This is a genomic window from Streptomyces sp. NPDC059169 (assembly GCF_042755225.1).
Lineage (GTDB): Bacteria > Actinomycetota > Actinomycetes > Streptomycetales > Streptomycetaceae > Streptomyces.
Genome location: NZ_JBHZCF010000012.1, coordinates 1 through 57,671 on the forward strand (window position 1 = coordinate 1; position 57,671 = coordinate 57,671).

Annotated in this window: 44 protein-coding genes and 3 pseudogenes; 17 read left to right on the forward strand and 30 right to left on the reverse strand. The window is 70.2% G+C overall.

Translation table 11 applies throughout. From position 1 onward, the window contains the following. Positions 1-84: 84 nt before the first annotated feature. The 8 genes from ACFXOM_RS22065 to ACFXOM_RS22100 form a co-directional block, all read right to left on the reverse strand. On the reverse strand, positions 85-1,680 hold the full coding sequence (locus ACFXOM_RS22065; protein ID WP_385038913.1) for a 3' terminal RNA ribose 2'-O-methyltransferase Hen1: 1,596 nt from the start codon (positions 1,678-1,680) through the stop codon (positions 85-87). Positions 1,681-1,812: 132 nt separating this feature from the next. Continuing rightward, positions 1,813-2,718 carry a homocysteine S-methyltransferase gene (gene mmuM, locus ACFXOM_RS22070; RefSeq protein WP_385038916.1) on the reverse strand — a complete coding sequence of 302 codons (906 nt, stop codon included), beginning with the start codon at positions 2,716-2,718 and terminating at the stop codon, positions 1,813-1,815. Positions 2,719-2,764: 46 nt separating this feature from the next. Next, positions 2,765-3,688: an LLM class F420-dependent oxidoreductase gene (locus tag ACFXOM_RS22075; RefSeq protein ID WP_384939851.1), complete on the reverse strand. Its 924-nt coding sequence runs from the start codon at positions 3,686-3,688 to the stop codon at positions 2,765-2,767. 163 nt (positions 3,689-3,851) lie between these two features. Further along, on the reverse strand, positions 3,852-4,334 hold the full coding sequence (locus ACFXOM_RS22080; RefSeq protein WP_384939854.1) for a DUF6099 family protein: 483 nt from the start codon (positions 4,332-4,334) through the stop codon (positions 3,852-3,854). A 125-nt stretch (positions 4,335-4,459) separates the two neighbouring features. Beyond that, the gene (locus ACFXOM_RS22085; RefSeq protein ID WP_384939856.1) at positions 4,460-4,831 is read right to left on the reverse strand and encodes a nucleotide pyrophosphohydrolase; all 372 of its coding nucleotides are present in this window, start codon (positions 4,829-4,831) and stop codon (positions 4,460-4,462) included. Next, positions 4,828-5,955: an AAA family ATPase gene (locus tag ACFXOM_RS22090; protein ID WP_384939857.1), complete on the reverse strand. Its 1,128-nt coding sequence runs from the start codon at positions 5,953-5,955 to the stop codon at positions 4,828-4,830. Before ACFXOM_RS22090 ends, ACFXOM_RS22085 begins: the two co-directional genes overlap by 4 nt. Positions 5,956-6,011: 56 nt before the next feature. Further along, positions 6,012-6,431, reverse strand: coding sequence for a cell division protein SepF (locus ACFXOM_RS22095; protein ID WP_384939858.1), 420 nt, complete (start codon positions 6,429-6,431; stop codon positions 6,012-6,014). 131 nt (positions 6,432-6,562) lie between these two features. Beyond that, a complete protein-coding gene (locus ACFXOM_RS22100) occupies positions 6,563-7,534 on the reverse strand; it encodes an alpha/beta hydrolase (protein ID WP_385038919.1) in 972 nt (323 codons plus the stop codon). Between the two features lie 475 nt (positions 7,535-8,009). Here ACFXOM_RS22100 and ACFXOM_RS22105 point away from each other — a divergent pair, with 475 nt between their 5' ends. The 6 genes from ACFXOM_RS22105 (at position 8,010) to ACFXOM_RS22130 (ending at position 17,409) form a co-directional block, all read left to right on the forward strand. After that, complete coding sequence (locus tag ACFXOM_RS22105; protein ID WP_385038922.1) at positions 8,010-10,460, forward strand: SpoIIE family protein phosphatase; 2,451 nt, start codon at positions 8,010-8,012, stop codon at positions 10,458-10,460. A gap of 151 nt (positions 10,461-10,611) precedes the next feature. Continuing rightward, positions 10,612-12,687 carry a SpoIIE family protein phosphatase gene (locus ACFXOM_RS22110; RefSeq protein WP_385038924.1) on the forward strand — a complete coding sequence of 692 codons (2,076 nt, stop codon included), beginning with the start codon at positions 10,612-10,614 and terminating at the stop codon, positions 12,685-12,687. 413 nt (positions 12,688-13,100) lie between these two features. Beyond that, positions 13,101-14,414, forward strand: a complete 1,314-nt coding sequence (locus ACFXOM_RS22115; protein ID WP_385038927.1) for an ABC transporter substrate-binding protein — start codon at positions 13,101-13,103, stop codon at positions 14,412-14,414. Then, positions 14,411-15,355 carry a carbohydrate ABC transporter permease gene (locus ACFXOM_RS22120; protein WP_384939867.1) on the forward strand — a complete coding sequence of 315 codons (945 nt, stop codon included), beginning with the start codon at positions 14,411-14,413 and terminating at the stop codon, positions 15,353-15,355. Before ACFXOM_RS22115 ends, ACFXOM_RS22120 begins: the two co-directional genes overlap by 4 nt. Next, positions 15,355-16,188 (forward strand): carbohydrate ABC transporter permease, encoded by an 834-nt coding sequence (locus ACFXOM_RS22125; RefSeq protein WP_384939869.1) that lies wholly within the window; start codon positions 15,355-15,357, stop codon positions 16,186-16,188. Before ACFXOM_RS22120 ends, ACFXOM_RS22125 begins: the two co-directional genes overlap by 1 nt. 36 nt (positions 16,189-16,224) lie before the next feature. Then, positions 16,225-17,409, forward strand: a complete 1,185-nt coding sequence (locus ACFXOM_RS22130; RefSeq protein WP_385038929.1) for an ABC transporter ATP-binding protein — start codon at positions 16,225-16,227, stop codon at positions 17,407-17,409. 375 nt (positions 17,410-17,784) lie between these two features. Here ACFXOM_RS22130 and ACFXOM_RS22135 read toward each other — a convergent pair whose 3' ends face one another. Then, positions 17,785-18,534 (reverse strand): anti-sigma factor domain-containing protein, encoded by a 750-nt coding sequence (locus tag ACFXOM_RS22135; protein WP_385038931.1) that lies wholly within the window; start codon positions 18,532-18,534, stop codon positions 17,785-17,787. Next, positions 18,531-19,115 (reverse strand): ECF RNA polymerase sigma factor SigK, encoded by a 585-nt coding sequence (gene sigK / locus ACFXOM_RS22140; RefSeq protein WP_385038934.1) that lies wholly within the window; start codon positions 19,113-19,115, stop codon positions 18,531-18,533. The genes ACFXOM_RS22135 and sigK overlap by 4 nt, the downstream gene beginning before the upstream one ends. Before the next feature lie 336 nt (positions 19,116-19,451). Between sigK and ACFXOM_RS22145 the strand changes: the two genes are divergently transcribed. From ACFXOM_RS22145 to ACFXOM_RS22155, 3 genes are all read left to right on the forward strand, one after another. Further along, the gene (locus ACFXOM_RS22145; protein WP_385038937.1) at positions 19,452-21,065 is read left to right on the forward strand and encodes a molybdopterin-dependent oxidoreductase; all 1,614 of its coding nucleotides are present in this window, start codon (positions 19,452-19,454) and stop codon (positions 21,063-21,065) included. A 346-nt stretch (positions 21,066-21,411) separates the two neighbouring features. Then, a complete protein-coding gene (locus tag ACFXOM_RS22150; protein ID WP_384939879.1) occupies positions 21,412-22,062 on the forward strand; it encodes a fasciclin domain-containing protein in 651 nt (216 codons plus the stop codon). A gap of 421 nt (positions 22,063-22,483) precedes the next feature. Continuing rightward, the gene (locus tag ACFXOM_RS22155) at positions 22,484-23,296 is read left to right on the forward strand and encodes a restriction endonuclease (RefSeq protein ID WP_385038940.1); all 813 of its coding nucleotides are present in this window, start codon (positions 22,484-22,486) and stop codon (positions 23,294-23,296) included. A gap of 401 nt (positions 23,297-23,697) precedes the next feature. Here the strand turns inward: ACFXOM_RS22155 and ACFXOM_RS22160 are convergent, their stop codons facing one another. After that, positions 23,698-24,009 (reverse strand): DUF397 domain-containing protein, encoded by a 312-nt coding sequence (locus ACFXOM_RS22160; protein ID WP_384939883.1) that lies wholly within the window; start codon positions 24,007-24,009, stop codon positions 23,698-23,700. Next, a complete protein-coding gene (locus tag ACFXOM_RS22165) occupies positions 23,897-24,775 on the reverse strand; it encodes a helix-turn-helix domain-containing protein (RefSeq protein ID WP_384939885.1) in 879 nt (292 codons plus the stop codon). Before ACFXOM_RS22165 ends, ACFXOM_RS22160 begins: the two co-directional genes overlap by 113 nt. A 148-nt stretch (positions 24,776-24,923) precedes the next feature. On the opposite strand from ACFXOM_RS22165, the gene ACFXOM_RS22170 reads away from it, so the two are divergent. The 3 genes from ACFXOM_RS22170 (at position 24,924) to ACFXOM_RS22180 (ending at position 29,862) form a co-directional block, all read left to right on the forward strand. Then, the gene (locus ACFXOM_RS22170; RefSeq protein WP_384939887.1) at positions 24,924-25,427 is read left to right on the forward strand and encodes an ATP-binding protein; all 504 of its coding nucleotides are present in this window, start codon (positions 24,924-24,926) and stop codon (positions 25,425-25,427) included. Between the two features lie 145 nt (positions 25,428-25,572). Continuing rightward, positions 25,573-25,956 carry a hypothetical protein gene (locus ACFXOM_RS22175; protein ID WP_385038943.1) on the forward strand — a complete coding sequence of 128 codons (384 nt, stop codon included), beginning with the start codon at positions 25,573-25,575 and terminating at the stop codon, positions 25,954-25,956. A 6-nt stretch (positions 25,957-25,962) separates the two neighbouring features. Beyond that, a complete protein-coding gene (locus ACFXOM_RS22180) occupies positions 25,963-29,862 on the forward strand; it encodes an AAA domain-containing protein (protein ID WP_385038946.1) in 3,900 nt (1,299 codons plus the stop codon). A 21-nt stretch (positions 29,863-29,883) separates the two neighbouring features. Here ACFXOM_RS22180 and ACFXOM_RS22185 read toward each other — a convergent pair. The 3 genes and pseudogenes from ACFXOM_RS22185 to ACFXOM_RS22195 form a co-directional block, all read right to left on the reverse strand. Next, positions 29,884-30,281, reverse strand: a pseudogene (locus ACFXOM_RS22185) (IS5/IS1182 family transposase); the annotation flags it as partial. Positions 30,282-30,374: 93 nt separating this feature from the next. Next, entirely contained in the window at positions 30,375-30,872 is a 498-nt protein-coding gene (locus tag ACFXOM_RS22190; protein WP_385038949.1) for a hypothetical protein, read from the reverse strand. A gap of 560 nt (positions 30,873-31,432) precedes the next feature. Then, positions 31,433-31,753, reverse strand: a pseudogene (locus ACFXOM_RS22195) (hypothetical protein); the annotation flags it as partial. 542 nt (positions 31,754-32,295) lie between these two features. Here ACFXOM_RS22195 and ACFXOM_RS22200 point away from each other — a divergent pair. Then, on the forward strand, positions 32,296-33,210 hold the full coding sequence (locus ACFXOM_RS22200) for an endo-beta-N-acetylglucosaminidase H (RefSeq protein WP_384939891.1): 915 nt from the start codon (positions 32,296-32,298) through the stop codon (positions 33,208-33,210). A 344-nt stretch (positions 33,211-33,554) separates the two neighbouring features. Here the strand turns inward: ACFXOM_RS22200 and ACFXOM_RS22205 are convergent, their stop codons facing one another. The 14 genes from ACFXOM_RS22205 to argC form a co-directional block, all read right to left on the reverse strand. Continuing rightward, positions 33,555-36,047: an amino acid adenylation domain-containing protein gene (locus tag ACFXOM_RS22205; RefSeq protein WP_385038952.1), complete on the reverse strand. Its 2,493-nt coding sequence runs from the start codon at positions 36,045-36,047 to the stop codon at positions 33,555-33,557. Next, positions 36,044-36,784, reverse strand: coding sequence for a hypothetical protein (locus ACFXOM_RS22210; RefSeq protein WP_385038955.1), 741 nt, complete (start codon positions 36,782-36,784; stop codon positions 36,044-36,046). The genes ACFXOM_RS22205 and ACFXOM_RS22210 overlap by 4 nt, the downstream gene beginning before the upstream one ends. Beyond that, positions 36,777-37,514 (reverse strand): thioesterase II family protein, encoded by a 738-nt coding sequence (locus tag ACFXOM_RS22215; RefSeq protein ID WP_384939897.1) that lies wholly within the window; start codon positions 37,512-37,514, stop codon positions 36,777-36,779. The genes ACFXOM_RS22210 and ACFXOM_RS22215 overlap by 8 nt, the downstream gene beginning before the upstream one ends. After that, positions 37,511-38,767 (reverse strand): cytochrome P450, encoded by a 1,257-nt coding sequence (locus ACFXOM_RS22220; protein WP_384939899.1) that lies wholly within the window; start codon positions 38,765-38,767, stop codon positions 37,511-37,513. The genes ACFXOM_RS22215 and ACFXOM_RS22220 overlap by 4 nt, the downstream gene beginning before the upstream one ends. Next, the gene (locus ACFXOM_RS22225; RefSeq protein WP_385038957.1) at positions 38,764-40,521 is read right to left on the reverse strand and encodes an amino acid adenylation domain-containing protein; all 1,758 of its coding nucleotides are present in this window, start codon (positions 40,519-40,521) and stop codon (positions 38,764-38,766) included. Before ACFXOM_RS22225 ends, ACFXOM_RS22220 begins: the two co-directional genes overlap by 4 nt. Before the next feature lies 1 nt (position 40,522). Next, the gene (locus tag ACFXOM_RS22230; protein WP_384939903.1) at positions 40,523-40,729 is read right to left on the reverse strand and encodes an MbtH family protein; all 207 of its coding nucleotides are present in this window, start codon (positions 40,727-40,729) and stop codon (positions 40,523-40,525) included. An 82-nt stretch (positions 40,730-40,811) separates the two neighbouring features. Continuing rightward, the gene (locus ACFXOM_RS22235; protein ID WP_384939905.1) at positions 40,812-42,023 is read right to left on the reverse strand and encodes an MFS transporter; all 1,212 of its coding nucleotides are present in this window, start codon (positions 42,021-42,023) and stop codon (positions 40,812-40,814) included. Between the two features lie 16 nt (positions 42,024-42,039). Next, complete coding sequence (locus ACFXOM_RS22240) at positions 42,040-46,902, reverse strand: amino acid adenylation domain-containing protein (RefSeq protein WP_384939907.1); 4,863 nt, start codon at positions 46,900-46,902, stop codon at positions 42,040-42,042. A 105-nt stretch (positions 46,903-47,007) separates the two neighbouring features. Further along, on the reverse strand, positions 47,008-48,204 hold the full coding sequence (locus ACFXOM_RS22245) for a cytochrome P450 (protein ID WP_385038960.1): 1,197 nt from the start codon (positions 48,202-48,204) through the stop codon (positions 47,008-47,010). A gap of 147 nt (positions 48,205-48,351) precedes the next feature. Next, complete coding sequence (locus ACFXOM_RS22250) at positions 48,352-49,047, reverse strand: iron-containing redox enzyme family protein (protein WP_384939911.1); 696 nt, start codon at positions 49,045-49,047, stop codon at positions 48,352-48,354. Between the two features lie 175 nt (positions 49,048-49,222). Next, complete coding sequence (locus tag ACFXOM_RS22255) at positions 49,223-50,539, reverse strand: sulfate adenylyltransferase subunit 1 (protein WP_384939913.1); 1,317 nt, start codon at positions 50,537-50,539, stop codon at positions 49,223-49,225. 2 nt (positions 50,540-50,541) lie between these two features. Continuing rightward, the gene (cysD, locus tag ACFXOM_RS22260; RefSeq protein ID WP_384940019.1) at positions 50,542-51,414 is read right to left on the reverse strand and encodes a sulfate adenylyltransferase subunit CysD; all 873 of its coding nucleotides are present in this window, start codon (positions 51,412-51,414) and stop codon (positions 50,542-50,544) included. A gap of 86 nt (positions 51,415-51,500) precedes the next feature. Next, positions 51,501-52,064, reverse strand: a complete 564-nt coding sequence (cysC, locus tag ACFXOM_RS22265) for an adenylyl-sulfate kinase (protein WP_384944150.1) — start codon at positions 52,062-52,064, stop codon at positions 51,501-51,503. Between the two features lie 140 nt (positions 52,065-52,204). After that, positions 52,205-53,233 (reverse strand): N-acetyl-gamma-glutamyl-phosphate reductase, encoded by a 1,029-nt coding sequence (gene argC, locus ACFXOM_RS22270; RefSeq protein ID WP_384940021.1) that lies wholly within the window; start codon positions 53,231-53,233, stop codon positions 52,205-52,207. Positions 53,234-53,528: 295 nt separating this feature from the next. On the opposite strand from argC, the gene ACFXOM_RS22275 reads away from it, so the two are divergent. The 4 genes and pseudogenes from ACFXOM_RS22275 to ACFXOM_RS22290 form a co-directional block, all read left to right on the forward strand. Next, a complete protein-coding gene (locus tag ACFXOM_RS22275; protein WP_384939917.1) occupies positions 53,529-54,827 on the forward strand; it encodes an MFS transporter in 1,299 nt (432 codons plus the stop codon). Between the two features lie 149 nt (positions 54,828-54,976). Further along, positions 54,977-56,167 carry an acetyl-CoA carboxylase biotin carboxylase subunit family protein gene (locus tag ACFXOM_RS22280; protein ID WP_384939919.1) on the forward strand — a complete coding sequence of 397 codons (1,191 nt, stop codon included), beginning with the start codon at positions 54,977-54,979 and terminating at the stop codon, positions 56,165-56,167. A 132-nt stretch (positions 56,168-56,299) separates the two neighbouring features. After that, entirely contained in the window at positions 56,300-56,980 is a 681-nt protein-coding gene (locus ACFXOM_RS22285) for a 2OG-Fe dioxygenase family protein (protein WP_384939921.1), read from the forward strand. Between the two features lie 13 nt (positions 56,981-56,993). Further along, positions 56,994-57,141, forward strand: a pseudogene (locus tag ACFXOM_RS22290) (IS110 family transposase); the annotation flags it as partial. A gap of 192 nt (positions 57,142-57,333) precedes the next feature. Here ACFXOM_RS22290 and ACFXOM_RS22295 read toward each other — a convergent pair. After that, the gene (locus ACFXOM_RS22295; protein ID WP_384939923.1) at positions 57,334-57,534 is read right to left on the reverse strand and encodes a hypothetical protein; all 201 of its coding nucleotides are present in this window, start codon (positions 57,532-57,534) and stop codon (positions 57,334-57,336) included. Between the last annotated feature and the right edge of the window lie 137 nt (positions 57,535-57,671).

Sequence of the window (57,671 nt, forward strand, 5' to 3'; positions counted from 1 at the left end):
GATCAACGTTCTCTACGCCATCCTGCGCGACCAACGCCCCTACGAGGCCCGGCCACCTCTTCGTCTCGTAGCTTGACAACAGCATTAGGCAGCGTTCGCTCCGCTCTCGTGCTCGGTCGTGTCGTGCGGATCGGGTCCGCGCCGTTCGGTTTCGCGCCGTTCGGCACCGTCATGGGCGGTGTCGCGCGCGACGGGCGCTGCCTGGCGCTCGTGGGTGCCGGTGGTCTCGTTGGTCCGGGTGAAGACCGCCATCTGTGTCGGAGGGCCCACGTCGGGGTCGTCGTCGCCGACGGGCAGGTACGCCACCCGGTAGCCGTGCCGCTGGGCGACGCTGTCGGCCCACGCTCGAAACTCCTCCCGGGTCCACTCGAAGCGGTGGTCACCGTGGCGCACGTGCCCGGCGGGCAAGGACTCCCAGCGCACGTTGTACTCGACGTTCGGCGTGGTGACGATGACCGTGCGCGGACGTGCCGAGCCGAACACCGCGTACTCCAGGGCGGGCAGGCGCGGCAGGTCGAGGTGTTCGATCACCTCGCTGAGCACGGCGGCATCGCGGCCGACGAGCCGCTTGTCGGTGTAGGTCAGGGACCCCTGGAGCAGGGTGACTCGTCCTGCCTGCCGCTCGCCCAGGCGGTCCAGCCGCAGCCGTCGGGCGGCGATGGCGAGAGCCCGCACCGACACATCGACACCGGTGACCGCAGTGAACCGCGCGTCCTTGAGGAGTGCCTGCAGCAACTGGCCCTGTCCGCAGCCGAGATCGAGCACCGTGGCAGCACCCGCCCCGCGCAGCGCGGCGACGATGGCCTCGCGTCGCAGCTCGGCGAGCGGTGCCGGTGCGGCCCCCGCGTCGCCGGCCTCGTCCGGCGCGTCGTCCACGGCGTTGTCCACGTCCTCGACGTCGAGGTCGTCGGCCTCCGCCAGCCGCACGAGCTCCAACCGCTCCATGGCCTGCCGGGTCAGGCCCCAGCGGCGCGACAGGTAGCGGCTGGTGATCAGCTTGTGCTCAGGGTGTTCGGCCAGCCAGCCCTCGCCCGCCCGCAGCAGCTTGTCGACCTCGTCGGGTGCGACCCAGTAGTGCTTGGCGTCGTCGAGCACGGGGAGCAGGACGTACAACTGGCGCAGGGCGTCGGCGAGCCTCAGCTCGCCTTCCAGGGCCAGCCGTACGTAGCGCGAGTCGCCCCACTCGGGGAACTGCTCGTCCAGGACGATCGGCTCTGCGTCGACCGTTTCCCAGCCGAGCGGCCCGAACAGCTTGCGGACGAGCTCGCTGCCGCCCCGCGCGGGCAGCGCGGGCACCTCGATCCGCAGCGGCATGGGGTTCGCGGCCCGCTCGGGCCTGGCCAGGCAGACACCACGGAGTGCGCTCTTGAAGACGGTGGCCATGGCGACGGAGAGCAGCGAGGACGCCGCGTAGGGCCGGTCGTTGACGTACTGTGCGAGCGCGGTGTCGGGGGCTCCACCGCGGGCCTTGCCCTTTCCGCGCCGCACCAGCGCCACCGGATCCACCTCCAGCAGCAGCGCTGCCGTGCACCGCTCGGCCGTGGCCTCGGGGTAGAGGACGTGTGCCGTGCCGTGGGATGTCGAGAACGCCTGTGCCTTGTCGGGATGCTTGTGGAGCAGGAAGCCCAGGTCGGTGGCAGGACGCTCGGGGGTGCCGGTGGTACTGATCGTCAGGAACACACGTACGAGTATGGCGTGCCCGCCGCGGCGACCGACACGCGTTTTCTCTCCTTCGGGGGCCCTGCCCGAGCGCGCTCCGCCGTCGCTGACGCGATCGTGACGCCCCTGACGGGGGCGGCGAGCGGCGGCTCGTCACCGCGGACCGGCGAGCTCGGACAGGCGGGAGATGAGGTCGGGTCCGACCCGGCAGCAGCCGCCCACGAGCCGTGCTCCCGCAGCACACCAGGCGGCGGCTCGTGCCGGGTCGAAGGTGACCTCGCCGCGCCAGTCCCGTGCGCCGGAGTCCCAGTGCTCGCCGCTGTTCGGGTAGACGACGACGGGTTTCCCGGTCTCGCCGGCCGCGAGTTCCACCGCCCGGTCAGCGTCGACGGGCTCGCAGCAGTTGACCCCCACGGCGATCACCTGGTCGTTGTCCGCAGCCAGCGCGAAGGCCGCCGCGAGGTCCTGCCCGGCGCGGGTGCGCTCTCCCGCCACGGTGTACGAGAGCCACACGGGCACCCCGCAGTCGTCGGCCGCGCGCAGCAGTGCACGCGCCTCGTCGACATCGGGCACGGTCTCCAGGGCGAGGACATCGGGACCGGCCGCAGCGAGCGCTCGGATACGCGGCCGGTGGAAATCCACGAGCTCCCGCACGGTGAGCCCGTAGCGCCCACGGTATTCGCTGCCGTCGGCGAGCATGGCCCCGTACGGGCCCACGGAGGCGGCGACCCACACGTACCGGTCCGTGTCCTCCGCGGCCTCCCTGGCGAGTTCCACGCTGCGGGCGAGGTACCCGGCGGCACGGACCGGTCCCACGCCGCGGCGGGCGAACCCCTCGAAGGTCGCCTGGTAGCTGGAGGTGGTGAGCACCTGCGCCCCCACTCGCACGTACGCCTCGTGGGCCGCTCGGATCTGCTCGGGGCCGTCGGTGAGCAGCGTCGCCGTCCAGAGCTCGTCGGACAGGTCACAGCCCTGGGCCGCCAGTTGGTTGGAGAGTCCGCCGTCGAGGACCAGGGGCCCTCGGGCGAGGGCGGCGGCGATGTTTCCGGAGGGCTTCACGGGTGGCTCCGGGCCGGGAACGGCATGTCGGCGGGGGATGGGGCGGTCAGCCCAGCTGGGACTGGACCTGGGAGGAGATGAGCTCCAGGTGGTCCAGGTCCTCGAGGTCGAGGACCTGGAGGTAGATACGGGAGGACCCGATCGCACCGTAGCGGCCGATCTTGTCGACGACCTCGGAGGGGGAGCCCGCCAGACCGTTCGCCTTCAATTCGTCCACGTCCCGGCCGATGGCGGCGGCACGGCGGGACACCTCGGCGTCGTCCCGGCCGACGCACACGACGAGGGCGTTGGAGTAGACGAGGTCGTCCGCTTTTCGTCCGGTCTGCTCAGCGGCGGCCCGTACTCGGCCGAACTGGCGCTCGCTGTCCTCGATCGAGGCGAACGGGATGTTGAACTCGTCGGCGTACCGAGCGGCCAGCCTGGGGGTGCGGGTCGCGCCGTGGCCGCCGATGAGCACCGGGACCTTCTGCTGCGCGGGCTTGGGCAGGGCGGGCGAGTCCTGTAGCCGGTAGTACGTGCCGTCGTAGGAGAAGGTCCGGCCGCTCTCGGTGCCCCACAGGCCGGTCACGATCGCCAGTTGCTCTTCGAGCCGGGCGAACTTCTCCTTCGGGAACGGAATGCCGTAGGCCTTGTGCTCCTCCTCGAACCAGCCCGCGCCGAGGCCGAGCTCGACGCGGCCACCGGACATCTGGTCCACCTGGGCGACCTGGATGGCCAGCACTCCGGGGAGCCTGAACGTGCCGGCGGTCATGAGCGTGCCGAGGCGGATCCGCCGGGTCTCCCGGGCCAATCCGGCGAGGGTGATCCATGCGTCGGTGGGGCCGGGAAGCCCGTCGGCCGAGCCCATCCGCAGGTAGTGGTCCGACCGGAAGAAGGCGTCGAATCCGAGGTCCTCGGTGGCCTTGGCCACGGTCAGCAGGGTGTCGTAGGCGGCCCCTTGCTGGGGCTCGGTGAAGATGCGAAGGTCCATAGATCCATCTTGCCCCGTCGTACGGCTCCCGGCCCCGCGATGCCGCCTCGACGCCTGGTCACCGCACGGGTGAACGTGCGTCATCCGTCACGCGCGCGGATCGCCGTGACGGCGCTGGTCCGGGTCGACCGGCGGCCGACCGGCATCCGGTGTCCTTCCCGTATCAGGGCGGGCTCGTCGCCGGATCGGGGCTTTCCTGGCTGTGGTCGCGCAGCGAAAGGCGGCGCAGCATCGCGCGCGCACGGTCGCTCGACTCGTCGACCGCGTCGATCGCCTCGATGCACTGCCAGTACAGTCCCTCCTCGTCCGTGGCGCAGGCGACCCCGACGAGGGCCATGCCTGCCTCCCCGAGGAGCGCCACGAGGGCCGTCAACGCCTTGCGCGGGTCGGCAACTCCGGTGAGTTGCGCGGCTCTCAGCGTCCCGCTGTGCAGCGACCGGGAGTCGACGGGCCCGCCGACCCGACCGCCCGTCTCGCTCAGGCCACGCGCCTCGCTCCTCAGCTCTTGTGGCCCGCAAACGGCCAGTTGCCCGCCGACCGCCTGGGCGAGGACCTGGACCTGCCAGGCTTCCGCCACCACGTCCAGCGCGGCCCCGCACTCCGCAAGTGCGCGTCGAGCAACCGCGATCAGTCGTTCCGCATCCATACACGCCGCCCCCGTTCGTACGACTTTCTGCTCAACCTTTCACTACCCAGAGTGAGGGTCATCCAGACGAAAAGCCAGGGGAATTCGGAAATCTGTGGACAGGTAGTCGATGGACGCAAGATCCATCACTCCGTAGAGTGACGATCCGTGCGTGCGGACCCGTCCGAGTGCCGCTCCGCCCGAGGGAAGCGCAGCTCGTTCCGGTCGATCTTCTCGGAGAGCGCGCGGAGCGCATCGACCCCGAGCACCTCGCAGAACTGCAACAGATAAGCCAGCACGTCCGCGACCTCGTCCGCGACGCGGTGCGCCTTCTCCGGGTCGTCCATCACGCGGGCGGACTCCTCCGGTGTCAACCACTGGAAGATCTCCACCAGTTCCGCAGCCTCGACGGTCAACGCCACCGCCAGGTTCTTCGGTGTGTGATAAGGCTCCCAGCCTCGGGCCGCCGCGAACTCGGCCAGCCGGCGCTGCAGTGATTGCACATCCCGTTCCGTCACGGCACCAGGTCTACCACCGTCACTCCCTCGATGCTCCGCGCGGCCGCCCCGTCGCCCACCGCACCCACCAGCCTGAGGTGCCCACCGGCGCACACCGACCCGGCGAGCGCGGCGAGTTCGCGGAGTTGGCCGCCGTCCAGGCACCGGTCGAATCCGTCGGCGAGCACGGTGAGGGACTGCAGTGCCCCCGGCACCTCCGCCGCCGGGTCGACCGCCAACACGCCCGGCCCGGTGAGCAGCACCAGTGCCAGGGCCAGGAAGCGGAGTTCACCGTCGCCGAGCCTCTCCAACGGAGTGGCGCGCCGCCCGGCCGCCCGACCGAGGACCGCGCGCAGCCGACCGTCGGCGAGTTCTTCGACTCCGACGCCGGCCACCGCGCCCGCGCAGCCCTCCCGTGCGACCGCCGCCAACCGCGCGTGGCGTCGGGCGCACTCGCTGCGCGTACGGTGCAGTACGGCCGCCAGATTGTCACAGCCGCGCCGCAGTCGCCCCTCCCCCGGCAGCACCGGTGCGCGCATCCGATGGGGCTGCGGGTCGCACGGGAACACCGACCGCAGGGCCACCACCACCTGCTCGGCGGCGGCCAGCACTCGCCGTTGCCCGTCCGTGCTCCCGGCGACCCGCAGGGGCAACAGTGCCGTGCCCAGACGGTCGTCGGGCAGCGGGGCGCGGGTCACGGCGGCGTCCCCCGCCGTGTGCCAGGCCGCCTGGACGCGGGAACGCCCGGGATCGCGCAGTGCCGTGCTCAACAGGACGTGTCCGTCGCTCGTCAACCGCTCTCCGACGATGCGGAGTTCCGGCTCGGCCTGGACGGCCAGGTCGAGCCGCACGGTGCCCACCGGACCGTTCACCGTGCAGCCGACCCTGAAGCCCCGCCGGCCTTCGGCGTCCTCCCCTGCGCCTTCGGGCACGCAGCCGCCCGGATCCGGGAACGCCTCGGCCAGTTCGGCGCCGCCCCCGAGCCTCGCCAACGCCTCGTACACCTGCAACACGGTCGACTTCCCACTCCCGCTCGGCCCGGCGAACAGTGTCACCGGTCCCAGGCCGAAGGCACCTCCACGATGCGACGCGAAGGAGGAGAGGCGGAGTTCGGTGACCGTGGGGCGCGTGCCGGGCGAGTCCATGCGGATGACGCTACGCAGCGTGCCGGCCGCCGAACCGTTACACCAATAAGGGCTTCCTACGAATGGGGGACAGCCGCCGCGGCGGTGCCCTCGACCTCCGTACCGGCCGGGGCGAGCAGGAAGACGTTCCGGTCGACACGGTGCATGCCACAGCCGAGGCCGAAGACGACACCGCTGCTGAAGTCCAGGATGCGCTTGGCGACTTCGGAGTCCGCGCTGGTGAGGTCCAGCAGCACCGGGACGCGTGCGACGAGGTACTCGGCCACCTCGCGCGCGTCGGCGAACACCTGCACCCGCAGCACGACCATGCGGCGCTGCTCGGCGGCGGCTTCGGCGACCTGCTCGGCTACGCGGTCCCGGGAGATCGTGCGGTGGTCGACCCTCGACGGCCATTCGTTGCGGCCGCGCAGCGGGACGACCTGCGCCAGGCCCTCCCACTGCTCGTCGGTGACGTCGTACCTCTCATACCTGCTCATGGGACCATCTTCGCCCCCCTCACCCGTTCGGCCCATCACCGACACGAGCGCCGTGCACGTCACTTGCGGGCGGCCTGTCGGCAGCACGCCGTCCCGGCCCCGGCCGTCGGTCGGTGCGCCGCCTGCACCCGTCAGCCTGCCGGGTGCAGCGCGCGGCGCAGGGTGGTGACGGCCTGGGTGATGGCGGCCTCCGCCGCGTTCGTGCCGCGCAGGGCGTTGAGCATCACGAAGTCGTGGATGACGCCCTGGTAGCGGACCGCGGTGACGGGCACACCGGCGGCGCGCAGCTTGTCGGCGTAGGCCTCGCCCTCGTCGCGCAGGACGTCGGCCTCCGCCGTGATGACGAGGGCGGGGGGCAGCCCCGTGAGTTGTGCCGTGGTCGCGCGCAGCGGTGACGCGGTCGTCTCGGCACGCTGGACCTCGTCGGTCGTGTACTGGTCCCAGAACCACTGCATGCCGTCACGGCGCAGGTAGTAGCCGGAGGCGAACTGGTGGTAGGAGCCGGTGTCGAAGGCCGCGTCGGTGACCGGGTAGAACAGGACCTGCGCCACGAGGGGCACGTCGCCGCGCTCCTTGGCCATCAGGGTGAGCGCCGCGGCCATGTTGCCCCCGACCGAGTCGCCCGCGACCGCCAGCCGTGCGGCGTCCAGCCCCGTGCCGCCGCCCTCGGTGCCGATCCACCGCGCGACGGCGTAGTTCTGCTCGATGGCGACGGGGTAGCGGGCCTCGGGCGACAGGTCGTACTCGGGGAACACCACGGCCGCCCCCGCCCCGGCCGCCAGCTCCCGCACCAACCGGTCATGGGTGTGGGCGTTGCCGAACACCCAGCCGGCACCGTGGATGTAGAGGATCACCGGAAGGACGTCGCCGGCACCGACGGGCTTCACGACCCGGGCCCGGACCGTGCCGGTGGGTCCGCCCCGCACGGTCACCCACTCCTCGTTCACGTCGGGCATGGGGATCTCACCGGACTGCACCTCGTCCACGACCTTGCGGCCTTCGGCGGGCGGCAGTTCGAACAGGAACGGGTGGTCGGCCGTCGCCGCGGCGAAGTCCGCGGCGGCCTGCTCCAGTACCGGCTGGGGTGCGTCGCGGTTCGACATCGGTGTGACTCCCTCGTGAGCGACTCGACCAAGGTTCTACGACCCTACGGTCGGATCCAGCGCCTCGCGCGAGGTCCGACCGGTTGTACGGCGCCGGAGGCGTGCGGGAGGCGCTTGCGGGGCGAACGGGTCCGTTTCCGGGCGGGACGGTCGCCCGACGGCCTCCCGCGGCCCTCGTGCGCGCCCCGCGGACGTCCCCGGGCTGCACGGGCGCACGCCCGTGCGTCGGGCGCACGCCCGTGCGTTCCGTCCCATCGCCCCGTGCCGGCCCCCGCATCCCGTGCGGACGAGGGCGTACACGACCGCGCCCTGGCACCAGCCTCCGTCGAGACCGGCAAGATCGCACTCCGGGGACCCATGGCACGTGCTGCTCAGGGTCCGGCCCACGGTGACCGCCGTCTCCGCCAACGGGCTTTTGCGGCACGGCCCGGAGCAGCACGTGCAGATCGCCCGCGGCCGATGGAGCATGAGAGGGATGACCGGATCCGTGCCCCTGATAAGTGAGAGCCCGGAGGACCCGTTCTCCCTGGGTCGCGCCGCCTCTGCGGTGTTGGACAGCCGGGGCTCGGTGGCTGCCTGGAGTGTGCGGGCCGAGTCCCTGCTCGGATACACCACGCAGGACGTCCTCGGCAGGTCGGCGGTCGAACTGCTGGTCCTCCCGGGCGACGTGGAGGCGGCACGGCAGGCCGCAGCCGTGTGCGTCCGCGACGGAGGCTGGTTCGGCTTCCTACCGCTGCGGGACCGCGCAGGCCGACGGCACGACGTCGGCCTGCGCGTGCGACTGGTCAAGCGGGCCGCGGACGTCGACGAGTGGTTGGTGGTGGGAGCTCCCGCGGAGGAGGTCGCCCAGTGGGAGATCGACCGTACGGTCATGGACGAGCTGTTCCGCACATCGCCGATCGGTCTCTCCATCCACGATCCCTCCCTGAACGTCCTCCGGATCAACCGGGCGATCGCCCACATCGGCGGTATCAGGAGCGAGGACGCGCGGGGGCACCGCATCGGCGACTTCCTGGTGGCCGCCGACGCGGAGACGATCGAAGCCCGGCTGCGGAAGGTTCTGGCCACCGGAAACCCGATGATCTTCACCGAGCAGCCCTGCCGCTTGCAGGGCGATCCACGCGAGCGGTACGTCGCCGTGTCCGCCTTCCGGCTCGACGACGCCACGGGCCGGACGCTCGGCGTGGCGCAGCTCGTCGAGGACGTCACCGACCGGCACCGCGCGCGGCAGCGGCTGGCGATGCTCAACGAGGCGAGCACCCGGATCGGCACCACGCTCGACGTCGAGACGACCGCGGACGAGCTGGTGGACGTCGCCGTCCCGGGCCTAGCCGACTGCGTGACCGTCGACCTCCTCGAAGCGGTCGTCCTGGGCGAGGAGCCCCTGCCGGATGGGGATGGCCGGCTGATCAGGTCGGCCCTCAAGTCCATCGCGCCGAACCCGGAGCTGGTCATGTTCCCGGTGGGCACGACCAGGACTTTCCCACCCGACGCGCCGCAGGCCAGGTGCCTGCTCACCCGGCGCCCCGTTCTGGTCGCCGCCTTCGATCCCGCGGCGGCAGCGTCGGGTCTCGATCGCGACAAGGCGGTCCAGGCCGGTGAACTGGGCGTCCACTCCCTGATGGTGGTCCCGCTGACGGCCAGGGGCCTGGTGCTGGGGCTCGTGTGCCTGTGGCGGTACGCGGTCCCCGAGCCGTTCGAGGAGGACGACCTCACGCTGGCGAGCGAGTTCGCGGCCCGTGCCGCGGTGTCCATCGACAACGCCCGCCAGTACACGCAACAGCGCCGCACCGCGCTGGCCCTGCAACACCGTCTGCTGCCCCGCGACTTCCCGCGGCATCCCGCGGTCGTCGTGTCCCACCGGTACCTTCCGGCCGGCGGTGCCGCCGGTGTCGGCGGGGACTGGTTCGACGTGATACCGCTCTCGGGGGCCCGTGTCGCCCTCGTCGTGGGCGACGTCGTGGGGCACGGCATCAACGCCGCCGCCACCATGGGACGGCTGCGTACGGCCGTACACACCCTGGCGGATCTCGACCTCGAACCCGACGAGGTGCTGTCCCACCTCGACGACCTCGTGACCCGGTTGGCGGGCGAGCAGGAGAGCTCCGGCGAGGACTCCCCCGGGGAGCAGGTGGTGGGCGCCACCTGCCTGTACGCCGTCTACAACCCGGTGTCCCGGCTCTGCTCGGTGGCCCGCGCCGGCCACCCCCCGCCGGTCCTCGTCACCCCCGACGGGGACGTGAGCCTGCCGGACCTGCCCGTCGGGCCGCCGTTGGGGCTGGGCGGCCTGCCGTTCGAGGCCGCGGACCTCCTGCTTCCCGAGAACAGCATGATGGCCCTGTACACCAACGGGCTGATCGAGGGCGAGGAACACGACGTCGACACGGGGCTCAGCCGCCTCTGCACCGCACTCGGCGGTCCCCCACGACCGCTCGAGGAGACGTCCCAGGAGGTGGTCGACGTGCTGCTGCCCGTGCGGCCCTCCGACGACGTCGCCCTGCTGTTGGCCAGGACCCGGACCCTGTCGCCCGACCGCGTCGCCACCTGGGAGCTGCCGGCGGAACCCACCGCGCCCGCCCGGGCCCGGGGTCTGGCGGCGCGGCAACTCACGGAGTGGGGCCTGGACGAGATGGTCTTCACCACCGAGCTGGTCGTCAGCGAGCTCGTCACCAACGCCTACCGCTACGCCGGCGGCCCGGTGACGCTCCGGTTGATCCACCTGCACCGGCTCATCTGCGAGGTCTCCGACCCGAGCAGCACCTCCCCGCACCTGCGGCGCGCCCGCAGCACGGACGAGGGCGGCCGGGGTCTGCTGCTCGTGGCCCAGCTGACGGCGCGCTGGGGCACCCGGCACGCCCGGGAGGGCAAGACGGTGTGGACCGAGCAGGAGCTGCCGCCCCGCGCCGGGCTGACCGGTGCGCCCTGAACCCCGCGGTCACGGTGCCTGATCTGCGCCGCCGCGGTGCGGAGCTGCGCGGATGCGCGGGCGGAGGCAGGATGGATAGCGCCCGGGATTCCGGCGGGGTGGGCGTGGCCTGCACGCATGCGGCGTAGGGCGGTGGGAGGAGCGGCTGCGGATGGGTGGCACCGAAGCGTTCTCCGGTGACCTGGTCCCGAATGTGGAGCTCGGTCCCGCCCCGCCGGGCGGTCTGCTGGACGTGTTGGGAATGGCCGCGGTCGTTCTCGACGCGGACGGGCGCATCACGCTGTGGAGCCGACAGGCGGAAGCCCTGCTGGGGTACACCGCGGACGAGGCGCTCGGCGAGTTCGCGGCGCCACTGCTCGTCGACGAGGAGCGCTACGGGGTCGTGCTCCAACTGTTCTCTCAGGTGATGGAGAGCGGCGAGAGCTGGGCCGGGGTGTTCCCGGTCCGTCACAAGGACGGCAGCGTGCGTCTGCTGGAGTTCCGCAACATGCGGCTGCAGGACGCGCACGGCCGCTTCTACGCCCTGGGGCTGGCCACCTACCAGGAGACGCTGCGGCAGGTGGAGCGCGATCTGGCGCTGTCGGTTCGCCTCGTGGACCAGTCGCCCATCGGCCTTGCGGTCCTGGACACCGGCCTGCGCATCGTGACCGTCAACCCGGCGCTGGAGCGGGTCAGCGGGATCCCGGCCGCGCAGCACGCCGGGCGGCCCGTGGGCGACACCCTGCCGTTCCTCGACGACGGACGCCTGGAACAGGCGCTACAGAAGGTCCTGGAGACGGGCACCCCGCTGGTGGACCGGCAGGTGATCGGCCGCGTCCCGTCGGACCCCGACACCGAGCTTGCGTGGTCGGTGTCCCTGTACCGACTGGAGGACCCCGGCGGGCGGATCCTGGGGGTGGCCGCCTCCGTGGTGGACGTGACCGACCGGCACCACGCCGCCCAGGAGGCCGAGCGTGCCCGCCGGCGGCTCACCCTGGTCTCCGACGCGACGATACGTATCGGCACCACCTTGGACCTGTGGGAGACCGCCAGGGAACTCGCCGACGTCGCCGTGCCACAGCTCGCCGACGTCGCCGCGGTGGACGTCCTGGACTCCGCCGTCGAGGGCCGCCGCGAGTCGGTGCGGCCCGGCGCCACGGCGGTCTTCCGGGCGCTGGCGGTCGCCGCGGCGTCGCCCACCGCAGCGGTGCACGCCGCCGACCCGCCGGGCGACCTCGCCCGCTACGCGGCGGACCGTCTGGTCACCCGATGCGTACAGACCGGCGAACCGGTGGCGGTGCCGCGCGTCCGCAACGAGGACCTGCCGCGGATCGCCCGTGACGCCCGCGCCGCCATGCTGCTCGCTGCCGCGGGAGTGCATTCGTACCTGGCCGTACCTCTGATCGCCCGCGGTCAGGTGCTCGGCGCCCTGGACCTCAAGCGCTACCGCAACCCGCTCCCGTTCGACGCCGACGACGTGCTGCTCGCCACCGAGCTGGCGGGGCGCGCCGCGGTCTGCATCGACAACGCCCGCTGGTACCAGCAGCAGCGCAACGCGGCCCTCGCCCTCCAGCGCAGCCTGCTGCCACGGCACCCGCGGCACCTCGTCGGCCTGGAGGTCGCCTCCCGCTACCAGCCAGCCGGCGCCGTCAGCGAAGTCGGGGGCGACTGGTTCGACATCATCCCGCTGAGCGGCGACAGGACCGCCCTGGTGGTGGGGGACGTCATGGGCAGCGGCATCAACGCCGCCACGGCGATGGGTCGGCTGCGGACCGCCACGCAGACCCTGGCCACGCTGGGCCTCGATCCCGAGCGGGTGCTGCACCACCTTGACGCGATCACCGGGGAGCTGGAACCCCACATCGCCACGTGCCTCTACGCCCTCTACGACCCTCACCGGGGGCAGTGCTGCGTCTCCACGGCCGGGCATCTGCCCCCGGTGCTGCTCCGGCCCGGTCACGGCCCGCAGCTGCTGGAGCTGCCCACCGGAGCGCCGCTGGGCGTGGGCGGGGTACCGTTCCGCGCCGTCACGGTCGGGCTGGGCCCGGGCGACACGCTCGTGCTCTACACCGACGGACTGGTCGAGACCCGTGATCAGGACATCGACGCCCGGTTGCAGGTGCTTCTCGACCTTCTCGAGGAGCCGCCCGAGGGACTCGAGGAGACGTGCGACCTGCTCCTCGACTCGCTGCGGGGCGAGGTCGGTGAGGACGACGTGGCATTGCTGATCGCACGCGTCCGCGAGTGAGGACGGGGCGCCCGCGCCGGCGCCGGCAGTGCTCGTCGCCGGGGCGGGGCGTCGGCGTCCGGGCGGGACGGCTGCGCCCCCGGAGGGCGGCGGGTGCCGGTTGCGGGCACGCCTCGGCGGTCACGAGTCGTCCCGTCCTCGCGGAACGCGAGGGCACGGGGCGCTGACGGCGGGCACGGCCACGGGTCGCACAGGCCGCCGGGACGTGCCCGGGGACGGGCCCGCCCGGGACGCGGCGCGGCGTTCACGGGTGCGCAGACGTGGGGCGCCGGCGGCCGTTCGGGTGACCCCTCCCCGACACGTGCGTCGCCCGGAGCCGGGCGGCAGCGGTCCCGTTACGGTCGGCGGGACCGGGCCGCCGCCGCGGCGACCGCCCGGGCACCACGGCACTGCGGGACCCGAGGGGGTGGACGGTGGAGCGCGTGCAGCAGGTCGCCGCGCGGCGACAGCGCGTCGACCGTCCGCGTCGTTCCGGCACGCACTCGGCACGGGTCCTTCCGGCTCTCGCACTGCTCGCACTTCTGCTGGGCGCCTGCGGGACCGGCGGATCCGGTCCGCCCACGCTCAACTGGTACAACTTCCCGGACGACTCGGGCGCCCTGGCGGGCGCGGCCACCAACTGCACCCGGGCCTCCGGGGGCCGCTACCGCATCGCCTACCACAAACTCCCGCGCACCGCCGACGGCCAGCGGCAGCAGTTGGTGCGGCGGCTCGCGGCGCAGGACGACACCGTCGACATCATGGGACTCGACGTCACCTGGCCCGCCGAGTTCGCCGAGGCGCAGTGGATCCTCCCCTGGACGGGCGAGATGCGCAGGCGGGCCACCGAGGACACGCTCGAGGTGCCCCTGGAGACGGCGACGTGGAGGGGCCGGCTCTACGCCGTTCCGTACAACACCAACACCCAGTTGCTCTGGTACCGGAGCGACCTGGTGCCCCGGCCGCCCCGGACCTGGGCCGAAATGCTGGATGCGGCACGGGAGCTGGCTCGCCAGGGCAAGCCGCACTACGTCGAGGTCCAAGGCGCCCAGTACGAAGGGCTGACGGTCTGGTTCAACACGCTCGTGGCGAGCGCGGGCGGCTCCGTGCTCAACACCACGGCCACCGCGCCCTCCCTCGGCCCGCCCGCCGTCCGGGCGGCGTCGATCATGCGCGAGTTGGCTGTCTCGCCCGCGGCCGACCCGTCGCTGTCCAACCAGATGGAGGACCAGAACCGGCTGGCCATGGAGTCGGGGAGTGCCGCATTCGAACTCAACTACCCCTTCGTCTACCCGGCGATGAAAGCGGACAACCCGGGGCTGTTCGCGCACTTCCGATGGGCGCCCTACCCGGCGGTGGACCCCGACCGGCCCGCGCGGCCGACCATCGGCGGCATCGACCTGGCCATCGGGGCGTACTCGCGCCACCGCCGTCTCGCTTTCGAAGCCGCCCTGTGCCTGCGCAACCGGCAGAACCAGATGACCGCCGCGCTGCGCGGCGGGCTTCCACCGACCCTGCGGTCGCTGTACGCGGACCCCGCGCTGGTCGAGGACTACCCGTTCGCCTCCGAGGTGCTGGCCTCGCTGGAGCGCGCCAGCATCCGGCCCAAGACCCCCGCCTACCAGAACGTGTCCATCGCGATCTCGCACACGCTTTCACCGCCGTCGGACATCGATCCCCTACCCGATGTGCGGAGCATCAGCCGCCAGATCGAGGACGCCCTCCAGTCCAAGGGGCTGATCCCGTGAACCGACCGGCCGCCGCGACCTCCTCCCGTGCCGAGGCTCCGGGGGGTACGCCCGCGGCACTGTCCGAAGGCGCACGGCAGGAGCGGCGGCTGGGCTGGCTGCTGTGTGCGCCGGCGGTCGTCGTGATGCTCGCCGTCACCGCCTACCCGGTGGTCTACGCGGTCTACCTCTCGCTCCAGCGCTACGACCTGCGCTTCCCCGACCAGGCTCGATTCATCGGGCTGAGCAACTACGGCGCCGTGCTCTCGTCCGGGTTCTGGTGGGAGGCGTTCTGGGTCACGCTCGTCATCACCGTCGTCTCCGTGTCCGTGGAACTCGTCCTCGGTTTCGCCCTGGCCCTGGTCATGCACCGCACGCTCTTCGGTCGCGGCAGCGTCCGCACGGCGGTCCTCGTCCCGTACGGCATCGTCACGGTGGTCGCGGCCTACTCCTGGCAGTACGCCTGGACCCCGGGGACGGGCTACCTCGCGGCGCTGTTGCCAGCGGGCGAGGCCCCGTTGACCGAGAAGTGGCCCGCCATCGGTCTGATCGTCCTCGCGGAGGTGTGGAAGACCACTCCGTTCATGGCGCTGTTGCTGCTCGCCGGGCTGGCCCTGGTGCCCGAGGAGACGCTGCGCGCCGCCCAGGTGGACGGGGCGACCGCGTGGCAGCGCTTCACCCGGGTCACCGTTCCGCTCATGAAGCCCGCCATCCTGGTGGCCCTGCTGTTCCGGACCCTGGACGCCTTCCGGGTCTTCGACAACATCTACGTGCTGACCTCGGGCGCCCACGGCACCGGTTCGGTGTCGATCCTGGGGTACGACAACCTCTTCTCGGCGCTCAACCTCGGCATCGGGTCGGCGATTTCCGTGCTCGTCTTCCTATGCGTCGGACTGATCGCGTTCACGTTCATCAGACTCTTCGGGGCAGCGGCTCCCGGTGCGCAGGAGGTGGAGCGTTGATGGCCGGCTGGGGAGGACGTCGCACGGCGGGTTGGACGGTGGTCAACCTCGTGGTGATCGCCTACGCGTTGTTCCCGGTGTGGTGGATCGCCGCGCTGTCCTTCAAGGATCCCAGCACCCTGACGGACGGCAGCTTCATCCCCACCAAGTGGACCTGGGCGAACTACCGCGGCATCTTCGAGACCTCGGAGTTCACCCGCGCCCTCGTCAACTCCATCGGGATCGCGCTCATCTCGACGGTGATCGCCGTGGCGCTGGGCACCATGGCCGCCTATGCGGTGGCGAGGCTCCGTTTTCCCGGCAAGCGCCTGCTGATCGGGGTGTCGCTGCTGATCGCCATGTTCCCCCCGATCTCGCTGGTCTCCCCACTGTTCAACATCGAACGGGTGCTGGGGATCTTCGATACCTGGCCGGGGCTGATCATCCCGTACATGACGTTCTCCCTCCCTCTTGCGATCTACACCCTGTCGGCGTTCTTCCGTGAGATCCCGTGGGACCTGGAGAAGGCGGCCAAGGTGGACGGTGCCACGCCCGCGCAGGCGTTCCGTCTGGTGATCGCACCGCTGGCCGCCCCGGGCGTCTTCACGACGGCGATCCTCGTCTTCATCTTCTGCTGGAACGACTTCCTCTTCGCCATCTCGCTGACGTCCACCACGGCGGCCCGCACCGTACCGGCGGCGATCGCCTTCTTCACCGGGAGCAGCCAGTTCGCGCAGCCGACCGGATCGATCGCCGCCGCCGCGGTGGTCATCACCGTTCCGATCGTCGTCTTCGTGCTGCTGTTCCAGCGGCGCATCGTCGCCGGGCTCACATCAGGGGCCGTCAAGGGCTGACCGGCAGCAGCCGGCCGTCAGGAAGGAGCACCGGCCGTGGCCGAAATCGTTCTGGAGGGCATCACCAAGCGGTACCCCGACGGCGCGCTGGCCGTGCAGGACGTCGACCTCACCGTCGCCGACGGTGAGTTCGTGATCCTGGTCGGGCCCTCCGGCTGCGGCAAGTCCACCACCCTCAACATGATCGCCGGCCTGGAAGACATCACCGAAGGGACGCTGCGCATCGGCGGCCGGGTCGTCAACGACGAGGCCCCCAAGGACCGGGACATCGCCATGGTCTTCCAGAGCTACGCCCTGTACCCCCACATGAGCGTGCGCGACAACATGGGCTTCGCCCTGCGTCTGGCGAAGGTCGACAAGGCGCTGATCCGGAGCAAGGTGGAGGAGGCTGCAGGCATCCTCGGCCTGACCGAACACCTGGATCGCAAACCGGCGAACCTCTCGGGCGGACAGCGCCAACGCGTCGCGATGGGCCGCGCGATCGTCCGCGATCCGAAGGCGTTCCTGATGGACGAACCGCTGTCCAACCTCGACGCGAAACTCCGGGTGCAGATGCGCACCCAGATCTCCCGTCTCCAGCAGCGGCTCGGTACCACCACCGTGTACGTCACGCACGACCAGACCGAGGCGATGACACTCGGGGACCGTGTGGTCGTGATGCGCGGCGGAGTCGTCCAGCAGGTCGGCACGCCGCAGCACCTCTACGACGAGCCGCTCAACCTGTTCGTCGCCGGCTTCATCGGCTCCCCCGCCATGAACTTCCTGGGCGCCACGCTGGCAGAAGGCGTCCTGCACACCTCGGTCGGCGAACTACCCCTGGACCCGCGGCTCCTCCGTGCCGTCGAGCAGCAAGGGGCTCCTCGCGAGCTCATCGTGGGTCTGCGTCCGGAGGCCTTCGAGGACGCCGCGCTGGTGGACCCTGGCCGGTCGGGGGTCACCTTCACCGCCGCGGTCGACGTCGTGGAGTCGCTCGGATCCGACGTGTACGCGTACTTCACCCAGGAGGGCCGGCGGCCGACCGGCAGCGGTGAACTGGAGGAGCTGGCCGCCGACTCCGGTGCGGCGGAGACGGGGACCAGCGGGAACCAGATCGTCACGCGGCTGAGCACCGCGACCCGCATCCGGCAGGGGGCACCCGCCGAACTGTGGTTGGACACCGCCAAGATGCACCTCTTCGATCCGCGCACCGGCAGGAACCTGACGGCGGCGCCCCCGGGGTGAGTGCTCGGCACGGCCCCTCCTTCGGGCGACGGACGGACCGTCCGGGCCGGCTCCGTGGGGCCCGGGCCCCGTCCGCAGCGCCGGCGGCCCGCCCCGGTCGCCGCGCGGTTCTGCGTCCCCACGAGCCCGCCGGGACGACTCCGCCTGGCCTCACGGGCGCGGTCGGCGCCCGTCTCCTGGAGGGCACCGCCGGCTCGGCGGCGAGCGGGTGGTCGTGCCCGGGGCTTCCGCACGCGCCCGGAGGTCGACTGCCGACCGGGCGGGTCACCGGGCCGGCTGCAGGCGCCGCAGCCGTCACGGCCACCGCACCCGGACGACGCGGTGGGGCGCGACAACCGCGCGATGCCGCGGCGGAGCACGGGAGGGCGGCTCTGCTCAGGCAGGGAGCTTGAGCAGTGTCAGGGGCGTGGTGGTCGGCTGGAGGGAGCCGCCGTCGGGCTCGAGGGTGAGTCCGACGGCGTCGGCGTCGGCGAGATTGCCTCTGATGGCCACGGCCCCGTCGTGCCGGAGCAGTCCGCCCGGGTGCATGGCGCCTCGCTGCGCGTACCAGAGCTGGTAGGTCTTCCCGGACGGCGGCTCGGGAAGGTCCGCGCTGACGAAGACCGCCTTGCCGAGCCGTCTGGACGCGATGACCGAGGTGGTGGCGCCGTTGGTGGTGCGGCCCCGCACGGTGCGGGCGTCGGGGGCGGAGACGACCGACGTCAGGTCTTCGAGTTGCCGGACCGACTGCCGGGCCCGTCGTTGCGAGTCGGTGCTCTGCTGGTGTTGCCAGGCCGCGACCCCGGCCAGGCTGAGGGTGGCGACGACGCTTGCGGCGACGAGGAGCGGGCCGATCCTGCCCGTTCTGGAGAAGACCGACGTGCGGCGTTGGTCGGTCGTGTCGACGCGTGGGGGCAGTTGGCGCACGGAGTCGATGCCGTGCATCACGGACTCCCTCATGGCGCGCGGTGCGGGGGTGCGCACCGCTGCGGCGAGACGGTTCGCGGTGACGGTGAACCCTGCCACCTCTTCCCGGCAGGGGGCGCAGTGCACAAGGTGGGCTTCGACCGCGCCGTGTTCGCCGCGTGGGAGCGCATCGAGGGCGTAGGCGCCCGTGAGGGTGTGGAGCTCTTCGTCGACCTTCATGTGGCCACCCCCATGCAGTCGCGCAGCCGGATGAGCCCGTCGCGCATGCGTGTCTTGATGGTCGGAAGCGGCGTGCGGAGGGATTCCGCGACCTCCCGGTAGGTCAGTCCCTGGTAGTAGGCGAGCGTCACGGCCTGCCGCTGGAGTTCGGTGAGCTGCTTCATGCAGCGGCGTACCTGCTGGCTTTCCAACCGGCTCTCCACCCGCTCGGCGACGTCGTCGTAGGGGCGTTGCTGGTCGCGTACCGCATGGTCGTGGTCGCGGTTGGCGGCGGCTTCGACGGAGCGGACCCGGTCCACGGCGCGGCGGTGGGCGAGCATGGTGACCCAGGCGTGCACGTTGCCCTTGCCCGGGTCGAAGCGGGGTGCCCGCCGCCAGAGGTCGATCATGACCTCCTGGGCGACCTCCTCGGACTGGGCACGATTGCGCACGACCTTGACGACGATCCCGAACACGGTGTCGACGACGGCGTCGTAGAGGACGGTGAAGGCTTCCTTGTCGCCACGAGCCACTCGCTGCATCACCTCGTCCAAACGAAGTTCAGCCGGGTGCGACGAGCCGGAAGACGCGGGTTCGGTCATCGGATTCCCTCCCCTCGCTGGTGCGCGACCTCACGCGGGCAGCGCTGTTGCCCGGCGGGATACTTCCATCGCATGGCGGTCCTTCGATGAGGAATGAAGAGGAACGGGCGGCTTCACGGACGCTGTGCTAGGCGCCCTCTCTCATTGCTTCGCTGTGGTCGGCAGAGCGGATGGGTCGTCTGTTCACGAAGGGGCACCGGTCGCCCGGAGCCGGCGGTGACGGAGCGACCGGTCGGGAGGTCGCGTTCATCCCGCCGGCCGGTGCGATGAACGCGACCTCCCGCACCGGCACCCCGACGGTCTACCGCGCGCACCCCTCGTCGCGAGCCCAAGCCGATGCGCTCGGCGCTGCGAAGGACGGGTGTGACGATCGACCGAGCACATCTCATCCGCGGGGCGTTGGCGGGCACCGGCGGTCTGCTGGCCGCGTTCTCCTCGTTGGCGGTGGCGGAACTCGCAGCGGCGCTGGTGCGGCCCGAGTCCAGTCCTGTGGTCGCGGTCGGGGGCGCGTTGATCGACCTCACGCCGACGCCGGTGAAGGACTGGGCGATCCGCACCTTCGGCACCAACGACAAGGTCGTTCTGCAAGCCGGGATCTTCGCCGTGCTGGGGCTGCTCGCCACGGTTCTCGGACTGCTGGCCGTCCGGCACCGGCGGTCCGGTGCTCTCGGAGTACTGGCATGGGGCGTGATCGGGGCGGCCGTGGCTCTCGGCCGCCCCGACTCCCGTTCCTGGGCCGACGCCCTGCCGTCCCTCGCCGGGGCGTTCGCGGGCGCCGCCGTGCTCCGCGCGCTGGCCGGACGTCTCAACGCCGGCACCAGCGCCCCGGGAGCGCGCGGACCGGACGACCGACCGGACGGCCGGGACCGCCGCGGCTTCCTGCTCACGGCCTCAGCGGCAGCAGCCGCCTCCGTGGGAGCCGGCGCGTTGGGCCGAGGGCTCGTGTCGTCCCGAAGGGGTGGCGCCGCCACCTCGCGTGCGGCCGTCGTCCTTCCGACCCCGGGGTCCCCCGCCCCGGTCATCGACGCGCGTGCCGCGCTGCGCATTCCCGGTGCTTCGCCTTTCACCACGCCGAGCGAGGACTTCTACCGCGTGGACACCGCCCTCGTCGTTCCCAGGATCGATGCCGGGGCCTGGCGCCTCAAGATCCGTGGAAAGGGCGTCACCACCCCGCTGACGCTCACCCTCCAGGACCTGCTGGACGGCGACCTGATCGAGCGTGACATCACCCTGACATGCGTCTCCAACGAGGTCGGCGGCCCCTACGTCGGCACGGCGCGTTGGACCGGCGTACGCCTGTCGGACCTGCTGGGACGCGCGGGCGTCGAACCACCCTCGCTCGGGGGGCCGGCGGACCAGTTGGTGGCGCGGTCCGTCGACGGGATGACCTTCGGTACGCCGGTCGAGGACGTCATGGACGGCCGGGACGCCATGCTCGCCGTCGGGATGAACGGCGAGCCGCTGCCGTTCGAGCACGGCTTCCCCGCCCGGATGGTCGTTCCCGGTCTGTACGGGTACGTCTCGGCCTGCAAGTGGATCGAGGACCTCGAGCTGACCACCTTCGACGCGTACGACCCCTACTGGGTCAAGCGGAATTGGGCGCGCAGGGCCCCGATCAAGACGCAGTCCCGCATCGACACTCCCCGGCCGTTCGCCCGGCCGGCAGCCGGAACCGTCCTGATCGCCGGTGTCGCCTGGGCACAGCAGCGGGGTGTCGACCGGGTCGAGGTGCGTGTCGACGACGGTCCTTGGCGGCTCGCCGACCTGGCGTCCGAGCACACCACCGACACCTGGCGCCAGTGGTCCCTCCCCTGGAAGGCAACGTCAGGCACTCACACCCTGACCGTCCGGGCGACCGACCGCACGGGCGAAACCCAGACGGGCGAGCGGGCCCGCACCGTCCCTGACGGTGCCACCGGCTGGCACAGCGTGGTCGTGATGGTCACCTGACGCTTGAACGGCGCCGTGGACGGCAGGCAGTTCACAGCGACGGGGTCAGTGGTTCGAACTTCCGCTTGGTCGCCCCCACCAACGGGTGGCTTCCGCCATCGTCCACGGGATCCACCAATCCGCTGCGGACCGCACCGCGAAGTCCACGTGTGAGGGTCGAACGGGCCGTCACCGCGTAGCGCCGGCACAGGGGCACCGCTTGCCGCGAACGAGCGCCACGTACTGATCCCCCAGGAGCCCAGACGCGATGAACCCCGTCTGCTGGCCCCGAACTCGCCGTCCCGCGCCAACCCCGACCCTCCACCAACTGCACACCATTACCCTTCGATCACTCAGGAGATGCACGATGAACGCCTTCCTCTTCCGCCGTACCGCCGTCGCCATCGCCGCGGCGGCCGTGCTTCCGCTCGCACTGACCGCGTGCGGGGAGAGCTCTTCCTCGACGTCGGCCGCGGACAAGGGCACGACGGCGCCCGCGGAGGAGAAGTCGACACCGGGCACGGAGGACGCCATCGCGGGCGAGGGGCCGTTCGGGCCTGCCTGCGCATCGGTCCCGGAGGAAGGCGCCGGGTCCTTCGACGGCATGGCCAAGGATCCGGTGGCCACGGCCGCCTCCAACAACCCTGCCCTGTCCACGCTCGTGGCAGCGGTGAAGAAGGCCGGCCTGGTCGACACCCTCAACAACGCTCGGAACATCACCGTGTTCGCGCCCACCGACGACGCCTTCGCCAAGATCCCGAAGGCCGACCTGGACAAGGTCCTGGCGGACAAGGAAATGCTGACCGGCATCCTCACCTACCACGTGGTCGGTCAGAAGCTCGCTCCGCAGCAGCTCGCGGACGGCCGCTACGAGACCCTGCAGAAGTCGACCTTGACGACCCAGGGGTCCGGTGAGGACTACACCGTCAACGGCCATGCGAAGGTGGTCTGCGGCAACGTCCCCACGTCCAACGCCACCGTCTACATCGTCGACACCGTCCTGATGCCCAAGTCCTGAACGCCCGAGGTCCTGACGCCCGTGGCCGACGGGTCGGCAGCTGAGTAACCGGGACACGGCGGGGCACCCATCACGCGGTCGGGCGTCCCGCCCACCGGCACGGCTCCGGGGGCGACCTGGACCCCCGCAGCCGTGAGCGGGCCACGGTCGCCGCCGACAGAATCGGCCGGTCCGCAAGCGGTCGGTCATCCGCGCTCAATGGCCGTACCGCTCCGCAGGGACGGGTGCCGTCCCTGCGGAGCAGGTCGATCAGCTGCTCATCGGCAACGATCTCGGGCATGCGTAGATCATCGATCTAGCTCCAGGAGGAAGCCGGATGGCCATACCCACCCGCCCTGTTCGACCTGCTCGACCTGCTCGACCTGCTCGACCTGCTCGACCTGCGCACGGTGATCGGCGCTTCGATCTGCGCAGGACCGCCGTGTTCTTCACCCTGCTCGCGATCGTCTTCTGCCTCCTGGCGTTCCTGGTGCGCACCGCAGCGGGAACCGTTGAACGTCGCCCCCTGTGGGCCGGTGCACTGGCCATGCTCGGTATGGCAGCTGCCCTGCGGTCCCGGTCCCGGTCTCGCAGGTTCTGCACCGCGAGAGGTGCCCGCCGAGCCGTGCGGGCACTGGAAGAAGCAGCCGACAAGGCGTCCGACGGCCTGCGCGCCACAGCGGTTGGGGGAGCTGCGCCCGCAACCGCACCCGTCGGCACATCAGCTGGGCGGCTCACCGGTTCTGCGTCGACGGCCACGGGCCCCACCGAAGGGTTCCTCGATCCGGAAGCGCCACCGGCCACCTCACTTCCGCTGGGTCCCGGCGATGCCGGCACGGTCTGCCCCGACCCCTGGGCCGACTACGGCGAGCTGGCCCCGGAAGGCTTCGAGCAGGCCGTCGCCGAACTGTGCGCCCGTGACGGCTGTCTTGAGGTGGACGTAGTGGGAGGCGCAGGAGACCTGGGAGCGGACGTCGTCGCCATCACGGCGGACGGACGTCGCTTGGTCATCCAGTGCAAGCAGTACGGTGAGTCCCACAAGGTCGGCTCTCAGGACGTGCAGCGCTTCGGGGGGACCTGTTACGCCATTCACGAGGCGGACATCGCAGCCCTCATCACAACGAGCAAGTTCACAACACCTGCGCTCGACTACGCACAACAGTGCGGAATACTCTGCATGAGCGGCGATGAGCTCGACGCATGGCGCCAGGGCATCGGCCCAAGCCCGTGGGACCGCACGAGGATCGGGCCCTGAGCGACCGACCACGACAACGAGGCCGAGGAGTAGGCCGAGACCGCGACGTGCCGCCGTGCTCGTCCCCGTGCACGACGCTTCGACGAGGGCCCGTCGGACAGGTAGCTGCGGGACGCCTCTCCCGCATCGCGACCCCGCGGAAGACGACGACTGCCCCGCAAGGCAACGCAGGGGCGCACGCGACCGGGGGGCGACTCCTGACTCGTGTCCCCAGCGGGATTCCCCCGGTAGCCGCCCTGGCTCTGCTCACCGACGTGTCGCGCCTGCCACGATGCGGCGGGCACGACACCGGTGCGGAACGAACTTGTTCTTCCGTGACGTGGTCGTACGCATACGTGGTGGTCGCCCGTCCCTGACGCACGTCCGCCTCCGATGCGCTACTGGAGAGGCAGACCTGTCGTCTACTGGGCCACGAAGCCGACGAACGCCACCCAGGCGTCAGCCGCGATCGAGATGTTTGGGCGGCTTGGGTCCTGTGAGTCGCGAACGCGCACAGCATGCGCGCATTCGGCGACCTCGATGCACTCTCCGCCGGCCCCACCGCTATGGCTACTCTTCCGCCAGGACAGTTCGCCCGCCGCTCTCGTGGTCTCGTTCACTTCACACCTCTCCAAGCAGCTTCTCGATGAAGTCCAGCGACTCACGCGGAGTGAGAGCCTGTGCACGGATGATGCCGTACCGCGATGCGATTCCCTGAACTTCCCGCCGGTCACTGACCATTGTGCTGCGTCCCTGAGCTTCCAGGTAAGCCACTTGATCGCCCCCGGCCCGGTAGAGCAGCGTGAACGGACCGTCCACCCCGGCGTTGTCTTCCCGGTCGAGCGGCATGATCTGGATCTCGACGTTCCGGAAGGCACCGACCAACATCAACTGCTCCAGTTGCCCCCGCATGACCGACCAGCCACCCAACGGTCGACGCACAACGGCCTCGTCGATGACAAAGCTCAGCAGAGGAGCAGGCCTGCGTTCGAAGACATGCTGTCGCGCCAGTCGAGCCGCAACGCGCTGTTCCACGGTTTCCTCGTCCAGCAACGGTCGCCACATGCCGAACACCGCCCGCATGTACTCCTCCGTCTGAAGTAGTCCGGGCACTGCCTGAGTCGCGTATACCCACAACTCAACCGCCTCCCCCTCCAACCGCGCCGCATCCCGGAAGAACGCCGGGTACTGGGCCCGAGCCACCTCCTCCTTCATCTCCTGGAGGACCCCGCCCGCGTCCAGCACCTCGTCCGCCTGGTCGATGAACCTCGGTGGCGGAACGCGCCGCCCCTGCTCGTACGCGGCGACGGTGGAGACCGAGTACCCCGTCAGCGAACCGAACTCGGGTCGTTCCAGACCCGCCCGCACCCGGAACCGCTTCAACTGGCGCCCGAAGACCCGCAGGACACCGGTGCCGGCGTCAGGTTCCGCCCGCCGCTCGTCACCGTCACCACCATCGCTCGCGGACGGCTCGTCCAACAGCCCCGTCGGTTCACTCATCCCCGTACCGCCTTCCCCGGCCAACGCGTCCCCGCGCCGGCCGTCACGCTCCGTCCCGCCTACACGCGCGGACCACGACACCTACAGCCACTCTCCGTGTGCGCGTCGTATCTGTTCACGCTAGGACGGCACCGACAGCGTGGACCACATGAACAGCGCAACTTCCCCCGCACGACGACCCGACGAAGCCGAATGCGAAGCCATGGGCGCATCCGAGACCAAGACCGAGGCCGGGACCGTCCAGCCGCTCCACGAGTTCGCGATGGCCTTCACCTCCTCCCCGCGCGGCGCACGCCTCGCCCGCAGGCTGGTCTGCCACCGCCTCGACGCGTGGGGGCACCCGTACGGCGGCCGGGTGAACGACACGCTCACGCTGATCACCGCCGAGTTGACCACCAACGCCGTACGGCACGGGCACGTCGCCGGACGGGACTTCCACGTCCGGCTCACCCAGGGCACCGACACTCTGCGCGTCGAGGTCACCGACACCCGCACCGAACGCGTCCCCCTGCTCTCCGACCGGGAACCGCCCGGCGACGCCGAGTCCGGCCGGGGTCTGCTGATCGTCGCGGGGCTGGCGACCCGCTGGGCGGTCACCCCGCGCGCGGGCGCGCCGGGCAAGACGGTCTGGGCGGAACTGCGACTGGCGTGAGGCACGTGCGACTCGGCCATCGTCGACCGGTTTCACGCCAACGACCGTGACGACAAACCCTCGTGGGCGCCCGGTGTCAGTGGCGGGCGTTAGTGTCGTTCGCCCGGCAGGGAGCCGGTCGACCCAGGGGGAGCACGAGAGCGTCATGGCCGACAACCACACCGGATACCGGATCTCCGTCGTCGACGAGGACCCGCTGCGCGCCCGCAAGGAGGCGCGCGAGCTGCTCGCCGCGCTCGCCGAGGCGGACTCCACGGCCACGTTGGACCTGCCCGAACCGGGCAGCCTGGCGGGGGTCGGTGACAAGGGAGGTCCGTCCGCCGAGACCGTCGGGCTGCTGCTGAGCGCCGGTTCGTTCGTCGCTGCGCTGGTACAGGTGTGGCTGGCCCGGGTCCCTCAGCGCACCATCGTGGTCAAGCGGCCCGACGGGGCGACCCTGCACATCACCGGCAAGGAGGCCCGCGAGGACGACACGCTGGTCGAGCGATTCCTCGCGGATGACGGCGACGACGGCACCACGGCGGGCTGAGCGGCGATGACCGACAACGACCGCCACGCGTTACTCGTCGGCGTCTCCACGTACGACAGCGGGACGTACCAGGACCTCCCGGCCGTACGGGCAGACCTGCACTACATGCGGGCGGTCCTGGAGAACACCGAGATCGGCATGTACAACGAGTGCGCGTCGGCCGCCGAGCCGACGCGTGCGGAGATGCTGCACGCCGTCGCGACGTTCCTGGAGGCCCGGCAGCCCAGCGAGACCGCGCTGCTCTACTTCAGTGGGCACGGCGAGTACTGCGAGCAGGACGGGCAGCTGTACTTCCTGACCCGGGACACCGACCCGGCGGACCTGCCGGGCACGGCGGTACCGGCGGAGTTCCTGGAGCGGATGCTCCAGTCTTGCCGGGCCGCTTCCAAGCTGGTCCTGCTGGACTGCTGCTCCAGCGGTTCCGTGGTCCAGGGCTGGACCGCCAAGGGCTCGTCGGGGGAGGAGCCGGACCGGCCCGCGCCGAGCACGCTTCTGCGGCCGACCGGTGTGTACTTCATCACCGCGTCCGACGCGCTCCAGGCGGCCTCCGCGATGGCGCCGCCCGGATCGAGCCTCGGCACGTCCCGATTCACCGGGGAGATCGTCGAGGGGCTGCGCAATGGCCGGATCAAGGAGGGCGGCTGGATCACCCCGGACGACCTCTTCGACTATCTGACCGCCCAGATGACCCGCGACGGCGTACCGGAGGAGCAACGGCCCACCAAGTCCACGATCAGGGCCACCCGTTCCCTCCCCTTCGCCCGTTCGGTGGCACGGCCCGTGCGCCTTCCCGCACTCCCCCACGACGCCACCGAAGCCGCCCGGCGCTCGCCCGCACTGCTGAAGGCCCGGGAGCTGTCCGAGGCGGACGAACGGGACGGCGTCGACCGGCAGCGGCTGCTGCGGTACTACGCGGACTGTCTCACTGCCCAGGCGGCGGCCGGCATGCGGCCCGACCGGGACGCCGGCCGTGACAAGAAGTACTTCCTGCTGGCCCAGGGCGAGGAGACCGTACAGTCGGGCCGTGGGCCGCACATCGTCGCGCCCGGATCACTGGTCCGGACGCGGGACGGGCAGACCAACCCGGGTGTCGAGGCGAAGACCCGGCAGGAGTACTGGTACGGCTATCCGGCGATCACACTGCCCGCGCGGGACGGCCGCCGGGGGCGGCGCGCGGCGGTGGAGCTGGCACCGCTGCTCATTCAGCAGATGGAGCTGGCGCCGGACGAGGAGGGCCGGGACGTGCTCCGGCCCAGCGGCGTACCGTCCCTGCACAGCGGCGTCGTCTCCGAACTCCTGGACGCGGGCGACGCCGCCGACCTGGTCGCCCGCTGGCAGCCCGCCTGGCAGGAGGGCAACGACGCCCAGATGCTCCGCGCCGTACGGGAGTTACTGGAGGAGCTGGGGCTGCCGGAACTCGAACCGCTGGACCCCTCGGCGCTCAGCGACCGCACGGTAATGCAGGCACTGCGGCCCGGCGCGCACAACGCGGCCGTTCTGCTGGTGCCTTCGGGCGCGGAGGCCATGGCCACCCAGGCGCTGGTGGACAATCTGCTCCAGATGTCCGCCCGGACCGCGCAGATCGAGGGCACCGCCCTGGACGCGCTGCTGCACAGCGGGACCCGGCAGGCGCCGGCCACGACCGCGGCGCCCCCGGTGACGCCTGTCGTTCCGGGGCCGTGCAACGAGAGCCAGGAGCAGGTGATCTCCTCGGCGATGACTCAGCCGCTGACGGTGGCGACGGGGCCACCCGGCACGGGCAAGAGCGAGGTCGTCACCGCGATCGTCACCACTTGTGTCGCCGCGGGGCAGTCGGTGCTGGTCGCTTCCACGAACAACGAGGCCGTGGACGTCGTCGCCCAGCGCTGCGACGACATCGCGCCCGGTCTGCTGATGCGGACGGGCAACAAGGACGCGCTGGAGCGCGAGGCTGCCAAGCTGGACCGACTGCTCTCCGAACCGGCCGGTGCGCCGCGGCGTGGATCGGCCACCGTGGGCGGCGAACTGCGCAACACCCGGGGGACGGCCGAGCGGCTGCGGGCGGAGGCGGCACACCGCGTCGGCGAGGAGACGCGGCTGCTGGGCCTGTTCCGCGACCGGGAGGAACGGGCCGCCTCCCTGGAGTTGCCCTTACCCCTGCTCGAAGGGCTCTGGGAGGCGGACGCGGGCAGCGGGGCACCCCTGGGCCGGTGGGCGGAGCGAGCACGGAAGACGGCCGGGGCCCGCTGGTGGCAGCTGGGAGCATGGCGGCGTGGGCGGGCGCTCGCCGCGCTGGTCTCGTCGGTGGCGGAACACCCCGAGGGGGCCGGACAGTCATGGCCCCTGTGGGCGGCGGCACGGCCGGTGCCGCCCGAGCTACTGGAGTCCCTGGCGGGGATCGTGTCCGTGGAGCGGGAGGTGCGGGAACTCGTCCGCAGCCACGGGGAATGGGACGAGGAAGGGCTCAAGGAGTCCCGGCTCGCCACAGCGGGGGCCTTGTCCAGCGTGGCGGCGGAGCTGTCCCGCGCGTTGTCCGCCGAGACCCTCGGCCGAGCAGCTGGGCTCATGAACCAGCGGCTCCAGGCGCTCCGCCGCCGCTCCGGCTACCAGCGCAGCCAGAAGAACCTGATGGCGCATATCAAGGGATGGGCCGTCAGCACCCACTCGGTGCGGCAACTGGAACTCGCCCCGAAGCTATTCGATCTCGTCGTCATCGACGAGGCCAGCCAGTGCTCCATCCCCTCGATTCTGCCGCTGCTGTTCCGGGCCCGCCGAGCACTGATCATCGGTGACCCCATGCAACTCGGGCACATCCCCGGCGTGTCACCGCAGCAGGAGCGGCAGGCACGGGCGCGAGCCGGGCTGAGCGCAGCCCAACTCGAACACCACCGCCTCACCTACCACGTGCACTCCTCGTACCACGCGGCCGAACAGCACGGCGACAGCGCCCTGCTCCTCGACGAGCACTACCGCTGCCATCCGCGGATCGCGGACGTCGTCAACGGCCACTGCTACGGCGGCCGCCTGCGGGTGTTGACCGACGTGCGGCGCCAGGTGCCGGCGCACGACCCGGTGGGGGCGTTCGATCCGGCACCGGTGCTCGGCTGGGTCGACGTGCCGTCCGGGGAGTCCGCTCGCGGCGGCGACGGGCAGTCCTGGCGGAATCCCGTGGAGGCGGAGGCCGTCCGGCGCGTGGTCGACGGACTGCTGGCGGGACTTCCCGCGGACGCGACGGTCGGAGTGGTCACACCGTTCCGGGCGCAGAAGGAGACGCTGGCACGGAGGTGGCGGGACGACGACCGGGTCCGGGTCGGCACCGTCCACACTTTCCAGGGCGGACAACGCGACGTGATGGTGATCAGCCCCGTGGCGGCGCACAACACACCGCCCCGGACCGCGCACTGGGTGGCAAGCCAGGTCAAACTGTGGAACGTGGCGATCACCCGGGCCAAATCACAGCTCATCACGGTGGGCGGCCGCGCCTTCTGGCAGGGCCAGAGCGGCCTGCCCACCCTCCTCGCCGCACGCTCGGCACCCCTGGGAACGGACGACGACGGCACAACGGCCGAGGCCGGCGGGCGCGGCCCGGTGACCGAGGCCCGCGAGGACCTCGCCGACCGCCTCCAGCAGTACCTGACCGGGCGCGGCGTCACCGATCTGGAACGGGCCGTGCTGGTGGGCGGACACTCGGTGGACCTGCTGTTTACCGACGCCGGGGAGAACACGGCCGTGCTGATCGATCTCGGCCCTGGGCACGGCGAAGACCCCGCACGACACCTCCGACTGACCCACGCGCGAGGCGACATGCTCGCCGGGCTCCCCTCCGGGGGGCACGGGGCCAAGCCCTGCCCGGTGAGCCGGACGGTTCGGGTGCCCGCGTGGCGGATCCTGGCGGGCGAAACCGCGCTGGCCCCCCTGTTCGGCTGAGAGGTCACTTTCTCCGATGTTTCATCCCGGAATCTGGTGTTCGGTCTGGGGTGTCGGGGCGTGCCGGGAGATGGCGTTCTCGCCGGTGGGGCGGCGGGCCATGAGGTCGGTTATGGCGAGGTGGATCACGGCTTCGGAGCGGGCGAGCAGGGTCTCGTAGTCGTGGGCCAAGCGGCGGTGGAGCATGAGCCAGCCGTCGTCCGCTCGACCGTCCACCGCTTCGGGATCGGGGTGAAGCCTCTGGTCCCGGGAGTGCGGGCGGTGATCTCCATGATGCCGAGGGTGGTGGCGTGCTCGAAGAGGTGCTGGCGGCAGCCGTCGTCCACCCATACGTTGCGGACCCTGGGGTGTTCGGCGGCGCACCGGTCCAGCAGTCGGGTGCCGGCCACGGAGTCCTGCATGCTCGCCGCGCTGACCTGGGCCGCCATCACCGTCATGACCAGGCGCCCGGCCCGGAAAGGCGCGACCCCAAGCTGACCGAGGAAGCCCCGCACGCCCGCCCGAGGACTTTCCTAGCGGGATGAGCCATCAGCCTCATGGCCCACCGTTTGACGAGGCATCGAAGGCACGTAGCGCCCCCCATCATCCAGATCATCCGGCGGACAAAGCATCGGCCAGGCAAGCCCGCACTCGTACAGGCCGACGGCAGCGACGGCGCCTGTAGAAGAGCCAGAGCATTTCCTGACAAGCAAGCCGGCTGCGTCGTCTGCCACCGAGTAACCCAAGTGCTGCAAGAACGCGGTGATCGCAGCGTGCACATGAGCACGTGCGGTTCGGTGCAGCACACCAGCATTTCCCTCGGCAAACCCCTCGACCTGCTCTTGCGCGGCCGCTTTCCTCAGCGGAACCGAAGCCAGCCACTCCACCGTGGCCGCCCGGTCATGAAGCGACTTAATCACCACCCCCACTGCGTCACGGCGGTCAACCCCAGAGGCGAACGGCAGCCCCATACCCCTCAGCAGAATCTCGAGCTCTGCAGAGACTCCAGCACGTTCCAGTTGAGTAATCACCACCGGATCATGCCCATCGACGCCTGGGATTCCAGCCAGGCAGCTCCTACTCCAGCAGACGAAACACTCTTGCGGCGCAGAGACGGTGAGACCAGCCTTCACCACCCAACGCAAGACCCAACACCTCGGCACCCGGTTCAGAAACGCGCAACCTGGAGGGGGAGTCAAGTTGAAGACACGTCAGAAGAGGAGGGATGCCCGATCCCGCTCATGCCCGCTGGGCGCCGGACAAGGCCGCCGCGCTCCGGCGGCCGAGCTTGTAGCCAGGCCCAGCGGCCGGATCAGCCGCTGGGCAAGCTCCTCACGACGTACGTCATGTGCTGGAGGTTGCCGCCCGCAGCCACTCCGTGGGCTCGCGCACGCCCTCGCTCGCCGAGAGCGGACCGTCGCGCAGTCGCTGAGCCATGCCTCGCCCCTTCCGGCTCTCGCTCCCCGGAACTCGGGCAGCTTCCTCCCGAGTGAGGGGGGCTGCGCGAGGGCGCTCGGGGGCTGGGCACCGTGTCGCCGTAGCGTAGGCGTGGCTCATCACGCGCACTTCGTGCCACATGCGCCACTCCGCCCGCGGCTCCTCGAAGACGCCGCCCTCCAGCACGTCGGCGGTGACCCGGGGAAACCCCGCCGAGCAGAACGGCACTCCGCCAGTCCACGAGGGGCATCAACGCGTCGAGAGCGCGCCGCGCCTCCTTGCCCGCACCGAGTCGGCCGTCAAGGACGGTGCCCATGTCGAGCAGCAGATCCACGGGCAGCTCAGCACCGGTATCCGCCAGCAGACCTCGGGTGTCCTCCCCGAGGCGATCGTTCCACTCTGCGGTGACCCGCACCCGGACGCCCAGCCCGCGCAGGGAGCGTCGGGCCGTCTCCACGGCCGCTGTCCGCTGCACCTCGTTCCGCTCCGGCCCGGTGACTGGCGCCAACCGTCCCAACTCACAGTAGGTGGACAGCGCTCCGGCCAAGTCGGCGACTGACTACCTCAAGGGGTCTGGTGATTTCCCGAACTTCCCGGGGTACGCGGAAGTCTCGCATCATGCTGAGGTCAAGCCTGCCTGGGAGATGCGCAATAAGACGGCCGTTTTCACTTTAGGTCAACGTTGGGCAGCAGGCTGGTGCGAGTCGGGGGGTACGTGCCCGGCGTCCCGATCCTGGAGTGGGACTCCGGTCGGTCCCCGCGCATCGCCTCGTCGCCGTTCGTCCGCGACGACGACCCCTCCCCCGGAGGTCAGCCGATCTCTCACGGGAACATGCCGACGGCTGTTGCGCACGGGCCAACTCATGCTTCCATGACCGATGTTGTGGCGATGCCTGCGGTGAAGTCGTGAAGAGTTCGCGCTCTCGGCACGCGGTCACAGCAAAGGAAGTCGGAGAGCCCACTCGGCGCTCTCCGAACAAGTCGGGCGCCAACCGTACGATGGGAGAACGACCAACGATGTTCATTATGGTGCGAAACAGAGTGCGGACGGCCGCGCTCGCGCTCTCGGCCATCACGGCCCTCGCCTTCGGCACAACCGGGGCGGCGGCAGCCCCCACCCCCGCTCCCGCCAAGCAGGGCCCGACCTCGGCGGCCTACGTCGAGGTGAACAGCAACAGCCTGCTCAACGTCGGCAAGTACACGCTCGCCGACGGCGGCGGCAACGCCTTCGACATCGCCTTGATCTTCGCGGCGAACATCAACTACGACACGAGCACCAAGGCGGCGTACCTGCACTTCAACGAGAACGTGCAGCGCATCCTCGACAACGCAGCCACGGAGATACGGCCGTTGCAGCAGCAGGGCATCAAGGTCGTACTCTCGGTGCTCGGCAACCACCAGGGCGCCGGGTTCGCCAACTTCACGTCTCAGCAGGCGGCTTCGGCGTTCGCGAAGGAGATGTCGGACGCCGTGGCCACGTACGGTCTCGACGGCATCGACTTCGACGACGAGTACGCCGAGTACGGCAAGAACGGCACGGCTCAGCCCAACGACAGCTCGTTCGTGCACCTGGTGACGGCACTGCGAGCGAACATGCCGGACAAGATCATCAGCCTCTACAACTTCGGCCCGTCAGCGTCGCGCCTGTCCTACGACGGCGTCGACATCTCCTCCAAGTTCGACTACGCCTGGAACCCGTTCTACGGCACCTGGCAGGTCCCCGGCATCGCACTGCCAAAGTCGCAGCTGTCACCGGCCGCGGTTGAGATCGGCCGCACCGCGCAGAGTACGGTCGCGAACCTGGCCCGCCGCACCGTCAGCGAGGGATACGGCGCCTATCTGACGTACAACCTCGACGGCACGGATCGAAGCGCCGACGTCTCCGCGTTCACCAGGGAGTTGTACGGCAGTGACGCCGTCTACACGCCGTAGGGCGCCCTCCCCGCGCGGCACGCGGCACTCCCTTCAGCGAGCCCGCCTCGTCCCATAGCTCCGCGACCTCTGCGACCTGCACGATGACAACGATGTCACGAATGCGGGTCACCCGCCTGCCTGCTGCTCCACGACGGGGCAGCAGGCAGGTGAAGTCCCCCTGCCGCCGTGATCAGCCCGGCGGTCGATGGAAGACGCCACCAGTGCGCGGCGGAACCGGACCGTGCGCGCAGCGCATCGGTCCTGTCGGTCCGGGTCGGCAGATGGGCCGGCTCGGCACCGGCCAACCCGGGTGCCGCCTGCCGTTTCCCCCGCCACCAGGCTCGTGTGGCCCCTACCGGTGCCTAGCGGTCCCTACCGGCGAGCGCGGCCGCCAGGACGGGTCCGATCTGGGTCAAGGCCGTGGGGCGCATCATCCGGAGGTGGGTGGTGCTGATCTCGTGGGTCGTGATGCGGCCGCCGATGTGCGGGCGCCAGTCGTCGGCCAGTGCGTTCGGTCCAGCCGTGTACAGCAGCAGATCGCCGCCGAACCGGCCGGGGGTGAAGCGGTCACGGAGCCGGCCGCTGTACCGGATGGTGGCGGTTATCCGGGCGATCGTCTCCTCGGACAGGCTGGCATCGCCGATCACCTCCGCGACTGCCTCTTCGAGCGTGTCGTCGGCATGGCCCCCCGCCTGCGTGCCGTCAATCTCCGCGGCCGTCGGCGACACGTCCAGAACGGCCAGCAACTCCACCTGCTGCCCCTCCCGCTCGAGTCGGACCGCGATTTCATGGGCGACCAGACCACCGAACGACCAGCCGAGCAACCGGTACGGTCCACTCGGTTGCACGTTGCGGATGCGGCGCAGGTAGTCCGCCGCCAACTCCTCGATGGTCTCCGGCAGGACGGAGTCACCGGCCACGCTCGGTGCCTGCAGTCCATACAGCGGCGTCTCCGGATCGAGGTGGTGCAGCAGACCGGCGTAGGACCAACTCATCCCGCTGGACGGATGCATGCAGAACAGCGGTGGTTGGCTGCCGTGCCTCCGCAGTTCGAGCAGTACGTCATGAGCCCCACCCCCAGTGGTGTGACCCGCGACCAGCCGCGCGAGCGCCGCCGGTGTCGGTGCCTCGAACAGGGCACTGACACCCAGCTCCGGCCCCAGCACGGACCGCACCCGGTTGACCAGGCTCATCGCCACGAGCGAGTGCCCGCCGAGGTCGAAGAACCCGTCGTCCGGGCCGACCTTGTCAAGGCCGAGCACGTCGGCGAACAGCGTGCACAACACCGCCTCCGCCGGCGAGCGGGGGCGACTGGCCGACACCTCGAACACCGGTGCGGGAAGCGCCCGCCGGTCGACCTTGCCGGTCGGGGATAGCGGGAAGTCCGCGGAGACCATGACCACCGCCGGCACCATGTGGGCGGGAAGGTGTCGGGAGGTGAACTCCCGCGCGTCCACACCCAGCTGCGACGGGTTCACCGAGCCGTCCGGCCTGCCCGGTGTGACATGCCCGACCAGACACCCCTCGCCCCGACCGTTCGTGCCGGCGACGACCACGGCGTCCGCCACGCCAGGGCACCGGGCCAGCACCGACTCGACCTCGCCCAGCTCGATCCGGAAGCCCCTGATCTTCACCTGGTCGTCCATCCGCCCCGAGTACTCCAGGCCCCAGCGCCCCCAACGCACGAGGTCGCCGGTCCGGTACAACCGCTCGCCAGCACCACCGAACGGATCCGGCACGAACCGGTCGGCCGTCAACCCGCCACGGCCCCAGTAGCCCCATGCCACGCCCACGCCACCCACGTACAGCTCACCCACCACACCGGGCGGTACCAGGTTCAGCTTGTCGTCCAGGACGTAGCAGCGAACCCCGGGCAGTGGCCGACCGACCAGGCCCGCCGCTACCGTCCGGTCGGGGTCGAGGGCGGCGAAGGTGACGTGCACGGTGGTCTCGGTGATTCCGTACATGTTCACCAGCTCGGGCTTGCCCGGTCCGTGCCGCTCGTGCCACTCCTCCAGCCTCGCCAGGTCGAGTGCCTCGCCCCCGAAGACCAGGTAGCGCAGAGCCAGCTGGCTGGAGGTGACCGGGTCCTCGGCATCGGCTCGTGCCAGTTCGTAGAACGCCGACGGGGTCTGGTTGAGGACGGTGACCCTCCTGTCGGCCAGCAGCCGCAGGAAATCCGGCGCGGACCGGGCGGTGTCGACCGGGACCACCACGAGCGTGCCACCGTGGAGGAGCGCGCCCCACAGCTCCCAGACCGAGAAGTCGAACGCGTAGGAGTGGAACAGCGTCCAGACGTCGTCCGGGCCGAAGTCGAACAGGTCGCGGGCGGCGGTGAACAACGCCATGACGTTGGCGTGCGCGACGACGACTCCCTTCGGCCGTCCCGTCGACCCGGAGGTGTAGATCATGTAGGCGGCGTCGCCGGGGTCCCGCGGATGCTGCGGCGCGCCGTCAGGCAGGTCCGCGAGCCGGGCCGACACGGCCGGGTCGTCCAGCAGCAGCCGGTTTCCGGACCGGAGCACCTCCGACGTGCCGACGACCACGATCGGGTCCGCGTCCTGCACCATCCACGCCACACGTTCTGCGGGATAGCTCGGATCCAGCGGCAGGTAGGCCGCGCCGGTCTTCAGCACGGCGAGCAGTGCCACCGGCAGGTCCAGAGACCTCGGGAGGCACACCCCGACGAACACACCGGGGCGGGCGCCGGACCCGGCCAGTAGGTGGGCCATCCGGTTCGCCCGGCTGTCGAGCTCCCGGTAGGACAGTGAGAGTTCACCGCACACCACCGCGACGGCGTCTGGTCGTCGACGTGCCTGCTCCTCGAACAGGTCGATCAGGTTCGCAGTCGTCATCGAAGGCACTCCTTTGTGCTCTGCGCCACGTCGGAAGAAGCACTGAGGCGGACCCAGGTGGCCTCCGCCCGGCCGAACTCGAAGCGGTCCGGACCGAACAGTGCGCTGACCACCCGCGCGGTCCGTCCGGCGGTGGCGATGTGCTGGGCCACGACGATCGCGGGCTCGCCGGACGGAGGGAGCGCGTGGACGCGCGCGGACATCCTGCCGAGCACGTAAGGAGAGCGGCTCTGGTCGAGGGTCCAGCCGCCGGGACAGTCCAGCACGGCCCACATGGTGTCGAGGTCCGGGTCACCGGTGGGGACCCAGGTGCACGCGACGACACCCGGAAGTCCGTCCACACCCCCGGGAGTCAGGTGCAGGGCAGCCGGATCGGTCCTGGCGGTCCCGCACACCAGGCACTCGGGGAACGGGTGTGCCGCCGCACCCGCGAAGAACGCGCTCGCCCGTTCCGCGGCGGCGGAGGTGACGAACGGCGCCACTTCCGGCTGGTCGTGCGCCGCGGTGGAAACCGTTGCGACGAGTTCGTCCTCGTGCCAGACGAGCGCTCGCCCGCGATGCGCGCGGACGGTCAGGTCGGTGTCCAGCGGTGGGGCCGCATGCAACTGGACCACCGCGGCCGTCCCGACCACGTCGACGGCGGTCCTGGCGAACATCCCGCACGCGTACCCGCCGTTCGCGCTGCCGGGTGGGCCGTTGTGGGTTCGGGCGATCCGGCAGGTGCGCACCTCAGTCATCCGAGGCCATTCCGTCGGCGAACTGCGTCAGCAGCGCGGCCGGGGCGTCGAGGAACGTGTGGTGCACGCCCGGCAGCACCACCCGGTGGATCCGCTCGGAGTACTGGTCCCACCCGCCCATGAGCTCAGGGGCTACCTCCTGGTCGGTCGACCAGCCGATCGTGGTGATCGCGGTGTCCAGTAGCACCGGCTCGGTCGGCCTGTACGCCTTGTTGGCCTCGACGTCCGCTCTCAGCACCTCGGTGACGACGTCCAGGACGGTGGCGTCGAGCTTGCTGTCACTCAGCGCGACCAGCTCCGCGCGCAGTTCGTTGTCGGTCATCGTCAAGTAGCTGCCGTAGGGGCCTTCGTGCGGTGCGACCTGAGATGAGCAGAACAACCGCCGTGGCATCGGCAACCCTTCGCGGTGCAGCACGACGGCTACCTCGAACGCGATGAGCGCGGAGCTGCAGTGCCCGAACAGTCCGAAGGGACGGTCCATGGCGGGCAGCAGCGCCTCGACCACGTCCTGCGCGAGCTGTTCGTAGGTCCCGAAGTGCGGTTCCCGCAGCCGGTTCTCCCGGCCCGGCAACTGCACCGGGCAGAGTCCGGTACCGTCCGCGGCGTCCGGCCACCGGCTGAACATGGAGGCACCCGCGCCCGAATAGGGCAGGCAGAAGATCCGCGACTCGGTCTCCTGCAGCGGCCGGGGCAGCCATCTGCGGAGGGGAACGGTCGATCCGATCGTCATGTCCGTACTCCTCGTGCCGTCACTCCTCGTGCCGTCACCGGCAGGCTGGTGAATCCCGCGACGAAGTTCGACCGGAGCCGTACGGGTTCGCCGGCGACCTCGATGTCGGCGAAGCCGGTCAGCAGCTCCTGGAACAGGACCCGCAGTACGACCCTGGCGACGGTGTGCCCGACGCAGTAGTGCGGGCCGACGCCGAAGGCGATGTGCTTGTTCGGGCGCCTGCGGATGTCGAACGTGTCCGGCCGTGAGAACACGGCCTCGTCCCGATTGGCCGAAGCCAGCCACGCGACGACCGCCTCGCCCGCGTGGACCGTGACGTCACGGATCCGCACGTCGCGCGTGGCGTAGCGCATGAAGTGCTGCGCGGGCGAGGACCAGCGCAGCGCTTCTTCCACGCCGCTCATCAGCAGGTCCGGATGCGCCGCCCAGTCGGCCAGCGCGTCGGTTCCGGCGAGTTCGAGCAGCGCGGCGCTCGGTGGCTGGGCGGTGGTCACGTTGGCACCGAGCAGCAGGCTGTAGCAGTTGGACACGATCTCGCTGGGCATGAGCTTCACCCCGTCGACACGCATGCCCAGCAGCACGCCGAGCAGGTCGTCGCCGGGGGCGGTGCGCCGTTCCGCGACCACGTCCTGGAAGTAGGCGAACAGCTCACGGTGTGCTCTGACGAGTGTCCTGTCCGGACCGTCCGGGCCGGTGTAGGCCGGGTCGTCCGGCGCGATGGACGCGCCCGTCAGTCGGACCAGCTCGGGCCAGTCCGACCGAGGAAGCCGCATCCAGGAGCCGATCACCGCCATCGGCATGGCCGCCATGGCCGCGGCGAAGTCGAACACGCCGCCGTCCTTCATGGGCGCGAGCAGTTCCCGTACCAGGGACCGGATACGCGGCAGGTCGCGCTCCACCTCCTTGACCGACAGGGCACGCTGCAGCGGTTCCCGCAGCCTCGCGTGTCGCGGTGGGTCGGTGACCGCCATCTGCCGGCCGCCGGCCGGGTCGCCCTTGCCGAGGAGGTTGAGCAGCGACCCCTGTTCGGAGGTGAACGTACCGTGGTCCCGCAGCACGTGCCGCACGTCGTCGTACCGGGTCACGGACCAGAACCCGTTGTCGCCGACCGGGTGCCAGCTCACCGGCGCCTCGCGTCGCAGGGCGCGCCAGACGGCGTGCACGTCTCTGGTGGCGAACGTGCCCGACTCGAACAGGTCGATCTCGGGGGTGGCGTGCATCGGACAGCGGCCCGGCTCCACGGCAACGGTCATCGCTGCGCTCCGCTCCGGATGGCGGTTTCCAGCTGTTCGCCGAGTTCGCGGATGGTCGGCTGCAGGTACAGGACGCGCGCCGGGAACTCGACGCCGAACTCCGTCCGCAGTGAGCCGAGCAGGTCCGCTGCGTTCAGCGAATGGCCGCCCAAATCGAAGAAGTCGTCGTCGGCGCCGATCGGCTCCACATCGAGCACGCGTGTCCACAGCTCGGCCAAGCGGTGCTCCACGTCGGTCCGCGGTGCGACGTACTCGTTCGACACGTTGCGTGCCATCAGGTCCGTCGCCGGCAGCGCATCACGGTCGATCTTCCCGTTGCTGGTCAGAGGCAGGGTGTCCCGGACCAGGACAGCCCACGGGATCAGCGGCGCCGGCAGGGTCGCGCGCAATTGTTCGCGCAGTCGCTCGCCCCAGTGCGGCGGCGGCTCCTCCTCCGGGACGACGTGGGCCACCAGCCGTTTCGTGCCGTCGGCGGCGGTCCGCACGACGACGGCGGTTCGGCTCACCCCCGGCAGGCGGTGCAACGCGGTCTCGACCGCGCCCGGCTCGACCCGGTGGCCGAGGATCTTGACCTGGTCGTCGACCCGGCCGACGAACTCGCAGGCTCCGTCGGGCCGCAGCCGGACGATGTCGCCGGTGCGGTACATCCTCGCCCCCGGCTCGTCCGCGAACGGGTCGGGAACGAACCGGTCGGCCGTGGCGCCCGGCTGCCCGAGATAGCCGAGGGCGAGCCCGGCTCCTGAGGCGTACAACTCACCGCAGTCGCCGGCTTCGACCGGCTGCAGTCCGGCGTCCAGCACCGCTATCCGGGTGCCGTTGACAGGCGTTCCGATCGGGATCGTGTCGAGGTTGTCCCTGGCGGCGGCGCTGGTCGTCCAGGTCGTGGTGAAGGTCGTGTTCTCGGTGGGCCCGTATCCGTTGGTGAACGTGATGCCGGGATGCGTCGCGAGCAGACGCGCGACCGGGGCCGGCTGGATCACGTCGCCGCCCGCGACGAGGTGACGTACGTCGGCGAACGCAGCGATGTGGTGCGCCACCATCTCGTGGAACAGGCCGGCCGTCAGCCACAGCACCGTCACGCGGTGCTCACGCAGGGTTTTCCCCACCACGTCCGGGGTGATCGGGCCGGACGCTGCCATCACGAGGTGGCAGCCGTGGGTCAGCGGTGCCCAGATCTCGAAGGTGGAGGCGTCGAAGGCCAGCGGAGCCGCCTGGAGGAACACGTCGTCCCGGCGAACCGTCATCCAGTTCATGTCCGTGACCAGCCTGAGGACCGCGTGGTGCGGAACCATGACGCCTTTCGGCTTCCCGGTCGAGCCGGACGTGTAGCTGACGTAGGCGAGGTCGTCGGCAGTGGTGCTCACCGGAGCGCTGGAGGTTTCACTCACGGCCGACGGCGGGAGCGTGGTAAACCGGCTGGGAACGCACGCGCGGAGCTGGTCGTCCGCCACGACGAGCTCCACGCCGGCGTTCCTCAGCAGCTCGTTCCGCCGCTGTGGCGGGTCGTCGGGGCTGACTCCGACGTAGGCGGCGCCGGCACGCAGGATCGCCAGCAGCGCCGAGACCATCTCGGTGGACCGCCTCATCAGGACGCCGACGACGTCGCCCCGTCGGACGCCGGCCGTCGTCAGTGCGTCCGACAGCCGGTCCGCTCGGCGGACGAGCTGGTCGTAGGTCAGGGTCTCGCCGTCGAACGTGACTGCGGGAGCCGAAGGATTGCGGAGGGCCTGCAGGGCGACGCGTTCGTACAGCATGTTACTTCCCGTCCATTCGCCTGCGGACGCTCAGCGGCCTCATGTCGGTCCACACACGGTCGATGTGGTCCAGGCATTCCTGCCGGGGCCCGCGGAATCCTTCGGCGGCCCACCCTTTCGGAACGTCGCGCTCGGCCAGGAGAATCGAGTACTGTTCCTCGCCGTTGAGCACAACGATGTAATCGACGCTGTCATCGATGTCCGCCATGATCGACCTCCGTATGTCGTCGGAAAACACTGTGAACTGCTGCGGTACCGCCCTCTCGCACTTTTCCGTGCGATCGGCCTCTCTAATTCCGTCCGACTCGCGTCGTCATCACCACCACGACCGCGACCAGGGGCGCCAGTGCCGCCAGGAGCAGACCCGCCCCGGCGCCGTATCGCGTCACGAACCAACCGGCCACCGGGCTAGCGAGGGCGATGCCCACGTAGCCGATGGCGGAGAAGTATCCGAACGCCTCCGCCAACCGGGCCTGCGGCGCCTGTTCGGAGACGAGCAGGATGACCGCGCTGTCGCCCGGGGCGAAAGCCAGCCCGGCGACCAGGAGACAGACCACGGCAAGCCACAACCGGGGTGCCGCGACAGCGCTCGCCATGACCATGCCGTATGCGGCGATCAGTACGCACGCCACCGTGCGGGTCCTCACCTTCCGCAACGGGTGCGTCGACGGCAACGCGGCGTAGACCGAGCTGCTGATCGCACTCGTGGCGAAGAGGCCTGCGAGCACCAGACCGCCGTTCGTCGCTGGCTTGCCGTGATCGACCATCAGGGCCGGCAACGCCACGTCGAGCGCGCCGAGGTTGATCCCGATACCCGTGTTGAGCACGAGTGGCGCCCACAGCCAGCCGAGCAACGCGCGCACCGAGGAGTGCTGCTGCGTCGGGCTGCCCGGTTCTCTCACCGGCAGCGTCCAGCTGAGCACGGCGCCTCCAGCCGTCACAGCGGCCACGACGCCGACGCATGCCTGCGGTCCGACCGCGGCAGCCACCACGGCCGCCAGCGCCGGCCCGCCGATCCACGCCACCTGCACCGCCACCGCGTCGACCGCGTACGCCTGGGCAAGCTGGGTGGAGGGGAGGAAGTGGGGCAGGAGCGACCGGTAGGCTCCGCCCACACCGGCGCCGGCGGACGCGGCCAGGACGACGAACACCAGCAGCAGCCACAGGGGAGCTCCCGCGGACGCCGCGACCGACGTGGCGACGAGCCCGGCGGTCGCCGCGAGCAGTGACCACCCGAGGGCCTTGGGCAACAGGGCCCGGTCCATCTGCCGGCCTCGCCACGGAGCGCACAGCGCGTAGGTCATCGCGCTTGCGCCGCTGAGCAGTCCACTGCCCACGAACGACCCGGACGCCTGGTGTGCGGTGAGCACCAACGCGACCGGCAGCGAGGTCTGCGGCAGCCTGGCCAGGGACGCCGCGACCAGCCACCGGTACCAGACCGGATTGTGCCGCAGCAGCTTCGTCGGTGCGTTCACCGGTGGACCGGCAACGGTTGTCTGCACGTGGTGGCTCCTCTTCTCAGATCGGCATCGCGCCGCTGAGCAGCGCTTCGCGCTCGCTGGGCAGCATCACGTCGGTCGTGTCGAGCCGAGCCGTCGGATCGGCCACCGCGGCCCGTATCACCTGGACCAGACGCTGGGTCAGCGCGACGACGGTTTCCTGCTCGAAAATGTCGTCGGCGAACTCGACCAGGCCGGCCATGCCCTCCGGACTGCCGTCGGGGCCGCGCCGCTCGGTGAACGAGAACGACAGGTCGAACTTGGCGGTCTGCACATCGACCTGCCGCCTGCTCACCGCGACGCCGGGGAGGTCGAGCGCGACCTCGCCCGAGCCTTGCAGCGTGAGCGTCACCTGGAAGAGCGGGTTGTGGCTCAACGAGCGTGTCGGCTTGAGCGCCTCGACCAGCCGCTCGAACGGCACGTCCTGGTGGGCGTACGCGGCCAGGTTGGTCTCGCGCACCCGCGCCAGCAGTTCGGTGAACGTCGGATTGCCACTGGTGTCGGTGCGCAGTACCAGGGTGTTGACGAAGAAGCCCACCAGATCGTCGAGCGCGTCGTCATTGCGACCGGCGATCGGCGCGCCGATCGGGATGTCGGCACCCGCGCCGACCCGGGTGAGCAGGCCGGCCAGAGCCGTCTGCAGTGCCATGAACAGGCTGGCGCGTCCGGCGCCGGCGAACCGGGCGAGACCGGCGTGCAGTTCTGCGTCCAGTTCGAAGTGCACGGTCCCGCCCCGATGGCCGCGCACGGCCGGGCGTGGCCGGTCCAGCGGCAGGTCGAGTTGCTCGGGCAGGCCGGCCAGCTGCTCGGTCCAGTACTCCACCTCGTTCGTGGCGGCCCCGCCGTCGGCGCCGAGGATCTCCCGCTGCCACAGTGTGTAGTCCGCGTACTGAACCGGCAGCGGCGTCCACTGCGGTGCGTTGCCCGCACGCCGGGCCGCGTATGCGGTGGACAGGTCCCGCAACAGCGGTCGCATCGACCAGTGGTCGGTGGCGATGTGGTGCAGGCAGATCAGCAGCACATGCCGGTTCGGGCCGAGCCGGAAGAGCACGGCCCGCATCGGCGGCGCGCCTGCGAGATCGAACCGACGGTCCACTTCGGACGCCATCGCGTCGGCGATCTCGGCCTCCGAGGTGTGCACCGTCGTCAGAACGGGGCTCCCGGGGTCGAGGACGCGCTGCCACGGCTCGTCGCCGGACACGGGGAACGCGGTCCGCAGACTTTCGTGCCGGGTCGTCACGTCACCGAACGCCGCGCGCAGTGCGGCCTCGTCCAGCTCACCGGTCAGTGAGAAGGCCGACGGGATGTGGTAGGCGGAACCGTGACCCGCCGACGTCTCCAACTGCTCCACGAACCACAGCCGGCGCTGCGCGAAGGACAGCGGCACCCGCTTCGGGCGGGGCATGACGCTGACGACCGGCCTGCTCGCCGCCAGGTCGTCGATGGCGTTGGCGATGCCTGCGACGGTCTGCCGTTCGAAGATCACCCGCACCGGCAGGTCCACGCCCAGCACCGAACGCACCCGGCTCGCCACCCTGGCGACCTGCAACGAGTGGCCACCGAGCTCGAAGAAGTCGTCGTCCACCCCGACCTCTGCGATCTTCAGTACGTCGGCGACCAGCCGGCACAGCAGCTCTTCCTGCGGGGTGCGCGGGGCGCGGCCGCCGGTCGTCCACTGTGGGGCCGGCAGTGCCGAGACGTCCACTTTGCCGTTGGCGTTGACCGGCATCCGGTCCAGTACGACGAACGACGCCGGGACCATGAACGCGGGAAGGGCGTCGGAGGTGTAGCGCCGCAACCGCGCCGGCACGAGCCGGGTACCGTCCACCCCCACCGCGTACGCCACCAGCCGGACGTCGCCCGGCGCCGGCTCGACCGCGATCACGACCGCACGCGCCACGTCGGGGTGCTTGAGCAGAGTCGCCTCCACCTCTCCCGGCTCGACCCGGTACCCCCGGATCTTCACCTGCTGGTCGGCCCGGCCGACGAAGACCAGGGTGCCATCGCCGGTCCACCTGGCCAGGTCGCCCGTGCGGTACATCCGCTCACCGGTGTCCGCGAACGGATCGGGCAGGAACCGCTCGGCGGTGAGTCCCGGCCTGGCCAGATAGCCGCGTGCGACGCCCGCGCCGGCGATGAAGATCTCACCGACCACTCCCGGCGGAACCGGCCGCGACTCCCCGTCCAGCAGGTAGATCCGCTGGTTCCACACCGGACGACCGATCGGAACGGCCGGGGACCGTTCCCCGGCGGCCGCCCGGCCGGACTGGACGAGCATGGTCGCGGCGTGCGTCTCGGTGGGACCGTAGTAGTTGATCAGCCTGCGTTCCACGGGACCGCTCAGCAGCGCACGCATGTCATCGCTCAGCATCAGGGCGGAGCCTGCCTGCGCGACGTCGGTGAACGCGGGCAGTTCGAGGCCCTCGGCGACAGCGGCCGAGCAGATGCTGTCGATCATCAGTGTCGGCGCGATGACCATGGTCACCCGGTGCCGGTCCATCCAATGCACCAGTCGTACCGGGTCGGTGCGCACATCCGGTTCGGGGATGGCGATCGTGCCGCCGCTGACCAGGGTGGGCAGGGTTTCCTCCAAGGACACGTCGAACCCCACGCTCGCCAGCTGGGCGACGACGCCGCCGGAGCTTCCCGTGTCGCGGTCCGCCTGCCAGCACACCATGTTGAGCAGACCGGAGGCCGGCATGACCACGCCCTTGGGCGCACCGGTCGAACCGGAGGTGTAGATCAGGTAGGCCGCGGCGGTGGGGTCGCCGGTGCTGCCTTCGTCCTGGGCGAGTGCCGTCACCGGGTGCCGGTCGATCCGCGCCATGTCGTCGGGGGAATCGATGACCAGCGCGCCGGGCACCCGGTGTGCGTGCTCGCGGTGGGTCACCACGGCCACCGGCGCGGCATCATCGATCATGAAACGGAGTCGTTCGTCGGGGTAGTCCGGATCGACCGGTAGGTAGACAGCACCGGCCTTGACCGTGGCCAGCAGCGCAACCAGGAGGTCCACCGACCGCTCCAGCAGCACCGCGACCACCCGCTCCTGGCCCGCTCCCCGACTGATCAGCTCCCTGGCCAACTGGTTGGCCCTGGCGTGCAGCTCCGCGTACGTGACGCTGATCGTGTCCGTGACGGCGGCGATCGCCGACGGTGTGCGCGCGGCCCGGTCGTCGAGCAACGTCACCAGGTCGGCGGCCGGAAGGGGCCGGGCGGAGTCGTTCCATTCCGTCAGCACCCGGTGCTTGCCGGCCGCGGACAGCAGTTCGCCCTGCAGCACCGGACGGTCCGGATCGGCGACGGCCTGTCCCAGCACCTGGCAGAACTGCTCGACCATGGCCTCGACGGTGCCCTGGTCGTACAGGTCGGCGGAGTACTCGACCATTCCGTCGATGCCGCACGGCGTGCCGTCGGCAGATCGCCGTTCCTGGACCGAGAAGAACAGTTCGAACCGGGACACTCCGATGTCGACGGGGTCGAACCGGGAGCCAAGGCCGGGCGCGTCGAGCGCGGGATCGACGTGCGTCTGCACCGCGAGCATCACCTGGAACAGGGGGTTCAGGCCGAGCGAACGAACCGGGTTGAGCGCCTCGACCACGTGCTCGAACGGCACGTCCTGCGCGTCGAACGCAGCGAGATCGGTCGCCCGGACACGCTCGATCAACTCGCGGAAGGTCGGCTCCCCGGAGGTGTCGGTGCGCAGCACCAGCGTGTTGACGAAGAAGCCGACGAGGTCGTCGAGTGCCGCGTCCGTGCGCCCGGCGGCGGGTGCGCCGATCGGCAGGTCGGTGCCCGCGCCGAGCCTGGTCAGCAGAGCACCGAGACCCGCCTGCAGCAGCATGAACAACGTCGCCTGGTGCTCACGGCCGAGATCGGTGAGCTGCTGGTGCAGTGTCGCGTCGAGGTTGAAGGGCACACGTCCGCCGCGGTAACTGGTGGTGGCGGAACGGGGGCGGTCGGTCGGCAGGGCGATCTGCGCAGGCAGGTCCTCGAGCGCCGTCAGCCAGAAGCCCAGTTGCCTGGCCAGCATCCCGTCGGCGTCGTCGTCGGCGAGTTCCCGCTGCCACTGGGCGTAGTCGGCGTAGTGCACGGGCAGGTCCGGCCACGTCGGAGCTTCGCCGGCCGTCCGGGCACGGTAGGCGGTGGACAGGTCGTGCCGCAGCGGCTCGAACGACCAGCCGTCGACGGCGATGTGGTGGAACGTCAGCAGGAGCACGTGCTCCTGCGGGCCGTGGACGAACAGACACGCCCGCAGCGGCACGTCGGCCGACAGGTCGAAGCCCTCGGCCGCACGCCGTCGGACCGCCTCCGGCGCCTCGCCGGGCTCGACGTGGATCTCCGGCATGACGGTTGCCAGGTCGGGGACTTCCAGCACCTCCTGTCGCGGCGTGCCCGACTCCGCCGGGAAGACCGTGCGAAGGGTCTCGTGCCGGGAGATCACGTCGCGCACCGCGTGCCGGAGTGCGTCGCGGTCCAGCTCGCCCGACAGCCACAGCGCCACCGGGATGTTGTAACCGGCCCCGCCCCCGGCGACCCGGTTGAGGAACCACAGTCGTTGCTGCGCGTACGACAACGGGACGTGCGCGGGCCGTTGTTTCGGTTCGACGGGCGGACGTGTCGTCCGGTACGCGTCGAGTTTGCCCGTCAGACCGATCGGAGTCGGCGAAGCGAAGAACTCCCGCGCCGTGACGTCGATCCCGAACGCGGCACGCAACCGGCCGAGAACGCGGGAGGCCAGCAGCGACTCACCGCCCAGTTCGAAGAAGTCGTCGTCCGGAGCCACCGCAGGCAGGCCGAGGAGCTCGGCGAATATCGCCCGGACGAGATCGGTTCTCGGGTCCGTTCCCGACCGCACCCTCGTGGAATCGTCATACACGGACATGGAAGCCCCCTTGTGCGGCAACATGGTGCTCGGCATTTCAGCGACAGTTCGGTTTCGACCGGCGGACAGTGCCTGGTACGAGGTCAGTTGAGCTGGGCGTCCCGATCACTGGGAGGAGAACGCGAGAGGCAGCGACTCGAGACTGTTGGTGACATAGGACGGTGCGCGTCGTGGCTCACCGACCTGCTCGATCCTCGCCACGCTGCGCATGGTCTCTTCGAGGAACACGCCGATCATCACCCTGGCCAGCGGTGCACCGATGCAGAAGTGGCGACCGCCGCCGAAGCTCACGTGCCGGTTCGGGTTCCTGTTCAGCTGGAGCTCCATCGGCCGGTCGAACACGTTCTCGTCCCGGTTGAGGGACGACAGCCACACGCTCACCGCTTGACCCGCCTTGATCTCGACGTCACCGAGGAACGTGTCGGCGACAGCGGTGCGCATGAGGTGGTTCACCGGCGTCGTCCAGCGCACCAGCTCCTCGCTGACCGACCGGAGCGAGACCGCCCCGGAGCGCAGCGCAGCCAGCTCCGCCGGGTTGGCGAGCAGCGCGAGGAGACCGCCGGCCAGTACCTGACGCGTCGTCTCCCCGGCTGCCACGGCCAGGTTGTCGCAGGTCAGGATGATCTCGTCGTCGGTGATGTCCAACCCGTCCGCCTGCGCGAGCACGAACGCCGACACCACGTCGTTCGTCGGTCGCGCCCTGCGCTCCTCGATCACCTCGGCGTAGTAGGCGAGCACCTCGTGGTGCGCCTGCTGCGCGGCCGTCCCGTCCAGGTCCACGATGTTGCCCACAGCCGCTTCGGCGTAGCCGGCCATCCGCTCCACATCCTCACCCGCGACGCCGAGCAGGCCGGCGATGACCTGCATCGGGTACGGGGCTGAGACGTCGTTGACGAAGTCGTGGGGACCGGCATCGATGACGCCGCGCAGCAGGGACCGCGAGACCTCTGCCGCCCTGGCCCGGAACCCGGCGGCCGCCTTGGGCGTGAAAAGCGCGGCTGCCGCCTTGCGGAGCACATCGTGCCGGGGCGGGTCGGAAAGCGTCATCATCACGCCCGCACCCGGGTACGGATCGGAGAGATTGGGTCGCAGAAACGTTCCGTTGGCCGAGCTGAACCGTTTCCAGTCGCTCAGTACCTCGAGTCCCTCGTCATAGGTCGTGACCGCCCAGAACGGATCGTGATCCGGTTCGTCGTGCCAGGAGACCGGACATTCTCTGCGGAGTCGCGCCCAGACGGAATGCGGATCGCCGTGGGAGTAAAGATGGGGATCGGTCAACCTGGTGATGGCCGGGGCACCCACGTGTGAGCTCCTTCGCGTGGTGAGTGTCAGTCGCTTTCTTCGGCGGAGACCGCTTCGGTCACTCAGGACCTCCTGCCTGCCTGGAGCCGCCGCCGGCCGGTCAAGGGGCCGGCCCGGACCGCAGCGACGCTGTGGGCGTCCGTTTCCCTAGGATCGTTCGGAAGGCGCGATCATCCCGGTCTCGATGGCCAGCCGGTCGAAGAACGCGGTCCAGTGACGCCACATCTCCTCGGCGGAGTCGAGGACCTGCCGCTCCTCCTCCGGGGTGAGTCCCGAGAACAGGGCGTTGGTCGCCTGGTCGACGTGGTCGGGTTCCTGGGTGACATGGATGTCGACCCACGCGTTGCGCTCCCTGCCGGACTCCCGCTTGACCGCCTCGCCGATCGCGGAGACCATCAGCAGGTCCGTGACCTCGGTGGCATAGATGCCGCCGAGGGCGGAACACCGGTCCGTCGAGCACTTCTCGTACCGGGCCAGCAGCGCGGCGGTCTCCGCGAACGGCGCTGAGCCGGTCACCGTCCGGCGGTCGTAGCCCGCCTTCTCCATACTGTCGGCATAGATCACCTCGTGGGCAGCCTTGGCCGACCGAACACCGACCTCCTGCGACAGGATCCGTGTGATCGCGCTCTTGGACTCGATGTCGGGCAACGCCGAGATACAGCGCGCGAGGAAGGTCGGGAAGTAGTGCAGCGGGTGCCACCACTGGCCGAGGAAGATTCCCACGTGCTCGTGCGACAGCGCGCGGCCGTGTACCTGCTTGAAGAACTCGTGGTCGGCGAAGGAGCGGTGCACCTCGTTACCGGCGAGTCGATCGGATATCGATTCCACGATTTCGACTGTCATGATGTTCGTCTCCTTCTGCTCAATGACTTCACTGCGACGGTGACGTGAATTCCGCTGTGCCGAGCACCAGTATTGGGACACCGGTGGGACTGAGACAGAGACGCCAGACCTATCCGGTGTAGCCATGACGACTACGTGACGCCGCGTGCGCATGGTGAAGGCGGCCCCAGCGGGATTACCGGTCTCCCGCTCGCGCGTCGACCATGCCGGCGGCGAGCGTCGATCCGTCCTGCGGGTCGACGAGCAGGAACGAACCGGTTCGTCTGTTCTCCACGTAGTCGTCGACAGCAAGGTGTTCGGCGGTGCGGATGCGTACACCGCCGATCTCGTTGGCGGACAGACCGTCGTCGCAGGGCAGCCGGCGGGCGTCGGTGACGTCCATGCTGTAGTGGATCCGCTCCACCACCGCATGGACCGTCCGGGTTGTGTGCTTGAGCAGCACACGCTGTCGCTCCCGCAGCGGGCGGTCGTGCAGATGGCACACGTGGGCGGTGATGTCCCGCAGCAACTGGGGAGCGGGGCCCGCGGTCAGCATGTCGCCCCGGGAGATGTCGATCTCGTCGGCGAGCCGAACGGCCGCCGACTGTGGTGCCCGCACGCTGCCGGTCTCCTTGCCGAGCACGCTGAGACCGACGATCGTGCTGGTCTCCCCGGAGGGTTGCACGACGACGCGGTCGCCAACCCTGAGGACGCCGGAGACGAGTTGTCCGGCCGGCCAACGCTCCACCACCTGCCGGGGCTCCGAGGAGTGCCGGATCACGTACTGCACCGGCATGCGCAGCGGCTTGCCGACCGGATCCGCTGCGACCGGCACGTTCTCCAGGTGGGACAACAGTGTGGCGCCGTCGTACCAGTCCATCCTGGTCGACGGTTCGACCACGTTGTCACCGGTCAGCGCGGACATCGGAATGGCGGTGACATCCGCCAGGCCCAACTCGCGCGACCGCTGGGCGAACTCGCGCGCGATCGCGGTGAAGGCGGACTGCCGGTAACCGACGGTGTCCATCTTGTTGACCGCCAGCACGACGTGCGGCACCCGCAGCAGTGCCGCGATCGCGCCGTGCCGCATCGTCTGCGCGACGACGCCGTTGCGCGCGTCGACCAGGATCACCGCCAGGTCGGCGGTGGAAGCGCCGGTGACCATATTGCGCGTGTACTGCGCATGGCCGGGGGTGTCGGCGAGGATGAACCGCCGCGCCGGCGTCGCGAAATAGCGGTAGGCCACGTCGATGGTGATGCCCTGTTCCCGTTCCGCCCGCAGACCGTCGGTGAGCAGAGCCAGGTCGGGACCGTCCTGACCCCGTCTGCGGGACACCTCCTCGATGGCCGCCGCCTGGTCGGCGAGGACGGACTTGGTGTCGTACAACAGCCGCCCCACCAAGGTGGACTTGCCGTCGTCGACCGACCCGCAGGTGGCCAGCCGCAGCAGGCCGCCCGCGAGGCGGCCGGTGGTGCCGGCCTGATCTGCCGCTTCCGCGACACCCGTTGACATGTCTAAAAGTACCCTTCTCGCTTGCGGTCCTCCATGGCTGCCTCGGACAGCCGGTCATCGGCCCTGCTCGCGCCGCGCTCGGTCACCCGGCTGGCGGAGATCTCCGCGATGACCTCTGCCACCGTCGAGGCGGACGAGTCGATCGCGCCGGTGCAGGACATGTCACCGACCGTGCGGTACCGAACCCGGCGCTCGCACAGGGACTCGTCGTCCCGGGGGCCGCCCCAGTCGCCGGGCGCCAGCCACATACCGTCGCGCCGGAACACCTTGCGCCAGTGCGCGAAGTAGATCTCCGGCAGCTCGATGCCCTCCTGCTCGATGTACTGCCAGACGTCCAGCTCGGTCCAGTTGGACAGCGGGAAGACGCGGAAGTGCTCGCCGGGCAGGTGGTGACCGTTGTAGAGCTGCCACAGTTCGGGCCGCTGGCGGCGCGGCTCCCAGGCACCGAACTCGTCCCGCAGGCTGAACACCCGTTCCTTGGCGCGTGCCTTCTCCTCGTCGCGCCGACCGCCGCCGAACACGGCGCCGAAGCGACCGTTGCGGATAGCGTCCAGCAGGGGGAGGGTCTGCAGCGGATTGCGGCTGCCGTCCGGCCGCTCGCGGAGCGTTCCGTCGTCGATGTACGACTGCACGGAGGCCACGTCGAGTCGAAGGCCGTGCTTCTCGACGATCCTGTCGCGGTAGGCGATCACTTCGGGGAAGTTGTGGCCGGTGTCCACGTGCAGCAGGGAGAACGGCAGCGGCGCCGGGGCGAACGCCTTGCACGCCGCGTGCAGCATGACGATCGAGTCCTTGCCACCGGAGAACAGCAGCGTCGACCTGTCGAACTCCCCTGCCACCTCGCGGAAGATGTGAGTGGCCTCGGCCTCCAGCATCTCGAGGTGCGTCAGCGGGGGCACCGGTTCCACGCGCGGGACGGTGTCTCCGGGACGGCCGGCGGGCACGGCCCCCGCCGGGTCGGTCACGACAGACCCCGGTTCGTGAGCAGCACCCGCACCTGGCGGACCGACTCCTCGACCGTCTGGTGCTGCGTGTGGACCCGCAGATCGGGATCGACCGGCACCTCATAGGGATCGTCCGCGCCCGTGAGACCGCTGAGTTCACCTGCCGCCTGCCTGGCGTAGAGGCTCTTTACGTCCCGGTCGGCGCAGATCTCCACCGGGGTCGCCACATGCACCTCGACAAAGGGCACGCCGCCTGCCGTGTGCAGGTCCCGGACCGCGGCGCGGGACAGCGCGTAGGGGGCGATGACCGGCACCAGCACGGTGACGCCGTGCCCGGCGAGCAGCCCGGCCACGTAGCCGATCCGCCGCACGTTGACATCCCTGTCCGCCTTCGAGAATCCCAGGTCCGCGCAGAGTGCGGCACGGGCCTCGTCACCGTCGAGCACCTGGACCCGGTGTCCACCGGCGCGCAACTGTTCGGCGAGACCCACCGCGATGGTGGTCTTTCCCGCGCTCGGCAGGCCGGTCAGCCAGACCGTGCCGCCCTGCCACTCGGCCGGTGCGCCTTTCGGTTCGCTCATGTGCGGATCTTCCTTTCGCGTGCGCTCCGGGTGGGCGCCCCCGCACCGCAGATGCGCACTGTGGTGCCGGTCCCCGTGCGGTCGCGTGACGACGGTCGGCGGATGGGTGGTCACGGTCTCTCCCATTGGTCGGCGGACTGTCACAGGGGGTGCAGACCGGGGAAGGTCAGGCCGAGGTTCTCCGGCCGTCCCATGCGGATGTTCAGGCACTGCAGGGCGTTGCCGGCGCCGCCCTTGACCAGGTTGTCCAGTGCGGCGATCGTGGTCAGGCGCCCCCTGTCCTCATCGACCGCGTAGCCGACATCGCAATAGTTGGAGCCCAGGAGGATCTTCGGGTCGGGGTAGCGGAAGGTGCCGCGTTGGTGCGCGACGACCCGGACGAAGGGTTCCTCGGAGTACTGCTCCCGGAAGGCTCTGCGCACGGTCTGCTTGTCCACGCCGGGGCGCAGCGTGGCGTGGCAGATGGTCTGGACCCCGCGGACCGCTTCGACGCCGGTGGCGGTCATCTCGGCCGACAGGCCCAGATGCCGCGAGATCTCCGCTTCGTGGCGGTGCCCGGTGGGCGCGAACACGCGCATGGAACCGCTGCGTTCGGCGTGGAGATTGGCCGGGCCGGCCGTGGCTCCCGAGCCGCTGGAACCGGTCCGAGCGTCGAACCGGGCTCCTTGCCCCGGATCGATCAGGTCTCGGGCCACCAGGGGATACAGGGCGAGTACGCCGGCCACGGCCATGCAGCCGGGCACGCTGATCAAGTCCGCGGTGCGCAGACGGTCGCGGTGCAGTTCGGGAAGGCCGGGCACGAAATCGGCCAGCAGATGCGGGGCCTGATGCTCCTCGCCGTAGTAACGCCGGAAGACCTCGGTGTCGTCGAGCCGGAAGTCGCCGGTCAGATCCAGGACGAGCTTGGACCGCTGCGTCCAGTGCTCGATCTGGGTCATCGCCACCCGGTGCGGCAGCGCCAGGAACACCGCGTCGCACTCTCCGACCTCGTCGGCCGAACAGAAGGTCAGATCGGTGGCGGACCTCAGATTCGGATGCACACCGTCGACCCGTTTCCCGGGGAAACGGGACGAGACCGCGCCAACCACCTCGACCTCGGGATGTCCCAGCAGCAGCCGCAGCAACTCCCCGCCGATATAGCCGGCCGCACCGGCCACCGCCACCCGCATCACGACCGCACCCTCCTCGCTGCCATACGCCGACGCATCACCACGACTCCTTCCGGTCCGAACCGACGGGCCATACGGAAGAAGCTACGAACCCGTACGCCTCACCCGCGTCCGCAGCGAACACAGCACCGAGGAGACGTCCGACGTAGATTCCGTCGTCCGACTAAGCACCCCGATTACCTGACGTGATTGCTGCGTGTGCCAGCCTTGAAATCGGCTCCGGTGCGTCGTGGAGTCAATGCGGTGTTCCTCAGCGCTGCCATCACGCCATGAGAGAGAGACAGACCAGGTGAGGGTGACTCAGAACCCTGACTTCCGGCGGCTGCGGGCCGCGCAGGGCGTCAGTCAGATAGGCAGCCAGATCGGCTTCCTGGCGCTGCCGCTCGCCGCCCTCCAGGTGCTCCACGCCAGCGTGTTCGAAGTCAGTGTGCTCACCGCGGCGCAGATCGTGCCCTTTCTGCTGATCGGTCTACCGGCCGGGGTGTGGATCGACCGGATGCCCCGACGGCCCGTCCTGATCAGCACCGACCTCTTCCGCGGGCTGCTGCTGCTCACCGTCCCGCTGGCCTACGCGCTGGACACGCTCACCCTCGCCCAGCTCTACGTGGTCGCGTTCGGGCAGGGTGTCGCCACCGTGTTCTTCGACGTCGCCTACCAGTCGTACCTACCGGACGTGGTCGAGGCCGATCAGCTGACGGAAGGGAACGCCCAGCTGGAGCTGGCGCGGTCCGCGTCGCAGTTGATCGGCCCCAGTGCGGGCGGCTGGCTGATCTCTGCGTTGCGGCCCCCGGTCGCGCTGGGCGCCGACGCACTGTCCTTCCTGTACTCCGCGTTCATGGTGTCCCGCATTTCCGCCGAGCGGGAGAAGCCGGTGGCGACGGACGGCAACCGGACGACCTGGTCGGTGCTGTGGCGGGAGGTCGGCGAGGGGCTGACCTTCGTACGCCACCACCGCCTGCTGGCGCCGCTCGCCGGGGTCGGGGGGCTCCTCAACTTCTCCTATGGCATGGTCGCAGCGATCTTCACCACCTACACGGTGCGTGAACTGGACTTTTCTGCCGCGAAATTGGGCACCCTGATGGCGATCGGGTCGCTCGGCGTCGTCCTGGGGGCCAGCGTGGCCCGCAGGCTGTCACAACGCCTGGGCACAGGACCGAGCATCGCACTCGGTGCGCTCCTCAACGGCGTCGGCCCGCTCGCCACGCCCGCCGCGCCGGCGTCGGCCCCTGAAGTCATCATCTGCTGCGGCCTGTTCGTGCAGTCGTTCGGCGTGGTGCTCTTCAACGTGAACCAGGTCAGCCTGCGGCAGAGCATCACTCCGCGCCCCCTCATGGGTCGCATGACCGCCACGATCCGGTTCGTCATGTGGGGCACGCTTCCGGTCGGATCGCTGTGCGCCGGTGCACTCGCCTCGAGCATCGGTCTGCGCCCCGCCCTGTGGGTGTCGGCGGCGGTCGGCGCCCTGGCGTTCCTCGGGACCCTGTTCTCCGGCATCCGCACCGTGGGCACGGGGAAGGTTTCGCCGCCGGACTCGGCAGCCCGTACCGCGGCTGACGAACCGACAGAACTGGGCGACCGCACCGACGTCAGGTGAGTTCGCGGGCAACGCGGTCACAAGCGTGTTGACCCGGCTCTCCCGCGGTTGAGCCCCTCGATTACCACGAAGCGATCCCAGTCCTGTCATTTTCGATGCTGGCCCTGTTTCTCGATGCCAGAACTGGAACTAAAGCTGGAGGTCCCTACGTGAAATCCGTACTCGTCCTCTCCAAATGGAATGTCGGCGCGGTGGCCCCGGCGTCCGAACGGCTAAGAGCCCGCGGACTCCGATCGGTACTGATATCCGAGATTCCGGACACCCCCCTCCGTGACGCATGCGACGACCACGTCGTGGTGGACTGGGACAGCGAGGACCTGTCCGCGCTCACCGCCCGGCTCGGCGCGCGCGGCATCGTTCCCGTCGGCGTCGTCAACGTGCTCGAACCATTGCTCCTCTGGCAGCGCGGCCTGGCCGCACACTACGGCCTTCCGGGCGCCGGCGTGGGCCTCGACGTGCTGGCCAGCAAGACGCTGGTGCGAGAGCGCATGCGCGAGCTGGGGCTGTCCTCCGTCGGCTTCTGCGCCGACCCGGCGGGGGTCGATTTCTTCCCCGCCATCGTCAAGCCCTCACGTGAGTCCACGGCCTCGCGGCTGGTTCGCCGGGTGGACACTCCGGCCGAACTCCTCGCTTACGGGCGCCACCTGGCGGAGCGCGGCTTCGGCGACACGGAAATGATCATCGAGGAGTACCTGCCCGGTGTCGAGTTCTCCGTGGACGGACCGGTCGTGGACGGCCGCTTCCATCCGGTCCTGGCTGTCGAGAAGCCCGATCACGACGACGTCAGGCACCACGACGCGGGACTTCGCGTGCATCCCCCCCAACAGGATCACGTGCGTGCCGGTGTCCCCGTCCTGACCGAGATGCTCAACGTGCTCTGCGCCGACCTCCGCCTCGACCACGTCTGGCTGCACGTCGAGGGCCGGGCCGACGAGGACGGCCGTACGGAGTTGGTGGAGATCAACCCCCGGTTCGGGGGCGGCATGTATCCGGCGGCGATTGAGGAGATCAGCGGGATCGACCCGGTGGAGGCGGTCGTCTCCATGGCACTGGGCGAGTTCACGCTGGACCGACTGGGCCCGCTTCGCGACCGGACGATCATCGGATGGGTCGACGTGGAAGCCGACGAACTCGGCCGGGTGGAGATCAGCGCCACGGAGGACGACCTGTGTGCACTCCCGGGCGTCATCAAGGCGGTGGTCGTCAACGGCTACGAGGTGACCGACCTGGAGAAGGAGAACTACTTCCTCCGTTTCGCGGTCACCGCGGATTCGCTGGGTGAATTGCGGGATCGCGCGGCGCATGTCCTGAGTGCCGTCGGTGAATGGCACGTCGTATGACGTTCCCGAAAGGTCGCCGCGATGCGTCGCGGCGATGAATCCGTCACGGACACGCAACGCACCGTACGTCCATGGCATCGCAGCCACACAGCGGCTCGCGTTTCTGCCCCCGGCCCGGAGGAGACTGAGAGAATGGATGAGCTGAAGTTCACGCTCGGCAATGCGCGTCACGACCTGCTACGAGACAGCGGCGACTGGGACAAGTTCAGGCGGTTCTGGGAAGACCTGCCACGGGATCCGTACATGGGGGACGGCGGCACTTACCGCCGCCGTAAGCACTCCGTGATTTCGTACACCGTCGCCGACGGCACCGTCGCGTCGCTCGACCAAGACGGTTTCCTCCAGAGCAAGGAGATCAACCGTCTGAACGGCGGCATCGTCCGCCGCTTCGAGCCAGTGGACCAGGCCCTGCTGGACACGGCCGTGTTCCGGCTGCTGCTGGCCCATTTCGTCCCGCGCATCGCGGAGATCACGCCCGCCGGCGAACCTCTCGCTCCTGTCCGTCGGATCAACATCCACCAGCACCGCATCGTGGCCACCGAGAGGGAATCCGGGAATCCGACTCCGGAGGGAATCCACCGGGACGGTGTCAAGCACATCGTCATGATGCTGATCGCTCGGAAGGACGTCACCGGCGGGGTCAGCACGCTGTACGACAACACCGAATCACCGGTACTGACCCACACCCTCAGCGACCCCGGAGACTACATATTCCTGGACGACCGCACGGGCCTCCATTCCGTATCTCAGGTACGGGTCGCCCCGGCGGCGGTGGAGGGGTATCGCGACATGTTCTTCATGGAGTTCTGCTGACGAGGAGGACCGGGAGGTCTTCGACGCGCTCGACGCGCGGACCGTCGTCGTTCCCGGAGCCGGCACACTCGACGTCGTGGTTTCGTCACCGGGCCCGCTCTCCGGCCGCCCACCACGAACAGCGCCGGGCCCTGGAAGCCCAGATCTCGACCCCGCTGGAGGACGGGAACCCCGGGTCCGGCGAGCGGCACGGAGAAGCGGACCGGTGGCAACACCGGCACCACGCTCCGTGCCGACGCATCAGACGCCCCGGCCCTCGTTCCCGGCCAGGGGCGAAGCGATGCCGAATGCCTCCTCCACCGCCCGGTTCCGCGCTGCCGTCAGGACCCGCGACACACGCGTCCGGACCTGACTCAGCGGGCCGGTGAGGTGGTCGCCCGGGTTCCGTTCGCGTAGCCGGCCAGCACGACCTGAGCGTCTTCGTTGTTGAGGGCCGACAGCAGCTGGGACACCTGCTCCTTACCGCGCACGACGTGGACGGTGCGGCACTGACGGGTGATCAGGACCGTGCCCTCGTGGAGCTGCTGGTAACCGAAGAGTCGTGAGGTACGCATGGTTCTCCCATCGACGAGGGCCAAGGGCCATCAGCTCGAACGACCGTCTCCGACCGTCCTGCCGGCGTAGAAAAGCTACGCGCAGATCACCACCGTGTGCGTCCGCGGCAAAGGTAGCGACGGAGATGCACGGCGTT

Excerpts from the sequence above, each read along its gene's own strand:
- ACFXOM_RS22075 (WP_384939851.1), bottom strand. The coding sequence starts at position 3,688 with ATGGACCTTCGCATCTTCACCGAGCCCCAGCAAGGGGCCGCCTACGAC.
- ACFXOM_RS22080 (WP_384939854.1), bottom strand. The coding sequence starts at position 4,334 with ATGGATGCGGAACGACTGATCGCGGTTGCTCGACGCGCACTTGCGGAG.
- ACFXOM_RS22090 (WP_384939857.1), bottom strand. The coding sequence starts at position 5,955 with ATGGACTCGCCCGGCACGCGCCCCACGGTCACCGAACTCCGCCTCTCC.
- ACFXOM_RS22095 (WP_384939858.1), bottom strand. The coding sequence starts at position 6,431 with ATGAGCAGGTATGAGAGGTACGACGTCACCGACGAGCAGTGGGAGGGC.
- ACFXOM_RS22100 (WP_385038919.1), bottom strand. The coding sequence starts at position 7,534 with ATGTCGAACCGCGACGCACCCCAGCCGGTACTGGAGCAGGCCGCCGCG.
- ACFXOM_RS22105 (WP_385038922.1), top strand. The coding sequence starts at position 8,010 with ATGACCGGATCCGTGCCCCTGATAAGTGAGAGCCCGGAGGACCCGTTC.
- ACFXOM_RS22110 (WP_385038924.1), top strand. The coding sequence starts at position 10,612 with ATGGGTGGCACCGAAGCGTTCTCCGGTGACCTGGTCCCGAATGTGGAG.
- ACFXOM_RS22125 (WP_384939869.1), top strand. The coding sequence starts at position 15,355 with ATGGCCGGCTGGGGAGGACGTCGCACGGCGGGTTGGACGGTGGTCAAC.
- ACFXOM_RS22135 (WP_385038931.1), bottom strand. The coding sequence starts at position 18,534 with ATGAAGGTCGACGAAGAGCTCCACACCCTCACGGGCGCCTACGCCCTC.
- sigK (WP_385038934.1), bottom strand. The coding sequence starts at position 19,115 with ATGACCGAACCCGCGTCTTCCGGCTCGTCGCACCCGGCTGAACTTCGT.
- ACFXOM_RS22145 (WP_385038937.1), top strand. The coding sequence starts at position 19,452 with ATGCGCTCGGCGCTGCGAAGGACGGGTGTGACGATCGACCGAGCACAT.
- ACFXOM_RS22150 (WP_384939879.1), top strand. The coding sequence starts at position 21,412 with ATGAACGCCTTCCTCTTCCGCCGTACCGCCGTCGCCATCGCCGCGGCG.
- ACFXOM_RS22165 (WP_384939885.1), bottom strand. The coding sequence starts at position 24,775 with ATGAGTGAACCGACGGGGCTGTTGGACGAGCCGTCCGCGAGCGATGGT.
- ACFXOM_RS22170 (WP_384939887.1), top strand. The coding sequence starts at position 24,924 with ATGAACAGCGCAACTTCCCCCGCACGACGACCCGACGAAGCCGAATGC.
- ACFXOM_RS22175 (WP_385038943.1), top strand. The coding sequence starts at position 25,573 with ATGGCCGACAACCACACCGGATACCGGATCTCCGTCGTCGACGAGGAC.
- ACFXOM_RS22180 (WP_385038946.1), top strand. The coding sequence starts at position 25,963 with ATGACCGACAACGACCGCCACGCGTTACTCGTCGGCGTCTCCACGTAC.
- ACFXOM_RS22200 (WP_384939891.1), top strand. The coding sequence starts at position 32,296 with ATGTTCATTATGGTGCGAAACAGAGTGCGGACGGCCGCGCTCGCGCTC.
- ACFXOM_RS22205 (WP_385038952.1), bottom strand. The coding sequence starts at position 36,047 with ATGACGACTGCGAACCTGATCGACCTGTTCGAGGAGCAGGCACGTCGA.
- ACFXOM_RS22210 (WP_385038955.1), bottom strand. The coding sequence starts at position 36,784 with ATGACTGAGGTGCGCACCTGCCGGATCGCCCGAACCCACAACGGCCCA.
- ACFXOM_RS22215 (WP_384939897.1), bottom strand. The coding sequence starts at position 37,514 with ATGACGATCGGATCGACCGTTCCCCTCCGCAGATGGCTGCCCCGGCCG.
- ACFXOM_RS22220 (WP_384939899.1), bottom strand. The coding sequence starts at position 38,767 with ATGACCGTTGCCGTGGAGCCGGGCCGCTGTCCGATGCACGCCACCCCC.
- ACFXOM_RS22225 (WP_385038957.1), bottom strand. The coding sequence starts at position 40,521 with ATGCTGTACGAACGCGTCGCCCTGCAGGCCCTCCGCAATCCTTCGGCT.
- ACFXOM_RS22230 (WP_384939903.1), bottom strand. The coding sequence starts at position 40,729 with ATGGCGGACATCGATGACAGCGTCGATTACATCGTTGTGCTCAACGGC.
- ACFXOM_RS22240 (WP_384939907.1), bottom strand. The coding sequence starts at position 46,902 with ATGTCCGTGTATGACGATTCCACGAGGGTGCGGTCGGGAACGGACCCG.
- ACFXOM_RS22250 (WP_384939911.1), bottom strand. The coding sequence starts at position 49,047 with ATGACAGTCGAAATCGTGGAATCGATATCCGATCGACTCGCCGGTAAC.
- ACFXOM_RS22255 (WP_384939913.1), bottom strand. The coding sequence starts at position 50,539 with ATGTCAACGGGTGTCGCGGAAGCGGCAGATCAGGCCGGCACCACCGGC.
- cysD (WP_384940019.1), bottom strand. The coding sequence starts at position 51,414 with ATGCTGGAGGCCGAGGCCACTCACATCTTCCGCGAGGTGGCAGGGGAG.
- cysC (WP_384944150.1), bottom strand. The coding sequence starts at position 52,064 with ATGAGCGAACCGAAAGGCGCACCGGCCGAGTGGCAGGGCGGCACGGTC.
- argC (WP_384940021.1), bottom strand. The coding sequence starts at position 53,233 with ATGCGGGTGGCGGTGGCCGGTGCGGCCGGCTATATCGGCGGGGAGTTG.
- ACFXOM_RS22285 (WP_384939921.1), top strand. The coding sequence starts at position 56,300 with ATGGATGAGCTGAAGTTCACGCTCGGCAATGCGCGTCACGACCTGCTA.
- ACFXOM_RS22295 (WP_384939923.1), bottom strand. The coding sequence starts at position 57,534 with ATGCGTACCTCACGACTCTTCGGTTACCAGCAGCTCCACGAGGGCACG.